53 protein-coding genes and 1 pseudogene (1 of these 54 only partly in view) are annotated in these 54,197 nt (G+C 72.6%); 19 read left to right on the forward strand and 35 right to left on the reverse strand.

The window, feature by feature from the left end; translation table 11 throughout:
• A protein-coding gene (gene gabT / locus LO762_RS04520) for a 4-aminobutyrate--2-oxoglutarate transaminase (protein ID WP_230612689.1) crosses the window boundary here: on the reverse strand, window positions 1–146 show its start. The gene continues 1,198 nt to the left of window position 1, outside the view; the window shows 146 of its 1,344 coding nt (coding positions 1–146); its start codon is at window positions 144–146; the stop codon falls past the left edge of the window.
• An 87-nt stretch (window positions 147–233) separates the two neighbouring features.
• On the opposite strand from gabT, the gene LO762_RS04525 reads away from it, so the two are divergent.
• Window positions 234–1,583 (forward strand): PucR family transcriptional regulator, encoded by a 1,350-nt coding sequence (locus tag LO762_RS04525; protein WP_230612691.1) that lies wholly within the window; start codon window positions 234–236, stop codon window positions 1,581–1,583.
• 168 nt (window positions 1,584–1,751) lie between these two features.
• Window positions 1,752–3,383: an alpha/beta hydrolase gene (locus tag LO762_RS04530; protein WP_230612693.1), complete on the forward strand. Its 1,632-nt coding sequence runs from the start codon at window positions 1,752–1,754 to the stop codon at window positions 3,381–3,383.
• Here the strand turns inward: LO762_RS04530 and LO762_RS04535 are convergent.
• The 3 genes from LO762_RS04535 to dxr form a co-directional block, all read right to left on the reverse strand.
• Window positions 3,329–4,171, reverse strand: coding sequence for a GNAT family N-acetyltransferase (locus LO762_RS04535; RefSeq protein ID WP_230612856.1), 843 nt, complete (start codon window positions 4,169–4,171; stop codon window positions 3,329–3,331). The two genes, LO762_RS04530 and LO762_RS04535, sit on opposite strands and share 55 nt — an antisense overlap.
• A 106-nt stretch (window positions 4,172–4,277) precedes the next feature.
• Window positions 4,278–5,450, reverse strand: a complete 1,173-nt coding sequence (gene ispG, locus LO762_RS04540) for a flavodoxin-dependent (E)-4-hydroxy-3-methylbut-2-enyl-diphosphate synthase (RefSeq protein ID WP_230612695.1) — start codon at window positions 5,448–5,450, stop codon at window positions 4,278–4,280.
• Window positions 5,451–5,454: 4 nt separating this feature from the next.
• Window positions 5,455–6,642 (reverse strand): 1-deoxy-D-xylulose-5-phosphate reductoisomerase, encoded by a 1,188-nt coding sequence (dxr, locus tag LO762_RS04545; RefSeq protein WP_230612697.1) that lies wholly within the window; start codon window positions 6,640–6,642, stop codon window positions 5,455–5,457.
• A 118-nt stretch (window positions 6,643–6,760) separates the two neighbouring features.
• Between dxr and LO762_RS04550 the strand changes: the two genes are divergently transcribed.
• A complete protein-coding gene (locus LO762_RS04550; RefSeq protein WP_230612699.1) occupies window positions 6,761–7,681 on the forward strand; it encodes a serine protease in 921 nt (306 codons plus the stop codon).
• A 4-nt stretch (window positions 7,682–7,685) separates the two neighbouring features.
• On the opposite strand, the gene LO762_RS04555 is transcribed toward LO762_RS04550, so the two are convergent.
• Window positions 7,686–9,107, reverse strand: coding sequence for an aldehyde dehydrogenase family protein (locus LO762_RS04555; RefSeq protein ID WP_230612701.1), 1,422 nt, complete (start codon window positions 9,105–9,107; stop codon window positions 7,686–7,688).
• A 281-nt stretch (window positions 9,108–9,388) separates the two neighbouring features.
• A pseudogene (locus LO762_RS33350) lies at window positions 9,389–9,871 on the reverse strand (histidine kinase dimerization/phosphoacceptor domain-containing protein); the annotation flags it as partial.
• 379 nt (window positions 9,872–10,250) lie between these two features.
• Between LO762_RS33350 and LO762_RS04565 the strand changes: the two are divergent.
• Entirely contained in the window at window positions 10,251–10,790 is a 540-nt protein-coding gene (locus LO762_RS04565; RefSeq protein ID WP_230612703.1) for a hypothetical protein, read from the forward strand.
• Window positions 10,791–10,844: 54 nt separating this feature from the next.
• Here LO762_RS04565 and LO762_RS04570 read toward each other — a convergent pair whose 3' ends face one another.
• The 4 genes from LO762_RS04570 to LO762_RS04585 form a co-directional block, all read right to left on the reverse strand.
• The gene (locus LO762_RS04570; protein WP_230612705.1) at window positions 10,845–11,222 is read right to left on the reverse strand and encodes a hypothetical protein; all 378 of its coding nucleotides are present in this window, start codon (window positions 11,220–11,222) and stop codon (window positions 10,845–10,847) included.
• A gap of 61 nt (window positions 11,223–11,283) precedes the next feature.
• On the reverse strand, window positions 11,284–12,333 hold the full coding sequence (locus tag LO762_RS04575; protein WP_230612707.1) for an iron chelate uptake ABC transporter family permease subunit: 1,050 nt from the start codon (window positions 12,331–12,333) through the stop codon (window positions 11,284–11,286).
• Window positions 12,330–13,367, reverse strand: a complete 1,038-nt coding sequence (locus LO762_RS04580) for an iron ABC transporter permease (RefSeq protein ID WP_230612709.1) — start codon at window positions 13,365–13,367, stop codon at window positions 12,330–12,332. The genes LO762_RS04575 and LO762_RS04580 overlap by 4 nt, the downstream gene beginning before the upstream one ends.
• A gap of 8 nt (window positions 13,368–13,375) precedes the next feature.
• Window positions 13,376–14,404: an iron-siderophore ABC transporter substrate-binding protein gene (locus LO762_RS04585; protein ID WP_230612711.1), complete on the reverse strand. Its 1,029-nt coding sequence runs from the start codon at window positions 14,402–14,404 to the stop codon at window positions 13,376–13,378.
• A gap of 201 nt (window positions 14,405–14,605) precedes the next feature.
• Here LO762_RS04585 and LO762_RS04590 point away from each other — a divergent pair, with 201 nt between their 5' ends.
• The gene (locus tag LO762_RS04590; protein WP_230612713.1) at window positions 14,606–15,196 is read left to right on the forward strand and encodes a hypothetical protein; all 591 of its coding nucleotides are present in this window, start codon (window positions 14,606–14,608) and stop codon (window positions 15,194–15,196) included.
• Between the two features lie 4 nt (window positions 15,197–15,200).
• Here the strand turns inward: LO762_RS04590 and LO762_RS04595 are convergent, their stop codons facing one another.
• The 7 genes from LO762_RS04595 to LO762_RS04625 all read right to left on the reverse strand — a co-directional run bounded on the left by LO762_RS04595 (window position 15,201) and on the right by LO762_RS04625 (window position 20,817).
• On the reverse strand, window positions 15,201–16,016 hold the full coding sequence (locus LO762_RS04595; RefSeq protein WP_230612714.1) for an SDR family oxidoreductase: 816 nt from the start codon (window positions 16,014–16,016) through the stop codon (window positions 15,201–15,203).
• The gene (locus LO762_RS04600) at window positions 16,013–16,381 is read right to left on the reverse strand and encodes a DUF3037 domain-containing protein (RefSeq protein WP_230612715.1); all 369 of its coding nucleotides are present in this window, start codon (window positions 16,379–16,381) and stop codon (window positions 16,013–16,015) included. The genes LO762_RS04595 and LO762_RS04600 overlap by 4 nt, the downstream gene beginning before the upstream one ends.
• On the reverse strand, window positions 16,378–17,124 hold the full coding sequence (locus tag LO762_RS04605; protein WP_230612717.1) for a HipA family kinase: 747 nt from the start codon (window positions 17,122–17,124) through the stop codon (window positions 16,378–16,380). The genes LO762_RS04600 and LO762_RS04605 overlap by 4 nt, the downstream gene beginning before the upstream one ends.
• A gap of 31 nt (window positions 17,125–17,155) precedes the next feature.
• A complete protein-coding gene (locus LO762_RS04610; RefSeq protein ID WP_230612718.1) occupies window positions 17,156–17,608 on the reverse strand; it encodes a hypothetical protein in 453 nt (150 codons plus the stop codon).
• A 67-nt stretch (window positions 17,609–17,675) separates the two neighbouring features.
• On the reverse strand, window positions 17,676–18,557 hold the full coding sequence (locus LO762_RS04615; protein ID WP_230612720.1) for a TIGR03619 family F420-dependent LLM class oxidoreductase: 882 nt from the start codon (window positions 18,555–18,557) through the stop codon (window positions 17,676–17,678).
• Window positions 18,558–18,567: 10 nt separating this feature from the next.
• Complete coding sequence (locus LO762_RS04620) at window positions 18,568–19,818, reverse strand: LLM class flavin-dependent oxidoreductase (RefSeq protein ID WP_230612722.1); 1,251 nt, start codon at window positions 19,816–19,818, stop codon at window positions 18,568–18,570.
• Between the two features lie 192 nt (window positions 19,819–20,010).
• Window positions 20,011–20,817, reverse strand: coding sequence for an alpha/beta fold hydrolase (locus LO762_RS04625; RefSeq protein ID WP_230612724.1), 807 nt, complete (start codon window positions 20,815–20,817; stop codon window positions 20,011–20,013).
• Between the two features lie 42 nt (window positions 20,818–20,859).
• Between LO762_RS04625 and LO762_RS04630 the strand changes: the two genes are divergently transcribed.
• Window positions 20,860–21,732, forward strand: a complete 873-nt coding sequence (locus LO762_RS04630) for a TIGR03619 family F420-dependent LLM class oxidoreductase (protein WP_230612726.1) — start codon at window positions 20,860–20,862, stop codon at window positions 21,730–21,732.
• A gap of 14 nt (window positions 21,733–21,746) precedes the next feature.
• Here the strand turns inward: LO762_RS04630 and LO762_RS04635 are convergent, their stop codons facing one another.
• The 4 genes from LO762_RS04635 to LO762_RS04650 are packed head-to-tail and all read right to left on the reverse strand — an operon-like array spanning window position 21,747 to window position 27,240.
• Window positions 21,747–22,406 carry a PaaI family thioesterase gene (locus LO762_RS04635; protein ID WP_230612728.1) on the reverse strand — a complete coding sequence of 220 codons (660 nt, stop codon included), beginning with the start codon at window positions 22,404–22,406 and terminating at the stop codon, window positions 21,747–21,749.
• A gap of 57 nt (window positions 22,407–22,463) precedes the next feature.
• A complete protein-coding gene (locus LO762_RS04640; protein WP_230612730.1) occupies window positions 22,464–23,207 on the reverse strand; it encodes an ABC transporter ATP-binding protein in 744 nt (247 codons plus the stop codon).
• Window positions 23,204–25,939, reverse strand: a complete 2,736-nt coding sequence (locus LO762_RS04645; protein WP_230612732.1) for an ATP-binding cassette domain-containing protein — start codon at window positions 25,937–25,939, stop codon at window positions 23,204–23,206. The genes LO762_RS04640 and LO762_RS04645 overlap by 4 nt, the downstream gene beginning before the upstream one ends.
• A 56-nt stretch (window positions 25,940–25,995) precedes the next feature.
• Window positions 25,996–27,240 carry an ABC transporter substrate-binding protein gene (locus tag LO762_RS04650; protein WP_230612734.1) on the reverse strand — a complete coding sequence of 415 codons (1,245 nt, stop codon included), beginning with the start codon at window positions 27,238–27,240 and terminating at the stop codon, window positions 25,996–25,998.
• 116 nt (window positions 27,241–27,356) lie between these two features.
• Between LO762_RS04650 and LO762_RS04655 the strand changes: the two genes are divergently transcribed.
• Window positions 27,357–28,460 carry an alcohol dehydrogenase catalytic domain-containing protein gene (locus tag LO762_RS04655; RefSeq protein WP_230612736.1) on the forward strand — a complete coding sequence of 368 codons (1,104 nt, stop codon included), beginning with the start codon at window positions 27,357–27,359 and terminating at the stop codon, window positions 28,458–28,460.
• 99 nt (window positions 28,461–28,559) lie between these two features.
• Here the strand turns inward: LO762_RS04655 and LO762_RS04660 are convergent, their stop codons facing one another.
• Together LO762_RS04660 and LO762_RS04665 are read right to left on the reverse strand one after the other, a co-directional pair.
• Window positions 28,560–28,802 (reverse strand): hypothetical protein, encoded by a 243-nt coding sequence (locus LO762_RS04660; protein WP_230612738.1) that lies wholly within the window; start codon window positions 28,800–28,802, stop codon window positions 28,560–28,562.
• 91 nt (window positions 28,803–28,893) lie between these two features.
• The gene (locus LO762_RS04665) at window positions 28,894–29,742 is read right to left on the reverse strand and encodes a hypothetical protein (protein ID WP_230612740.1); all 849 of its coding nucleotides are present in this window, start codon (window positions 29,740–29,742) and stop codon (window positions 28,894–28,896) included.
• Window positions 29,743–30,043: 301 nt separating this feature from the next.
• Between LO762_RS04665 and LO762_RS04670 the strand changes: the two genes are divergently transcribed.
• Window positions 30,044–30,472, forward strand: a complete 429-nt coding sequence (locus tag LO762_RS04670) for a CBS domain-containing protein (protein WP_230612743.1) — start codon at window positions 30,044–30,046, stop codon at window positions 30,470–30,472.
• Between the two features lie 84 nt (window positions 30,473–30,556).
• On the opposite strand, the gene LO762_RS04675 is transcribed toward LO762_RS04670, so the two are convergent.
• On the reverse strand, window positions 30,557–31,330 hold the full coding sequence (locus LO762_RS04675; RefSeq protein ID WP_230612746.1) for an SDR family oxidoreductase: 774 nt from the start codon (window positions 31,328–31,330) through the stop codon (window positions 30,557–30,559).
• Window positions 31,331–31,374: 44 nt separating this feature from the next.
• Between LO762_RS04675 and LO762_RS04680 the strand changes: the two genes are divergently transcribed.
• From LO762_RS04680 to LO762_RS04700, 5 genes are read left to right on the forward strand one after another with little or no spacing between them, the layout of a single operon-like run.
• Window positions 31,375–32,496, forward strand: coding sequence for an acyl-CoA dehydrogenase family protein (locus LO762_RS04680; protein ID WP_230612748.1), 1,122 nt, complete (start codon window positions 31,375–31,377; stop codon window positions 32,494–32,496).
• On the forward strand, window positions 32,493–33,437 hold the full coding sequence (locus LO762_RS04685; protein ID WP_230612750.1) for an acyl-CoA dehydrogenase family protein: 945 nt from the start codon (window positions 32,493–32,495) through the stop codon (window positions 33,435–33,437). The genes LO762_RS04680 and LO762_RS04685 overlap by 4 nt, the downstream gene beginning before the upstream one ends.
• Window positions 33,434–35,500: a hydantoinase/oxoprolinase family protein gene (locus LO762_RS04690; RefSeq protein ID WP_230612752.1), complete on the forward strand. Its 2,067-nt coding sequence runs from the start codon at window positions 33,434–33,436 to the stop codon at window positions 35,498–35,500. The genes LO762_RS04685 and LO762_RS04690 overlap by 4 nt, the downstream gene beginning before the upstream one ends.
• Window positions 35,497–37,152 (forward strand): hydantoinase B/oxoprolinase family protein, encoded by a 1,656-nt coding sequence (locus tag LO762_RS04695; protein ID WP_230612754.1) that lies wholly within the window; start codon window positions 35,497–35,499, stop codon window positions 37,150–37,152. The genes LO762_RS04690 and LO762_RS04695 overlap by 4 nt, the downstream gene beginning before the upstream one ends.
• Window positions 37,149–38,000: a TIGR03619 family F420-dependent LLM class oxidoreductase gene (locus tag LO762_RS04700; protein ID WP_230612756.1), complete on the forward strand. Its 852-nt coding sequence runs from the start codon at window positions 37,149–37,151 to the stop codon at window positions 37,998–38,000. The genes LO762_RS04695 and LO762_RS04700 overlap by 4 nt, the downstream gene beginning before the upstream one ends.
• Before the next feature lie 9 nt (window positions 38,001–38,009).
• Here LO762_RS04700 and LO762_RS04705 read toward each other — a convergent pair whose 3' ends face one another.
• On the reverse strand, window positions 38,010–38,459 hold the full coding sequence (locus LO762_RS04705; protein WP_230612758.1) for a hypothetical protein: 450 nt from the start codon (window positions 38,457–38,459) through the stop codon (window positions 38,010–38,012).
• Window positions 38,460–38,594: 135 nt separating this feature from the next.
• Window positions 38,595–39,164 carry a TetR/AcrR family transcriptional regulator gene (locus tag LO762_RS04710; protein ID WP_230612760.1) on the reverse strand — a complete coding sequence of 190 codons (570 nt, stop codon included), beginning with the start codon at window positions 39,162–39,164 and terminating at the stop codon, window positions 38,595–38,597.
• 92 nt (window positions 39,165–39,256) lie between these two features.
• On the opposite strand from LO762_RS04710, the gene LO762_RS04715 reads away from it, so the two are divergent.
• Window positions 39,257–40,660, forward strand: a complete 1,404-nt coding sequence (locus LO762_RS04715; RefSeq protein ID WP_230612762.1) for an amidase — start codon at window positions 39,257–39,259, stop codon at window positions 40,658–40,660.
• Between the two features lie 63 nt (window positions 40,661–40,723).
• On the opposite strand, the gene LO762_RS04720 is transcribed toward LO762_RS04715, so the two are convergent.
• From LO762_RS04720 to LO762_RS04745, 6 genes are all read right to left on the reverse strand, one after another.
• Window positions 40,724–41,401: an endonuclease V gene (locus LO762_RS04720; protein ID WP_230612763.1), complete on the reverse strand. Its 678-nt coding sequence runs from the start codon at window positions 41,399–41,401 to the stop codon at window positions 40,724–40,726.
• 119 nt (window positions 41,402–41,520) lie between these two features.
• The gene (locus LO762_RS04725) at window positions 41,521–42,279 is read right to left on the reverse strand and encodes a glucose 1-dehydrogenase (protein ID WP_230612764.1); all 759 of its coding nucleotides are present in this window, start codon (window positions 42,277–42,279) and stop codon (window positions 41,521–41,523) included.
• Window positions 42,279–44,423, reverse strand: coding sequence for an acetate--CoA ligase family protein (locus LO762_RS04730; protein ID WP_230612765.1), 2,145 nt, complete (start codon window positions 44,421–44,423; stop codon window positions 42,279–42,281). Before LO762_RS04730 ends, LO762_RS04725 begins: the two co-directional genes overlap by 1 nt.
• Window positions 44,424–45,989: a class I adenylate-forming enzyme family protein gene (locus tag LO762_RS04735; protein ID WP_230612766.1), complete on the reverse strand. Its 1,566-nt coding sequence runs from the start codon at window positions 45,987–45,989 to the stop codon at window positions 44,424–44,426. It lies immediately after the preceding gene.
• A 32-nt stretch (window positions 45,990–46,021) separates the two neighbouring features.
• Complete coding sequence (locus LO762_RS04740) at window positions 46,022–46,360, reverse strand: VOC family protein (RefSeq protein ID WP_230612767.1); 339 nt, start codon at window positions 46,358–46,360, stop codon at window positions 46,022–46,024.
• The gene (locus LO762_RS04745) at window positions 46,357–46,746 is read right to left on the reverse strand and encodes a Zn-ribbon domain-containing OB-fold protein (RefSeq protein WP_230612768.1); all 390 of its coding nucleotides are present in this window, start codon (window positions 46,744–46,746) and stop codon (window positions 46,357–46,359) included. Before LO762_RS04745 ends, LO762_RS04740 begins: the two co-directional genes overlap by 4 nt.
• Before the next feature lie 78 nt (window positions 46,747–46,824).
• Here LO762_RS04745 and LO762_RS04750 point away from each other — a divergent pair, with 78 nt between their 5' ends.
• Together LO762_RS04750 and LO762_RS04755 are read left to right on the forward strand one after the other, a co-directional pair.
• A complete protein-coding gene (locus LO762_RS04750) occupies window positions 46,825–47,445 on the forward strand; it encodes an isochorismatase family protein (RefSeq protein WP_230612769.1) in 621 nt (206 codons plus the stop codon).
• Window positions 47,446–47,472: 27 nt separating this feature from the next.
• Window positions 47,473–48,210 carry an SDR family NAD(P)-dependent oxidoreductase gene (locus tag LO762_RS04755; RefSeq protein WP_230612771.1) on the forward strand — a complete coding sequence of 246 codons (738 nt, stop codon included), beginning with the start codon at window positions 47,473–47,475 and terminating at the stop codon, window positions 48,208–48,210.
• Window positions 48,211–48,269: 59 nt separating this feature from the next.
• On the opposite strand, the gene LO762_RS04760 is transcribed toward LO762_RS04755, so the two are convergent.
• Window positions 48,270–49,418: a serine hydrolase domain-containing protein gene (locus LO762_RS04760; protein ID WP_230612773.1), complete on the reverse strand. Its 1,149-nt coding sequence runs from the start codon at window positions 49,416–49,418 to the stop codon at window positions 48,270–48,272.
• Window positions 49,419–49,445: 27 nt separating this feature from the next.
• Between LO762_RS04760 and LO762_RS04765 the strand changes: the two genes are divergently transcribed.
• On the forward strand, window positions 49,446–50,381 hold the full coding sequence (locus LO762_RS04765) for a cyclase family protein (RefSeq protein WP_230612775.1): 936 nt from the start codon (window positions 49,446–49,448) through the stop codon (window positions 50,379–50,381).
• A 53-nt stretch (window positions 50,382–50,434) separates the two neighbouring features.
• Here LO762_RS04765 and LO762_RS04770 read toward each other — a convergent pair whose 3' ends face one another.
• Window positions 50,435–51,943: an AMP-binding protein gene (locus tag LO762_RS04770; protein ID WP_230612779.1), complete on the reverse strand. Its 1,509-nt coding sequence runs from the start codon at window positions 51,941–51,943 to the stop codon at window positions 50,435–50,437.
• A gap of 30 nt (window positions 51,944–51,973) precedes the next feature.
• A complete protein-coding gene (locus LO762_RS04775; protein WP_230612780.1) occupies window positions 51,974–53,032 on the reverse strand; it encodes an LLM class flavin-dependent oxidoreductase in 1,059 nt (352 codons plus the stop codon).
• A 110-nt stretch (window positions 53,033–53,142) separates the two neighbouring features.
• On the opposite strand from LO762_RS04775, the gene LO762_RS04780 reads away from it, so the two are divergent.
• Window positions 53,143–53,433, forward strand: a complete 291-nt coding sequence (locus tag LO762_RS04780) for a Dabb family protein (RefSeq protein WP_230612781.1) — start codon at window positions 53,143–53,145, stop codon at window positions 53,431–53,433.
• Between the two features lie 102 nt (window positions 53,434–53,535).
• Window positions 53,536–54,197, forward strand: a 662-nt coding sequence (locus LO762_RS04785) for a TetR/AcrR family transcriptional regulator (protein WP_230612783.1), incomplete at its 3' end; no start/stop codon positions are given.

Raw genomic sequence — 54,197 nt, forward strand, 5'->3', positions numbered from 1 at the left:
GTGTAGACCGGCAGGACCGAGCCGACCCCGGGCGGCACCGCCTTCAGCCTCCGCTCCTGCAGGGCCCGTGACTTCGGCCCCGGGATCTCGGTGACGATCTTGCGCTGCTGCGGCAGGCCGGGCCCGCCCTTCGTCGGCTCACTCATGGCCTCGACGATAGGCGGCGCGGCCTAGGCTGGGGGTCGTCCACACCGGACAACACGACGCCTCGCAGATGGACACCCTGGAAGGCCATGGCACCGACCCTCGCCGCCGTCGCGGCACTGCCCGCGCTGCGGCTCGTCCCGCGCACCGGGGCCGCCCTCGACGTGCCCGTCCGGTGGGTCGCGGTCAGTGAACTCGCCGATCCGACGCCGTTCCTGGAGGGCGGTGAGCTGCTCCTCACCACGGGGATGCGCCTTGACGACCCGGAGGAGTACGTCGCCCGGCTCGTCGGGAGGAGTGTCGCGGGGTTGGGGTTCGGGGTGGGGCTCGGCCACGAGGCCGTGCCTTCCGGGCTTGTGGAGGCCGCGCAGAGGCACGGGCTTCCCTTGCTTGAGGTGCCACGGCCCACGCCGTTCGTCGCGATAGGCAAGGCCGTGTCCCGGATGCTGGCGGCCGAGCAGTACGAGGATGTCACGCGGGCGGCCACCGCCCAGCGGGAGCTGGCCAAGGCGGCGCTGCGCGGGCCGGAGGCGGTGCTCTCCGCGCTGGCCCGGACGCTGCGGGGGTGGGCGCTGCTGCTGGGGCCGTCGGGGGAGGTCAGGCACGCGGCGCCCGACGCGGCGCGGGCGCACGCCGCCCTCGTCGTGGCGGAGCTGCCCCGGCTGGCCAGCGCCGCGAGCCTCGCGCTGCCGGGGCCCGTCGTGGTGCACCCGGTGGGGCTCGGACGGCGGCCGCGCGCGTTCCTCGCGGTCGGGACGCCGGACCCGCTCCGGCCGGTCGCGCACACCGTCGTGGGGGCCGCCGTCTCGCTGCTCAGCCTGCGTTCGGAGTCGGGCGAGCCGCGCGCGCGGGCGGCGCTGGGGCGGCTGCTGCTCGGCGAGCCGCCCGGCTTCCCGGACGAGCCCGTGCGGGTCCTGGTGTGCGCGCCGGGCGCCGCCGAGGCGCTGGAGGCCGACGGCGCCGCCGACCGGTGCCTGGCCGTCCCGTACGGCGCCCTGGTGGCCGTGCTGGCACCTGAGGCCCTCACGGACCGGGTAGCGGCCCTCGTGGCCGTCTGCGGGCCCGTGGGGGTCGGCGACGCGGTGCCGCTGGCCGACGTGCCGCGCTCGCTCGCGCAGGCCGAGCGCGCCCGCCCGGCGTCCGGGGTGCGCCGCCACGCCGACCTGCCCTCCGGGCTCCTCGGCCTGCTCGACCCGGCCGCCCGCGAGGCCGCCGACGTCCTCCTCGCGCCCCTCGACGCGACGTTGCGGGCCTCGCTGCACGCCTACCTCGCCCACCACGGCCAAGGCGACCCGGCCGCCCGCGCGCTCGGCGTCCACCGGCACACCCTGCGCAACCGCATGCGCCGCACCGCCGAACTCCTCGGCCGCGACCTGGACGACCCCACGGTCCGCGCCGAACTCTGGCTCGCCCTCACCCTCGCCGCCACCCCGCCCTGACTCCGCACCGGCCTTACACGCGGCACGGTGATCCCGTAGGCGTGGGTGTCATGGGGTGGGAGATCGTCGGGGGGAGTGGGTTAAGGCGAGCCTGGGTGGGCGTCAGGGTTCGGAAAGGGCGGGGCGGTCCGGCGGACGGGCCGGTCGGGGGCGGGCCAAGATCGGGCCATGAGACGCGCCGCCGTACCCTCCGTCCTCGTCCTGCTGCTGGCCGGGGCCGCCGTGCCCGGCGGGGCGGCGCCAGCGCTCGCCGCCCCTGCGGTGCCGTGGAAGCCGTGCAAGGCGGCGCTGCCCGCGTTCGCCGCGCTCTTCGACACGCTCAAGGGCGTCGAGGTCCAGTGCGCCAAGATCGAGGTGCCGCTCGACCCCGCGAGGCCGATGGGGCGCAAGACCGAGATCGCGCTCTCCCGGATCCCGGCGACGTCGGCACGTCCGCGCGGCTTCCTCGTCGTCAACCCGGGCGGTCCGGGAGGCACCGGGACGGACTTCGCGGTGGCCGTCGCCGCCCGCGCGTCGGCAAGGGTGCGGGCCGCCTACGACATCGTGGGGTTCGACCCGCGCGGCACCGGAGGCAGCGGCGCGATGAGCTGCCTGCCCGGCCACTTCGACCCGGTGCGTCCCGACTACAACCCGCGCACCCCCGCCGACTTCGCCTACTGGCGCAAGAAGGCGCGCGACTACGCCCAGGCGTGCGACACCAGGTACGGCGACCTCCTGAACCACATGAAGACCACCGACGTGGTGGCCGACCTGGAGCAGATCCGCCGCAGGCTCGGCGAAGACAGGCTGCACTACTTCGGCGTCTCCTACGGGACGTACCTGGGCGCCGTCTACGCGACCCGCTATCCGCGCCGGGTAGGCCGGATGGTGCTGGACTCCAACGTCTCTCCCGAGGGCGTCTGGTACGAGGCCAACCTCCGGCAGAACCGCACGTTCGACCGGAACCTGAACCTCTTCTTCGCCTGGGTCGCCCGGCACCACGACGTCTTCCGGCTGGGCCGGACCCGCGCGCAGGTCCGCGCCTACTACCTGGCCACCCGCGCGAGCCTGGCCCGCAAGCCGATCTCGGCGAGCATCGGCCCCAAGCAGGCCGCCGCCGACGCCCCGGCCGGGCCGACCCGCGTCGGCCCCGACGAACTCGACGACACCTTCCTCGCCGCCGGATACAGGGCTGGCGACGGCGTCTGGGCGCTCCTGGCGCAGGCGCTCCAGGCCCGCAAGGAGGGCGACAACAGGGGCATCGCCGTCGCCTACCAGCATCTGGGCGCGCAGCGGGAGTCCGGCGGGTACGCGGTCTACACGGGCGTCCAGTGCACCGACGCGCCGTGGCCCGCCCGCTGGTCGCGCTGGAAGGCCGACCACACCGCGCTGGCCCGCCGCCACCCCTTCATGACGTGGAGCAACGCCTGGTACAACCTGCCGTGCCTGTACTGGAAGGCGCGTCCCGGCCGTCCGGTGGACATCCGCAGGCGGCCGGGCCTGCCGCGCGTCCTGCTGTTCCAGGCGACCCTGGACGCGGCGACCCCGTTCCCCGGCGGACGGCAGATGCGGCGCCGTCTCGGCGGCCACCTGGTGGTCGAGGAAGGCGGCCTGAACCACGGCATCGTGCAGCGCGGCAACGCGCCGGTCGATCGGATCTTCGAGCGCTACCTGCTCACCGGAAGGCTGCCCACGGGCCGCGAGACACGGGTGAAGTCGCTGCCGCCGCCCGCCGCACCGCTCACCCCGGTGGTGCGGATCGAGGGTCAGAACAGGACGCTCATGAACTGGTCGACCTCGACGAAGCCGACCCTGTGGTAGGCGGACCGCGCCCGGTGGTTGAAGTCGTTGACGTACAGGGTGACGATCGGAGCGATGTCCTGGAGGCAGGACGCGACGACGGCGGACATGCCGAACTCCGACAGGCCCTTGCCGCGTGACTCCGGATGCACCCAGACGCCCTGGATCTGGCACGCGTACGGCGTGATCGCGCCGACCTCGGCCTTGAAGACCACCCGGCCGCCCTCGATCCTGGCGAACGACCGGCCCGCCCGGATCAGCTCGGCGACCCGCGCCCGGTAGAGCATGCCGCCGTCGCCCTGGTCGGGGGAGACGCCGACTTCCTCGGTGAACATCGCCACGCACGCCGGATAGAGCGTGTCGAAATCGGCCATCGTGGCACGCCGGACATAGGGGTCGGCGGGGAAGTCGCTGGGCGCGGTGGTGGCCATGACCGGCTGGATCCCCCGGATGGCGCGCGGCGGCCCCCAGAACGGCTCCAGGAGGTCCCAGAGTTCGCGGACGGCGTCCACCGGGCCGACGATCGAGCTGCACCGGCGGCCCTGCGTGCGGGCCCGCTCGGCGAACGCCCGGACGGCGTCGGGCGCGGCGTTCACCGGGATGAGGTTGGCGCCCGCGTAGCACAGCGACTCCAGGCGCCCCTCGCGCCAGAATCCCCACATCTGGGCGCCCAGCCGGGCGGGGTCGAGCCCGGCCTGGTGGACCCGGGAGGCCACGAAGACGTTGCCGACCGGGTCGGCGTCGAGGATCGCCAAGACCTCAGCCCGGTGCCGGTCGTCCAGGACCCGCACCGGGAGGGAACCCAGCATCCGCATCGGCAGCCCACCTGACATCGTCGCTGACAGCTCGGCGCTTACATCCACCAGCCTAAGCCTCCGGCTCTGGCGGGGAAGCGCCGGGCGGTTCAGCCGACGATCAAGCGGTGACCACGGACACGCCGGGGCCCGCGTCGCCGTCGAGATCCACGTCGACGCCGAGCTCCTCGGCGATGCGCATGGCCTCCTCCACCAGGGTCTCCACGATCTGGTCCTCCGGCACGGTCTTGATGACCTCGCCCTTGACGAAGATCTGGCCCTTGCCGTTTCCGGACGCGACGCCGAGGTCGGCCTCGCGCGCCTCGCCGGGGCCGTTCACGACACAGCCCATGACCGCGACGCGCAGCGCCACCGGGAAGCCCTCAAGGGCGGCGGTCACCTGGTTGGCGAGCGTGTAGACGTCCACCTGGGCGCGGCCGCAGGACGGGCAGGAGATGATCTCCAGGCCGCGCTCGCGCAGGCCGAGGGATTCGAGGATCTGGTTGCCGACCTTGATCTCCTCGACCGGCGGGGCCGACAGGGAGACGCGGATGGTGTCGCCGATGCCCTGGGACAGCAGGGCGCCGAACGCGACGGCGGACTTGATCGTGCCCTGGAAGGCGGGACCGGCCTCGGTGACGCCGAGGTGGAGCGGGTAGTCGCACTTGGCGGCGAGCTGCCGGTACGCCTCGATCATGACGACCGGGTCGTTGTGCTTGACGGAGATCTTGATGTCGCGGAAGCCGTGCTCCTCGAACAGGGAGCACTCCCACAGCGCGGACTCGACCAGCGCCGCGGGGGTCGCCTTGCCGTACTTCTCCAGCAGCCGCTTGTCCAGCGATCCGGCGTTGACGCCGATGCGGATCGGGACGCCGGCGTCGGAGGCGGCGCGGGCGATCTCGCCCACCTTGTCGTCGAACTTCTTGATGTTGCCGGGGTTGACCCGCACCGCCGCGCAGCCGGCGTCGATGGCCGCGAAGACGTACTTGGGCTGGAAGTGGATGTCGGCGATGACCGGGATCGGCGACTTGCGGGCGATCTGCGGCAGCGCGTCGGCGTCGTCCTGGGACGGACACGCCACCCTGACGATCTGACACCCGGCCGTCGCGAGCTGCGCGATCTGCTGGAGCGTGGAGTTGACGTCCGAGGTGAGGGTCGTCGTCATCGACTGGACGGACACGGGGGCGTCGCCGCCCACCGGCACGCTCCCGACCATGATCTGACGCGACTTGCGGCGTGGGGAGACCTGAGGAGCCTGGGGGCGGATCTTCGGCAGACCGAGTTCGACGCTCATGTTCCTATTGTGTCAGTCGTTGCCGCGTGCTCTCGCGGGCCCACTGATCAGCCGTGAGCACGTCGTCGAGCGTGGGCGTCCGGATTGTCTGATGTGCCGAGACGATATCCGAGACGGTGTCCACTATGGAAGGAAATGAGATGTGGCCTTTGAGGAAAGCTTCAACGCACTCTTCGTTCGCAGCGTTATAGACAGCGGGTGAGGTTCCGCCCTCCTCGCCGACCTGGCGGGCGAGCTGGACCGCCGGGAACGCCTCGTCGTCCAGCGGGAACAGCTCCCACGTGTGCGCCTTGGTCCAGTCCACGCCGTAGTCGGGACGGTCGATGCGGTCCGGCCAGGTGAGGCCGAGCGCGATCGGCAGCCGCATGTCCGGCGGGCTCGCCTGGGCCAGCGTTGACCCGTCAACGAACTCCACCATGGAATGGATCACCGACTGCGGATGCACCATCACGGTGATGCGGTCGAAGGGGATGTCGAACAGCAGATGCGCCTCGATCACCTCAAGGCCCTTGTTCACCAGCGTCGCCGAATTCACCGTGATGACGGGGCCCATCGCCCACGTCGGGTGGTTGAGCGCGTCGGCGGGCGTCACCTTCTCCAGCTCCGCGCGGCTCCGGCCCCGGAACGGGCCGCCGGAGGCCGTCACGACGAGCCTGCGCACCTCCTCGGCGCGGCCGCCCACCAGGCACTGGGCCAGCGCGGAGTGCTCGGAGTCCACGGGCACGATCTGGCCCGGCCTGGCGCGCGCCTTCACCAGCGGGCCGCCGACGATGAGGGACTCCTTGTTGGCCAGGGCCAGGGTGCGCCCCGCGTCCAGGGCGGCGAGGGTCGAGGACAGGCCGAGCGCGCCCGTGACGCCGTTGAGGACGACGTCGCAGGGGTGCGCGGCGACCTCCGCGACCGCCTCGGGGCCCGCGAGGATCTTCGGGATGCGGTACTCGCCCCGGTTGTAGCCGCGCTTGGCGGCCTCCGCGTAGAACGCGAGCTGGAGGTCCTGCGCGGCGGTGGCGCGCGCGACGGCGACGACCTCGGGCTGGAACTCCAACGCCTGCGCGGCCAGCAGCTCCACCTGCCCGCCGCCCGCGGCCAGGCCGACGACCCGGAACCTGCCGGGCTCACGACGGGCGATGTCCAGGGCCTGCGTGCCGATCGAGCCCGTCGAGCCGAGCACGACGATGTCCTTCACCTGCATCTGGCGTCTCCGTCCGTCGCCGCTTGAGCCGCCTCATTGTGCAGGGCGCGGGTACCCGTCATGCAAGTTGACCAAAAGTAGCCACGCGATCACTCGTGGTGCTGCACACTGTCACGTCATGGGTAAGGAGGGCTGGATCGCGGCGGGCGCCGTCGCGCTGGTCGGTCTGTCGCCGATGGCGCCCGCAGGGGGGACCGCGATCCCGTCCTCCGAACCCGTCGTCTCGCACGTGCTCCCGTCCGGGAAGGCGCACCGGGACAAGGTGCTCCGCTACTGGACCGCCGACAGGATGACCGGCGCGGTCAGCCCCGTCGCGCCACGGCCCGGACCGCTCGGCAAGGCGGAGCCGCCGGGGCGCAGCAACGGCGCGGTGTGGCCCCTGGACGGCGGCGTCGTGCCGTCCGTCGGGAAGGTGTTCTTCACCCTCGACGGCCGCGACTACCTGTGCTCGGGGGCCGCGGTGCGCAGTGCCAGCCGTGACCTCGTTGTCACGGCCGGGCACTGCGCCCGCGGGGCTTCGGGCCGGTGGGCGGAGAACTGGATCTTCGTCCCCGGCTACCGGGAGGGCGGCGGCCCGCAGGGCGGGTTCCCCGCACGGCTCATGGCCGTGCCCGACCAGTGGGCCTCCAAAGCCGACGACGACTACGACGTCGCCATGGTGGCGTTGCACCAGCGGCGCGGAAAGCACGTCGCCGACCTCGTCGGGGCCAACACGATCGCGTTCGGCAGGCCACGGGGGCGTCCCGTGCACGCGTTCGGCTACCCGTCGCAGGGGCGGTACGACGGGGAACGGCTCGCCTACTGCGCGGGCACCCCCGAGCCCGACCCCCACCGGGCGACCGTCGCGCAGGGCCTGCACTGCGACCTCACCCAGGGCTCCAGCGGCGGGCCCTGGCTGATCGGCTTCGACCCGGCGACGGGCACCGGCACCGTCACGTCCGTCAGCAGCTTCAAGTACGCCGACGACAAGGTGACGATGTACGGGCCGTACTTCGGGCAGGCCATCCGCGAGCTGTACGCGCGCACCGAGCGCGTCTAGCCGCTTACAGCTGGAGCCCTGTGAGCACCATGACCTTCTCGTAGGTGTAGTCCGCCATCGTGCTCGCCACACCCTCGCGGCCCACGCCGGACTGCTTGACGCCGCCGTACGGCATCTGGTCGGCCCGATAGGACGGGACGTCGCCCACGATCACGCCGCCGACCTCAAGCTCGCGCTGCGCCTTGAACGCGACGTCCAGGCTGCGGGTGAACACGCCGGCCTGGAGGCCGAACTTGGAGTCGTTGACCCTGGCGAACGCCGCGTCCACGTCGGCGGCCTTCTCGACCAGGAGGACCGGCCCGAACACCTCCTCGCAGGACACCTCGGCCGTCTCCGGCACGTCCGTGAGGACCGTGGGGGCGTAGGACGCGCCGTCCCGCTTGCCGCCGGTGAGGACGGTGCCGCCCGAGCGGTTCACCCAGTCCTCGACGCGCTCGGCGGCGTCCTGGCCGATCAGCGGGCCGACCTGGGTCCTGTCGTCCCACGGGTCGCCGGTGACCAGGCCCTCGACGGCGGCGACGAGCTTCGGGACGAACTTCTCGTAAGCCTCGTCGCCCACCACGTAGACCCGCTGCACGGCGATGCAGGACTGGCCCGCCTGGTAGTTCGAGAACAGGGCGGTGCGCTGGGCCGCCCAGTCGAGGTCGGCGTCCGGGCAGACGACGGCGGCGGCGTTCCCGCCGAGTTCGAGGACGACGTGCTTGCCCGGCACCGAGTCCCGGATCGCGTACCCGACCGGCCCGGAGCCGGTGAAGGAGACGATCGGAAGGCGGGGGTCCTCGGTGAGGGCGGAGGCACGGTCGTTCGGGACGGGCAGTACCGAGAACATGCCTTCGGGCAGATCCGTCTCGGCGAGCAGCTCGCCCAGCAGCAGCGCCGACAGCGGCGTCTTGGGCGCGGGCTTCACCACGACCGGCGCGCCGACCGCGATCGCCGGGGCGACCTTGTGCGCTGTCAGGTTCAGCGGGAAGTTGAACGGGGTGATCGCCAGCACCGGGCCGTGCGGGGCCCGCGCCACATAGGCGAGGCGGCCCTCGGCGGCCGGGTCGGTGTCCAGCCGCAGCGCGCTGCCGCTCCAGCGGCGCGCCTCCTCGGCGGCGAACCGGAACACCGAGACCGCGCGGCCCACCTCGCCCCGCGCCCACAGCAGCGGCTTGCCGTTCTCGGCGGTGATCAGCCTCGCGATCTCCTCCTTGCGCTCCTCCAGGCGGCGGGCCACGTGGGCGAGGGCCTCGGCCCTGACGTGCAGGGGCAGCGCGGCGGCCTTCTTGCGGACGGCGTGCGCGGCCGCCACCGCCTCCTCGACCTGGGCCTCGGTCGGCACGGCGGCCCGGCCGACCTCGCGCCCGTCCCACGGGTGCGTCACGACGATCTCGTCATCACCGGTGGCGGCCCGCCCGGCCAGCCAGAAAGGAGTAGCGCTCATGCCTCCACGCTAACCCCGCGCCGGGCCCCCGTCCCACTGTCCACTATGGATTGTGCCCCCTCCACAATGTCCCCTGCCCTGACGCGTCCCGCGCCCTGCCCGCGCCGGGCTCGCCGGGGCGGACGAGGCCCTGCTCGTAGGCGAAGACGACGGCGGCGACGCGGTCGCGCAGGCCCGTCTTGGCCAGGACGCGCGAGAGGTGGGTCTTGACCGTCGCCTCCCTGCCGTGCGGTCCGCGCGACGGCGTCCATGTGGCCGCGCGCCCGCTCCGGATCGACCTTGCCGACCTCGCTCGCCGCCCCCGCGTTCACCGCGATCACCGAGAGGGCGTGCGCGACGACGTCGTGCAGCTCCCGCGCGATCCGCAGCCGTTCGGCCGCGACCGCCTCCCTGGCCCGTTCCCGCACCCGCTCCTCGGCGGCCCGCACGGCCGCGTCACGGCGCCGCAGCAGCAGCCCGGCACCCCACGCGCCGACGATGAAGAAGACCATCACCACCAGCGACGACACGTCCGTCTCGGGCCCGTAGAACCGCAGCCGCTCGGCGCCCAGCATGCCGCCGAGCGCGAGCGCGCACCCGGCCGCCGCGCCCGCCGCCGACCGCGTGTACAGCGCCGTCGCGAACACCGCGAGCAGGATCGTCGGGAACGGCGCGACGGTGGCGGGCGCCGCGCTCGCGGTCGCCGCGCGCAGCAGCAGCGCCGCCACCGCGACCCCGAGCACCCCGAGCGGCGCCCGCCTGAGCAGCGCGACGGGCAGCGTCATCACCAGCGCGAACGCGATCTCGCCCGCGAGGGGGTCGGGCCCGTCCGGCAGCACTTCGAGCACCGCCCACACCGCGAGCCCCACGGCCAGTACAAGATCTGCCCGCCCCGACCCCCACGGCAACCCCGCCGGACCCCCCTCGGGCCGCCTCGCGCCCGCCGCGCCCCGCTCCCGGTCGTCGGCGACGGCGTGCGGCTCGGTCGCCGACGGGGCGGTCTGCGGGCCGGTGGGGGGTCGGGTGGTGGTCACGGAGGTGACGGTACCCGGCGGGGGCGGGACCGCCGTCTGTCTCCGGGATGATGCGGTTCATCCCGTGGAGGTGTCCGTGGGGGCTCGCGGGCGGATGTGGGTGGGATGTCCTGGTTCTTAGCTTTGCGGCATGGAGACGAGATTCTTTGTTCGGCCGGTGGCGGTGAGCGGGTTGCTGGGCGGGCTCGCGTTGGCGGTTACGGGGCTGATGCAGGCGGTGCGGCCGCAGGACGCCGAACCGAAGGTGACCGGGGAAGAGCACGTGATCCTCGGGCTGTTCGCGGCGGCGCTGGTGCTGCTGGCGCCGCTCGTGTGGACGCTCGCCGGGCTGGGTGGCCGGGCCGCGCGGGCGGGCGCGGCGCTCGTCGTGGCGGGGCACGCGCTGCTCGCGTTCGGCGCGACCGCCTCGAACCTCAACGGCGAGGACTACGCGTGGTTCCCGGCCGTGGCCGTCCCGGCGAACCTCGCGGTGCTGGCGGGCTCGATCACCCTGGCCGTGGGACTCTGGCGCGTCCCGGGCCTGCGCCCCTACGCCGCCGCGCTCCCGCTCACCTGGCTCTGCACGATCCCCCTCTCCCAACTCGGCGGCCCCCTCCTCGCGGGCCTCTACTGGCTGCTCGCCCTACGCCTTCTCGCCCTACGCGCCCCCACGCCCGCCGCCACGCACTGACCCCGCGCCCTCCGGAGGCGCCGCACGCCGCTCTGACGCCCTGACCCACGGCCCTCAGGGGTCGGGCAGGTCGCGCCAGAGTTCGGCGGCCCGGGCGAGGAGGTGGCGGAGTTCGGGGCCGGGGAGGACGGCGGCGTCGGGGGCGCGGCCCACGTGGAACGTCCACAGGCCCCAGATCTCGGCGACGTCGGGATCGAAGAGGCCCGCCCACTCGGGTGGGACGTCTTCGGGGTCGGTGAGCCGGGTGGCGGCGAAGGTGTCGGGGACGGTGATGCCGGGGCCGTCGGGGGCGAACCACTCGGCCCACGCCTCCTCCCGGCGGCGTCCCCTGAGCCGGGCCCAGTCCCGCGCGAACTCCAGGAGGTCCCGGAGGACGTGCAGCGGGTCGTCCGCGACGACGGGCCTGCCGTTCTCCATCCGCAGTGTCCGCACGGCCACAAGTCTGCCCGCCCCCGATTCGCCCGGCCATGGCTTTCCGAGGGTGACGGGTGGGTCAGAGGGTGCCTCGGCGCCATTCGTGGACGAGGAGGTAGGCGAGGTAGGCGCCGCCCAGGGCCATCGTGTAGATGCCGACGGGGAGGTCGTCGAACAGGGGGAGCTGTTGGGCGGCGAGGTCGGCCAGGGGGAGGAGGACGGCGCCGGTGAGGGCGGACAGGGCCAGGTGGGGGCCGGAGGCGTTCGTCAGGCGGCGGGCTATCTGGGGGCCGCACAGGGCGAGGAAGGCGATGGGGCCCGCCGCCGCGACGGCCGCCCCGGACAAGCCGATCGACAGCAGCACGGCGAGCGTCTTGGTGCGCGCGGGGGCGGCGCCCAGGGCCTCGGCCGTCTCGTCGCCCATCTCCACGACGGCGAGGTCGCGGAAGAGGAACAGGCAGACGGGAAGGGCGACGAGCAGCGCTGTCGCGGCCGTCAGCGCGTCGTCCCAGGAGGAGGCGTTGAGGCTGCCGTTGACGTACGCCTTGAGCACGCTCGCCCTGTCGCGTTCGACGGCGTAGACGACGTACTCGATCAGCGCGTTGGCGATGGCGGCCACGCCGATGCCCGCGACGACGAGCCGTCCCGGGCTGCGGAAGCCCGCGCCCGTCGCCAGGTACACGACGGTCATCGCGAGCGCCGCGCCGAGCACCGCGCCCACCGGGACGGGCAGCACGCCGGGGAACAGCAGCGCCGTCATGGCGGCGCCCGCCCCCGCCCCGGCGCCGAGCCCGATGACGTCGGGCGAGCCGAGCGGGTTGCGGGTCACCGACTGGAACAGCGCGCCGGACAGCCCGAACGCCGCGCCCACGGCCATCGCGGTGACCAGCCGGGGCCCACGGAGCCTTTTGATGACGAACGCGTCCTTGCCTTGCGCGCCACCCGTGAGCGCGGAAGGCAGGTCGGCGAGGGCGACGCCGAGCCTCCCCAGCGTGAGCGTCGCGACCGAAGCCACCGCGAGCAGCACCAGCAGGAGCGCCCCGATAGAGAGGCTGCGCACGCGGACGGGGAAGGCGAGGCCCGGAGCGACTCGGACGAGGCGCTTCCCGGCGGGCGCGGCGGCGGTCACGCCGTCCTCTTCATCCTGCGCACGGCGACGAGCAGGGCGGGCGCGCCGACGAAGGCGGTGACGACCCCGACCATGAGCTCCTGCGGGCGCAGCACGAGCCGTCCGACGACGTCGGCGCACAGCAGCAGCGCCGGGCCGAGCAGCGCGGAGAAGACGAGCTGCCGCCGGAAGTCGGCGCCGACGAGCGCCCGCACCACGTGCGGCACCGCGAGCCCGACGAACGCGACGGGCCCGACGGCGGCGGTGGCGGCGGCGCCGAGCACGGTCGCGGCGAGCAGCCCGACGGCCTTGGTCCGCGCGGGCTTCGCGCCGAGCGCGGCGGCCGGGTCGTCGCCGAGGGCGACGGTGTTGAGGGCGCCGCCGAGCAGCAGCGCGACGGCGAGGGCGCCGCCCGCGAGTGGCAGCACCGCCCACAGCACGTCGAAGCCGCGTCCGCCGAGCGAGCCGACGACCCAGTACCGGTAGCCGTCGAACACCTGCGGCCTGCTCAGTGTGACGGCCTGGACGTAGGCCATGAGGATCGCGGAGAGCACCGCCCCGGCCAGCACGAGCCTGACCGTGCCGGAGCCGCCGCCGCGCGTCCCCACGGCGTACACGACGAGCCCGGCGAGCAGCGCGCCCGGCAGCGACCACCACAGCGTCGCCAGCTGCCCGGAGACGCCGAGGTAGGCGCTCGCGGTGACGATGCTCGCGGACGCGCCGGCGGTGACGCCGAGCAGGCCGGGTTCGGCGAGCGGGTTGCGGGTGACGCCCTGCATGAGGGTGCCCGCGACGGCGAGGCTCGCGCCCGCCACGAGGCCGAGGAGGGTCCGGGGGTACCTGCTCTCCACGACGGTGGTGATGTAGGGGTCGCCCTGCCCACGCAGCACGTCCCATACGGCTCGGAAGGACGTCGGGAGGCTGCCGTGCGTGACGCTCGCCAGAAGCGCCACGGCGAGCAGCGTGAGCGCGAGGAGAAGGGTGAACGCCGACCGCGCGGCGCCGGGGCCCTTGCGCCCGGTGCCGCGCGGCGGCGTCGTAGCCGATGCGGCCATGCGCGGGGTTACCTGACCTTGGCGACGGCCTCGTCGATGAGCGGCAGGAAGCGTTCGATCGCCCACGGCACGGTCAGCGGGTTGATCATCGAGGAGGCGGTGACGAACGGCTGCTCGGTCGGCGCGACGATCGCGCCGTTGGCGATGGCCGGGATCGCCTTGTACAGCGGCTGTGCCTCGATCTCCTTGCGGTTCTTCGCGTCGCTGTAGAACGTGAAGACGATGTCGGTGTCCTTGAGCTTGTCGGCGTTCTCCAGGCCGATGACAGCCGACTCGGTGCCTTCGACCTCCTCGAACGTCTCGACGACCGGGTCGGGCCGCAGGCCGAGCGCGGCGACCATCTCGGCGCGCTGCTCGGTCGGGAAGAAGACGCCGAGGGTGCCGGGGCCGGTGTTGTAGATGTAGGAGAAGGTGTACTTCGGGTAGTCCGGCCGGGTCGCGGCGGCGTCCGAGAGCCGCTTCTTGATGTCGCCGATGAGGTCCTCGCCCTCGTCGGCCTTGCCCAGCGCCCTGGACACGATCTTGATCTGGTCCTGCCACGGGGTGCTCCACGCGGCGCCCGGGTAGGCGACGACGGGGGCGACGTCGCTCAGCAGGTCGAACTGCTCCTGGGTGACGCCTGACCACGCGGCGAGGATGACGTCGGGGTCGAGTGCGACGATGGCCTCGATGTCGAGTTCCTCACCGCCGGTGAACTGCTCGGGCAGCTCGGCGCCCTTGGACCTGACCGCCTCGTAGATCCACGGCAGGTAGCCGGTGTCGTCGCTGCCCCATGTGTACTCCTCGATGCCCACCGGGATGGTGCCGAGCGCGATCGCGGTCTCGGTGGAGCCCTGGCCGAGCGTGACGACGCGCTGGGGCTCCTCGGTGATGACGGCCTCGCCGAGCGAGCTGGTGATGGTGACGGGGAACGCCGCGGCGGAGGGCCGCTCCGGGGCGACCTTGTCGTTCTCGCCGGATCCGCACGCGCCGAGCAGGAGCGTGAGGGACGCGGCGGCCGTCGCCACGAGGGCGGAGCGGCGCGGGAGGCTGAGCATGGAGGTCCTTGCGATTCGGGCATGCGAAAACCGGCTGGGGGGACAACCGGAAACGGTAAGTTAGGCGAGCCTAAGCTAACCGGACAGCTACGGCAACTCGCCCTTAGGGCACCCCAACGAACGATCCGGGACGGATGTGTCCCGGACGGCCGGGACCCGGGTCACTGTCCGGGGCACCCGCCGCGCGGATCTGATGGCGGCATGCGACGACTCCCGGCGGCGCTGACCGCCTGCCTCGCGGCCGTGACGGTCTCGGGGTGCTTCGTGTCCTACCCGGACGCCCCCGAGCCCAGGCGGCCCGCCTCCGCGCCGGGAAGCCGGACCCTGCGCCTGCCCGCCGAGGCGGGCGGCCTGACGAGGGTGCCCGAGCGGAAGCCACGGAAGATCGACTTCGGACCTCCCCGGTTCGTCGGGAAGACCGTCAGCGCCTACTACCACCGGCCCGGCATCGACCCCGGCGCCCACCCGGCGGACCTCACGTGGGTCGTCGCCGTGGAGACGGCGCCGGCCGCGTCCGACGACCTCAGGAAGCGGCTGCTGCGCCAGGTGCTCGGCCGCGAGAACGACGACGCCGCCCTCCACGCCGAGACCGGCAGGGACGCCCCCGGCCCGCTCGGCGGCGTCTCCTACTGCGGCTTCGACGGCGTGCCTGAGGACGGCGCCGTGGTGTGCGCGTGGTCCGACCGGGCCAGCGCGGGCGTCGCCACCTTCCCGAGCGCGGCCAACAACGAGCCGGGACTCGCCGAGGCCGTCCGGCTGTTCGTCGCGTTCAGGCACGACATCGAGGGGTGAGTGCTCAGGCGGGCCGGGAGAGCAGCTCTTCGAGGCTCTTCGCGTGGTGCCCGGTGGCACGCTCGACGGTGTGGCTGACGGCAGACAGCTCACCCGTCCCGATGGCCTGGTAGGACGTCACCCAGCCCTCCACCTCCCAGGCGGGGGCGCCGTAGATGTCGCGGGTGCCGTAGGCGTCCTGGACCGTCTGGTCCACGTAGTCGACGCCGAGGAGGCGGGCGACGGTGGCCAGGGACAGCGCCTCGGGACCCGTCACGTCGTAGCGGCGGCCCCGGTGCAGCTCGGCGCGCGGCAGGATCGCGGCGGCGACCGCGGCCACGTCGTCCCGCGCGACGAACGAGCAGCGGCCCTGCCCCGCCGGGCCCTTGATGACGCCGTCCTGCACCAGGTGCGGGACGAGGTCCAGGTAGAGGTTCTGGCGCAGGAACGTGAAGTCCAGGCCGGAGGCGCGCAGATACACCTCGGTCGCCCAGTGGTCGCGCGCGAACGTGAACGTGGCGTCCTCGGCTGCTGACAGGAACGACAGGTAGACGACCCGGCTGACGCCCGCCGCGCGTGCCGCGTCTATCGCCGTCTTGTGCCGGGCGACCCTGTCGGGCGCCTCCTTGGCCGAGACGAGGAACAGCGTGTCCACCCCGGTGAGCGCCGCCGTCATCGTGTCGAGGTCGTCGTAGTCGCCGCCCAGGACGGGCTCCGCGCCGGGCAGCTCCGGCAGCCGTGACGGATCCCGCGCGACGAGCCGCTGCTGGTGCCCGGCCTTGGCGAGCAGCCGCGCGACGCGCCCCCCGACGTTGCCCGTCGCCCCCGTCACCCCGATCATGCGCGGACCAGCCTTTCGAAGAGATGGTCGAGTGTGCCGTCCGGATCGCCCGTCATGCCCGGATGGACCGGGCCGGGCTGGACGATGGTGCTGCGGGGGGCGGTGAGCCAGCGGAAGCGGCGGCCCAGGGACTCGGCGGCGGCGTGGTCGTCGCCCGCGCAGTGCGCGGCGATGCCCGCCAGCGCGCGGCGCACCTCGGTGAGCGCGGCGGCAGGGGCGAACGCCCGCATCCGCGCCTCGTCGTCGGTGAACCTGACCCCGAGGTAGTCATGCTTCTGACAGTAGACGACGACCCCGACATTCAGGCATTCGCCCCGTTCGAGGTCGGGGATGAACCGCAGGACGGCGTACTCGTAGGGGGTCACGGCAGCCACGCCCTCGGGTCGGCGGCGCGGGCCAGCAGCTGGGCCACGTAGGCGTCGCGGACGGCCCCGGCGTCGGCGAAGCCCGGCTCGCCGTCCAGCCACCGGTCCGGCACCAGCGCGACGACCTCGCGCAGCAGCTCCTCGGTGATGCGAGGCAGCAGTTGGGCTTCGGCGCCCTTGAGGTCCTTCGCCCACGGCTTGAACACGTGGTCGTCCACGTCGTAGGGCCTGCCGACGAGCTTGGCCGCCGACTTCCACGCGTGGTGGAAGTACAGGCTGGCGCCGTGGTCGATGAGCCAGACGTCGCCGTGCCACACCAGCATGTTCGGGTTGCGCCAACTGCGGTCGACGTTGCCGATGAAGGCGTCGAACCACAGGACCCGGCTGGCGAAGCCCGCCTCGGGCGTCCAGGCGAGCGGGTCGTAGCCGAGCGAGCCGGGCAGGAAGTCCACCCCGAGGTTCCAGCCCGGGGAGGCGTCCAGGAGGTCCTGGACCTCCTCGTCGGGCTCGTGCCTGGCCATCACCGGGTCGAACTCCAGGACGACCAGCTCGGGCACGGCGAAGCCGAGCCGGCGGGCCAGCTCGCCCGCGATGATCTCGGCGTTCAGGGCCTTGCGGCCCTGCCCGGCTCCGGTGAACTTGGCCACGTACGTGCCCAGGTCGGCGGCTTCGACGAGGCCGGGCAGCGACCCGCCTTCGCGGAGCGGCAGCACGTACCTGGTGGCTTGGACGATCGGCAACACCCGCCCAGGCTAGTACGGCCGTCGAGGGGTTTTACGGCGCGTAGATCTGGTAGGCGAGCGTGATGCGGCCCTTGGTGTTCCACTGGAGTCCCCACTGGGGGTTCATCACGGGGCGGTCCACCGCCTTGCGCAGCGACTTCAGGCCGACCTTGCGCATGGCGAGCCCGCTGTCGGTCGGGACGATGAGGCAGATGACCGCCTTCTTGGCGAACCCGCGGGTCTTCTTCTTGCCGACCGGCTTGTAGTAGCCGTCGCCGAACTCGCCCTTGGTGAGCTTGGTGTACCTGCCGGTGAGCGAGCCGTACGGGTGCTTCTTGCGGGCCTTGCCCACGCCGCCCGGCTTCACGTCGATGATCTTCTGGAACTTGGGCTGCTTGGCCAGGGAGCATGCGGGCTTGCGCTCGGGAGTGGCGGAGGCGGCCGTCGCGGGGACGACCGCCAGCGGCACGGTGAGCGCGACGACCGCGGCCAGGATTGTTCGCATCTGAACCCCATCGTGAAGATTGTCTGGGGTGTTTGATGCGGGCGGGTGCCGTGTGGTTCCGGCGGGTTCAGATCCGGTGGATGACCTCGTCGGCGAACCGCTCCATCGTGGCGATCTTCAGCTCGACGCCGGTGCCGTACTTCTCCTTCTCCCGCGGCGTCGCCGTCCACCAGGGCGCGGCCAGCGTCGAGGAGACGCCCCGGTCGCGCCACTTGCGGTACAGCTCCGCGGACGGCATCGCCGCGATGGGGGCGACGACGTCGAAGCCGTCAAGGGAGCGGCCGTGCGCGGCCAGGAGGCCCTCCAGCTTCACCAGGAGGGCCTCCAGGGCCTCCTCGGAGTAGACCCGGTTGCCGATCCAGCCGTCGCCGATCCGGGCCGCGCGGCGCAACGCGTGGTCGCTGTCGCCGCCGATGTAGACCGGCACCGGCGCGGCCGGGGCCGGCGCGATCCGCAGCGGGCCGAAGTCGAAGAACTCGCCGTGGTGCTCGACGTCCTCCCCGCGCCACACCTCGCGCAGCGCGGGGATCATCTCGTCCAGGCGGCGGCCCCGGGTGTGGAAGTCCTGGCCGGTCTGGAGGAACTCGTCCTTGCACCAGCCGACCCCCGCGCCCAGGGTGACCCGCCCGCCCGACAGGACCGAAGCCGTCGAGACGGCCTTGGCGACGGTGAAGAAGTCGCGGGCCACCGGGATGTAGACGTTCGGGGCGAACCTGACCCGTTCCGTCACCGCGGCCATGGCGCCGATCGTCACCCAGACGTCCGGCCAGTGCGTCTCGGCCCTGTAGGGCGGCTTCCCCGTCTTGGAGTAGGGGTAGGCCGCCTCGTACTCGGCGTAGAAGACGTGGTCGGAGACGGTGACGGTGTCGTAGCCCAGCCGGTCGGCCGCGCGGGCCAGCGGAAGGTACTCGGCCGTGTCGGCGAAGGAGGAGCCGAGCCAGAAGCGCATCTGCCGGGCCTCAGTCGGAGAACTCGGGGATGACGTGCTCGGCGAACAGCTCAAGGTTCCGCTTCACCGTGTCCAGCGGAAGCACGCCCTGCTGGCCCTGCATGAACAGGCCGAACCACTCCAGGTCGGGCATCCGGTCGAGCATGCGCTGGATGCCGCGCTTGACGTCGTCGGGTGTGCCGAGCAGCGCCATCTCGACCTCGTTCATGCGCTTGAAGTCGCCCTTCTCCGCGCTGATCGGCTTGAACTTGTCGTCCTCCTTCTTGCGGAGGACCTCCAGGTAGCCGAACGGGCCGAAGAACGAGGCGAAGTCCTTCTGCATGCCCTTGCCGTAGGTGTTGATGGCCTCCTCGCGGGTCTCGGCCATCCCGACGATCTTGAGAATGCCGGTGTGCTCGCCCAGCTTGTAGATCTTGCCGAGCTTGGCGCACTCGTCCTGGTACAGCTTGGCCTTCTTGGCGTGCTCGTCCGGGTTCGGGGTGAACATCCAGGGGAGGATGCCCTCCTGCGCGGCGCGGATGACCGAGCGGTCCGACACGGTGAACGGCTGCCACAGCTCCGGATGCGGGTACTGGTACGGCTTCGGGCACACCGAGATGCCCTGGATGACGCCGTCGTCGTCGATCTCGCCGGGGGTGCCGAACTTCTTGGTCCAGTCCTGGGCGGGCCAGCCCTCGATGCCGGAGAACGGCCTCGGCACCTCGTAGTCCAGGACGTCGCTCTTGTAGCGGAGGAGGTCCTCCGACCACGCGAGCTTCATGATCTTCAGCACCTCGCCGAAGACGTCGAAGTTGCGGTTGTCGGTGGCCGAGCCGTCCGAGCGGGCCGCGACCGCGTCCCAGCGTTGGCCGAGCACCTGCATCCAGCGGTTCTGGTAGCCGCGCGCGACGCCCAGGCGTAGGCGGCCCTTGGAGAAGTGGTCGAGCAGGGCGACGTCCTCGGCCGCGCGGATCGGATCCCAGGCGGGGAGCACGATGCCGAGCGGGGCGAGCAGGATGCGTTCGGTGCGGGCGGCGAGGTCGGTGAGGAACATCAGCGGGTTGACCGAGAACTCGAAGCCTTCCGAGTGGAAGTGGTGCTCGGTCATCATCAGCGCGTGGAACCCGACCTGGTCGGCGAGAACGGCGATCTCGCGGACCTCGTCCAGCAGGTTCTGGTAGGACTCCACGTCCCGGCCGATCGGGCGCTTGGCCACCGCGTTCTCCTCAGCGGCCCAGCCCGAGCCCGGGATCTGCGGGTTGAGGAAGATCGAGAACTTCACGGCGCATGCTCCTCGCGGTCGTCGGCGTCCGAGTGGGATTCGGCTCTCGCAAGTCTGGCAAAGCCCGGTCGAACAAGCAAGCGCTTGGGCGATTACTTCCGGATGTGACGCCAGGCACACGCCCCTCCGGACGACGACACCCCTGCCCGGAGCGTGCCTTCGGGGCGTCGCTGTCAATCCGCCCGAAAAGGGTCAGGTGGTGTGGCGTTCGCGGCGGGCCAGGCGGGTCAGCCAGGCGCGGAGGATGTGGAGGAACTCGGCGGGGCGTTCCTCGTGCAGGCGGTGGCCGTTGCCGGGGAAGACGTGCGTCTCGGCGCCCAGGGCCGTGTGCTCCCAGGCCGCGCGTTCGGCGTCGGCCCACAGGGACAGGACGGGCTGGGTCCTGCGCTTCAGGTACGCCTCCGACTGCGGGCGGACGCCGATCTGGCCCTCCGCTACGAACAGCGCGGCGAACACCTCGGAGAGGACGTGCGCGGGGGTGCCGAGAAGCTTGCGTTCGTGCCAGGCGCGGATCACGGGCGGCGTCGCGGACGTGTAGAGCGTGGCGTCCATGGCGAGGGCCGTCTCGTGGGGGTTCGCGCGCAGGCTCTCGGCGTACTGCGGCATGAAGGAGGCGACGTCCTCGCGCAGCCCGTAGCCGGGGTCCACGGTGACGACGGCCCGCACCAGCTCCGGATGCTCGACCGCGAGGATGCTGGCCACCTGCCCGCCCAACGAGTGCCCCACGACGACGGCCTTGGGGACGTCCAGGCGGACGAGGAGGGAAGCGAGATCCTCGGCCATCTCGGTAGGCACGTTGCCCGTCTCGGGGGCCGAAGAGTAGCCGTGCCCGCGCAGGTCGGGGGCGATGACACGGAAGTCCCGCGTCAGGTCGGGGAGGTGCCACACCCAGTCGTGCGAGTCGGCGCCCATACCGTGCACGAGGACGAGCGCGTCGGCGTCGCGCGGCCCGTCGTCGGTGTGGAAGAGGCGGACGTCGCGGAGGTCGGCGAACGGCATGGCAACTCCTTGAGCAAGCAATTGCTTGGTACAGTACCGGACATGCGCCTCGGCATCACCATGTTCGCGACCGATCACACCATGCCGCCCCACGAGCTGGCCATCGCGGCCGAGGAACGCGGCTTCGCCTCCCTGTACCTGCCCGAGCACACCCACATCCCGACCTCACGGCTCACCCCCGCCGCCGCCACACCGGAGACGACCGGCGCGGGCGAGGCGCGGTTCCTGCGCGGCACGTCCGGGGACGAGACGCTGCACGAGTCGTACGCGCGCAGCCTCGACCCGTTCGTCGCGCTGGCGGGCGCCGCCGCCGTCACGGCCACGCTGACGCTCGGTACAGGGGTCGCGCTGATGGCGCAGCGGGAGCCCATCGTCACGGCCAAGGCAGCCGCGACCCTGCACCACCTGTCGGGCGGGCGTTTTGTTCTGGGTGTCGGCTACGGCTGGAACCGGGAGGAGGCGGCGGGGCACGGCGTCGTCTGGCAGGAGAGGCGGGCGCTCGTGCGGGAGCGCGTCCTCACGATGCGCTCGCTGTGGCGGGACGAGGTCGCCTCCTTCGAGGGCGAGCACGTGCGGCTCGCGCCGAGCTGGGCGTGGCCGAAGGGCGACATCCCGGTTCTGTTCGGCGGAGGCGCGGGCCCCAGGCTGTTCGCCGCGATCGCCGACCACGGCGACGGCTGGATGCCGATCGGCGGCGCCGGGCTCACCGAGGCGCTCCCCAGGCTGGCCGCCGCCTACGAGACGGCCGGACGCGACCCGTCCACCGCCGTCGTCATCCCCTTCGGCACCCTCCCCACCCCCGGCAAACTCGACCACTTCGCCTCACTCGGCATCCGGGAGACCGTCCTGCGCGTCACCGCCGCCGACCGCGACACCGTCCTCCGCGAACTCGACGCCCACACCCGCTACCTCTGATCGTCGTAGCGGGGTCAGCGGGAGGCGGGGTCCTGGGCCAGGCCGGAGGTGATGAAGTGGCGGGGGGTGATGAACATGGCGGTGGACTCGACGGTGGTCCTGCCGTCGGGGGTGGTGATGGTGCCTTCGACCCAGGTCTTGCGGCCCTCGCGGCGGGCGACGCGTGCCTCCAGGCGCAGGGGGGTGTTGAGCGGGGTGGGGCGGCGGTAGCGGAGATCGAGCGTGGCGGTCATGCCGGGGGTGCCCGAGGAGGCGGCCACCATGCCGAGGAGCTGGTCGAAGACGGCGGCGCTGATACCGCCGTGGACGTAGCCGGGCGGGCCCTCGTAGACGTCGCCCAGGGTGAAGTCGGCGGTGACGGAGCCGTCCTCCTGGACCTCGAACGGGATGGGCGGCGCGACCGGGTTCACGACGCCCGTCACCGGGTTGCCGAGCTGGCCGAGCATGCCGTGGTCGGCGCTCATCGGCGGGGCGGGCAGCCGTGCCGCGTTGAGCCGCTCGGTGAGCGCCCGCAGCGCGGCGGCGGCCTCTTCCAGGTCGGCGTCCGGCGCGTCGGTGAACACGACGGCGTCGATCAGGGCGCGGACCTCGTCGGCGAGGCCGCCGACGGTCTTGACGCGTGCCTCACCGAGGAACGGGCGCTCCGGGGTCGGGACGGCCGGGGACTGGGTCATGGGCGACTCTCCTGCACCTGGAATCATTCTAGAATCGAATTCTAGACCGGCGTCCCCTCAGCCCAGGTAGGCGGCCCGCACCGAAGGGTCGTCCCGCACGTCGGCGGGGGTGCCCTCGGCGATGACCCGGCCCAGGTCCAGGACCACGATCCGGGCGCACGTGTCCATGACAAAACCGACATCGTGCTCCACGAGCAGCACCGTCGCGTCCACCCCCGCGAGCACCTCGGCGAAGACGGCCGCCTGCGCCGGATCCAGACCGGACGTCGGCTCGTCCAGAAGCAGCAGCTTCGGGGCGTCCACCAGGGCCCGCGCCAGCTCGACCAGGCGGCGCCCGCCGATGGGCAGCTCGGCCGCGTACATCGCGCGCAGGTCGGCGATGCCGCAGCGCTCCAGGGCCGCCTCCGCGCGCTCCCTGCGGGCCCGCTCGCGGGCGCCGCGGCCCGGCAGCGCCAGGAGGTCGGCCGCGAGGCCGCCGCCCCCTCCGCGCCACTCCAGGGCCGTCAGGACGTTCTCCAGCACGGTCAGCCGCCCGAAGACCTGCGGGCGCTGGAACGTCCGCGCCATGCCGGAGCGGGCCCGGCGGACGGCGCCGTGCCCCGTCACGTCCGCGCCGTCCACGAGGACCCGGCCCGCGTCCGGGCGGCGCAGGCCCGTCACCACGTCGAAGAGCGTGGTCTTGCCCGCGCCGTTCGGGCCGATGACCCCGCAGACGCCGCCCTTCTCGACGGTGAAGGAGACCTCGCCGAGCGCGCGCACGCCGCCGAACGCGACGCTGATCCCGTCAAGTGCAAGGCTCATGCCCGTCCCTCCTCGACCGGCCGTCCCGTGGGGCGGATGCCCAGATAGGCGGCGGTCAGCTCGTCGGCGTCCACCTCGGCGCGCGGGCCCGACCAGGTGATCCGGCCCTGCCCCAGGTAAGCGACGCGGTCGGCCAACTCCAGCGCCTCGTGCGCCTTCTCCTCGACGACGAGGAGCGCCACACCGCGCTCACGCAGCTCCCCGAACAGCGCGAACACCTGCCGGACGACGAGCGGCGCGAGGCCCAGCGACGGTTCGTCGGCGATCAGCACGTCGGGCGGGCGGATCAACGCGGGCGCAAGCGCGAGGATCTGCTGTTCCCCGCCGGAAAGGGATCCGGCCGGAAGGTCACGGCGTTCGGCCAGCCTCGGGAACCGCTCGTAGGCGCGCGCCCTGTCGACCGTCGAAGGCAGCCAGAGGGTGAGGTTCTCCTCCACGGTCAGCCCGGGGAAGATCCCCCTGCCCTCGGGGGCGAGGTACAGCCCTCGACGCGCCCGCTTGACCGCGCCCGTCGTGGTGATGTCGTCGCCGCCCAGCAGCACCCGCCCGGACGTGGGGGAGACCTCGCCCACGGCGACCGCGCAGGCCGTCGACTTGCCTGCGCCGTTCGCGCCGAGCAGCGCCAGCACCTCGCCCGAGCGGACCTCCAGGTCCACCCCGCGCAGCACCGTCGTGTCCCCGTAGCCCGCCACGACCCCTTCGAGCCGCAGCGCGGGTTCTTCTGACGGCCTCGTGCCGGGCCGCTCCACGGGGCTGTCCTCCACCTCGGTGTCCCCATGGCTGGAATCCAAGGGGCCTGCCGACCCGGTTCCACCACCCTCCGTGGAAGCCGCCTTCTTCCGTCTCCTTCGATACCGCTGCTCCGCGAACTGGGCGAGCACACCGTCCGGGTGCCTGGCCAGGATCATCCCGCCCAGCCCGAAGAGGATCGCCTCCACATGCGTCGAATCGGTGACGTAAGACAGGACCTCGTGGGCGACCCCCACGATGAGCCCGCCGACAACGGCCCCGCCTATCCGCCGCACCCCCTGGAGCACCACCACGGCGAGCCACACGAACCCGAGGTTCACCCGCAGGTCGGTCGCGTAGATCTGGCCCGCGAACGTCGCGAACAGCACGCCGCCGAGCCCGCAGACGGCCGAGGCGACCGCGAACAGGGTGAGCTTGGTCCGCACCGCCGACACCCCGGCCGTCCGCGCCGCGGTGGGCGCCGAGCGGACGGCGAGGATCGCCCGGCCCGAGGGGGAGCGTTCCAGGTTGCGGACGAGCAGCGCGACCACGCCGATCACCGCGAGCAGGAGCACGATCCGCGTCCTCGGGTCGCTCGTGTCGGTCGGGCCGAGCACGATAGCCGGGAACTTCCAGCCGAGGGTGCCGTTGCTGAACGCGTCGATCTGGAAGAGGACCTGGTCGGCGAGCAGGCCCAGCGCGAGCGTCGCGAGGGCCAGCACCTTGCCGCCGAGCCGCAGCGCGGGCAGCGCCACCACCAGCCCCGCCGCGACGGCCGCCGCCACGCCGAGCACGACCGCGAGCCCGAACGGCAGCCCGTGCCCGACGACGAGCCCCGCCGTCAGCGCCGCCAACGCCGCGAAGGACGCCTGCGCGAGGTTGACCATGCCGCCGATGCCCGTCACCACAACGAACGAGCAGAAGATCAGGGAGAACACCAGGCCCGTCGCGACGAGCCCCGCCCAGTAGTCGCCCGCGAAGAACAGCACCCACACCAGCCCGACGACCGTGCCCACGATCCACGGTAGGACGCGTCTCCAGGGCGGCAGATCCGCGAGGTAGTCCGGAGGCGGCGTGTCCTGCGCGACCGTACCGGCGACCCGCGTGCGCGCGCGGTTGAGCACAACCAGGCCGACCAATAGGAGGATCGCGGGTACGCCCGTCGCAAGGCCCGTCACCTGCTCGGTGAGGGAGCCTCCGTAGCCCGCCACGAGGTTCTGCACGACGCCCAGGGCGAGGCCCGCCGCGAACGTCCAGGGGATCGAACGCAGGCGGCCGAACACCGACGCCGTCGCGGCGGTGAACATCAGGACGGTGAAGGCGCTCTGGTCCAGGCCGAGCGCGGGCACCGCGAGGATCCCGGCGAGCGCGGCCAGCGCCGACGACAGCATCCACGCCTGCGCGGACGCCGCGTCGGCGTCCACACCCCGCCAGGTCGCCAGGGCGCGCTGGTCCACGGTCGCGCGCATGCGCAGGCCGAGCGGCGTGTGCCGCATGACGAGCCACAGGCCGAGCGCTGAGGCCGCCGCGAGCGCGAAGACAGCCAACTGGTCGGAGTCGAGACGCACGCCGTCCAGCGGCTCGTAGGAGGTCGGCGGCTGCGGGCCGAGACCGCGCGCCGACGCGCCCTCGGTGACCGAAGGCAGCCCCAGCACCTCCACCAGCCACAGGCCGAGCGCGGGCAACGCGATGAGAAGGCCGATCGTCGCGACGATCTGCTGGGTCTCCCCGGCCGTCGCCAGGCCGCGGAACATCAGCCGGTGCAGCACGTAGCCGAGCAGCGGCGCGAACACCGCGACGGTGAGCGCCGCGGCGGGCCAGGCGGGCCAGCCCCCGCCCGACGTCAGCTCGAAGTACAGCAGCGCGGCGACGAACCCGACGGCGCCGTGCGCGAAGTTGAACACGCCGGTGGCGGCGTGCGAGAGGGTCAGGCCGGAACCGAGCAGGGCGAAGATCGCGCCGGTCACGAGCCCGCTGAGGACGAGTCCGAGGAATTCGGTCAAGACGGCTCCCGGGGGGTCGGCGCCGCCCGGCCGCGCGGCCGGACGGCGCCCGAGGGCTACTTCAGCGGGGTGTTCGGGGTGCACCTGAGGTGCTGGGCCACCTCGAAGGCGGCACCCTTCAGCTGGACGAGAGCGCCGCAGCCATTGGGCTCCTTCTTGTCCTTCGGGTACTCGATACGGCCGAACCCGGGGTTCTCGTAGGTGAAGGACTCCGCGGCCTTCAGGAACGACTCGCGGGTGAGGTCCTTGCCCGCCTTCTCGGCTATCGCGAGGAACACGTCGGCCGCCCAGTAACCCACGGCCATGTGCTGGGTGAACTCGACAGCGCCGCCGCCGGACGCCTTGACGATGTCGTCGCGCATCTGCCTGGCCTGCGGGAGGTCGGACTCGAACGGCTCGAACTGCGGGGACGCCAGGACGCCGTCCAGGCCCGCCTTCAGCGCCGGGTCCTTCAGCACGATCGGGTCGTAGCTCGTCGCGTCGCTGATCGCGCCCTGGTACCCGGCCTTCTTCAGCGCGCCGAACAGCCCGGCGTTGAGCTTGGCCCCGGCCATGATGGACACGACGACGTCCGGCGGGCCGCCCTCCGCCTTCATGATCTTGTTGACGTACGGCAGCCAGTCCTGGGGAGGCGCGGTCGCCGGGATCGCCGCCGACGTGCCCGCGATCTTGAACCCGGCGGCGGTGAACGACTGGCTGATCGTGCTGACGCCCGTCTTGGAGGCCGTGGAGTCGGTGCCCTGGATCCACGCGCGCTTGCCCTCGGCCCCGCCGAGCTGCGCCGCGACCTGGCTGCCCCACCACGTCTGGGTGCCCGCGCCCGGCTCGGGGGCGAGGCAGCCGTTGTAGCCGAACGCCGTCCTGAGGCCGCACCACTGCGGGCCCGTCGCCCAACCGAACCACGGGACGCCCTGCTGCTCCAGGAAGCTGCCTCCGCCGAACGAGGGTGAGTTGACGGGGACGACGGCGAACACGCCGTCCTTCTGGACGAGCTTCTGCGCGGCGGTGGCGCCCTTGGCGGGGTCCATGCCGTCGTCCTCGGCGCCGGTGAACTCGATCCTGCGGCCGTGCACGCCGCCGTCGGCGTTGGCGCGGTCGAACCTGGCCTTGGCGCCGATCTCGGCGGCGCCGGTGGAGTAGCCGGTGGCGCTGGTCTTGGCCAGGATGCCGGCGATCTTGACGCTGGTGTCGGTGACTCCGGCGGCCCCGTCGCCCGAGCCGGTGTTCTCCGTGGTGGTACAGGCGGACAGGAGGGCCGTCGCGAGGAGGACGGCGGCCGCCGTGCGGGTGTGTCTGGGCATAGGGGGTGGACTCCCAAGCGGAACGCGGACCGGGCTAGTTGACCTAGCGCTCGTTTGATCCGGAGGGTACGCGCGGGTCTCGTACCAAGCAAGTGCTTGGTGTTACGGTGCTCGGTATGACGACGACAATGCGCGCCGCCGTGCTCCGCGAGTTCGGCGCCCCCCTGGAGATCGTGACGGTGGACGTGCAGGAGCCGCGCGCCGGCGAGGTGCTGGTGCGCGTCGCCGCGTCCGGCATCTGCGGCTCCGACCTGAAGACGCTCGACGGCAGGAGCCCCGTCGTCCGGCGGCTGCCCGTCATCCCCGGCCACGAGAGCGCCGGCGTGGTGGCCGCCGTCGGGCCCGGCGTGACGGGCGTGAAGGAAGGCGACCACGTCGTCGTCGCGATGAACGGGCCGTGCGGGCGCTGTCGCAACTGCACGCGGGGACGGGTGCACCTGTGCTCAGGCAAGTCCCGGATGGCCGCGATCATGGGGATGATGGCGGACGGCTCGACACGGCTTTCACTCGACGGCGAGCCGGTGACCCCCTACATCGGGATCGGGTCGTTCGCCGAGTACGCCGTCGTGTCCGAGGCGATGTGCGTCCGGGTGGCCGCCGACGTGCCGCTGGACCTGCTCTCGTTGACGGCCTGCGGCGTCGTCACGGGCGTGGGGGCCGTGTTCAACACGGCACGGGTGGAGCCGGGCTCGTCCGTCCTTGTGGTCGGCGCCGGCGGGGTGGGGTTGAACGTCATCCAGGGCGCCGTCCTCGCGGGCGCCACGACGATCATCGCCGCCGACGTGAACCCGGCCAAGTTGGACCTGGCGAAGGAGTTCGGCGCGACCCACACCTTGCTGTCCGAGGACCTCCCGAAGCAGGTCGGCGAGATCGTGCGCGGCGGCACCGACTACGCCTTCGACGTCACCGGCAACCCGGCCGTCCTCGTCTCCGCCTTCACCGCGACCCAACCAGGCGGCACCACCGTCATGGTCGGCAGCCCCTCCGCCCCCACCCTCGACATCCCCACCTCCGCCCTCTTCTCCTCCCGCCGCCTCATGGGCACCCAGGGCGGCGACGCCAACCCCGCCCGAGACCTCCCCCTCCTCGTCGACCTCTACCGCCAAAACCGCCTCAACCTGACCTCCCTGGCCACCGAACGCGTCCCCCTGGACTCCGTCAACGAAGCCATCACCAGAGTCCGCACCGGCCAGGTAGCCCGCTCCCTCCTCACCTTCTAACCCCCACGGGTGACGCGCCCGCCTGGCGCGTCACCCGCACGCGGGTTCCAAGCCCCGGGTAACGCGCCTGGTTGGCGCGTCACCCGCACGGCTCCGGGGTCAGTCGTCGAAGAGCTGGTCGGCGCTGGTGACGGTGGCGGCGCGTTCGATCCAGCGGTCGAGCTGGTCGAGGTCGGCGCAGGCCGTGATGCGGTCACGGACGGTGTGCGGCACCAGGACGCCCCGTGCCTTGAGGAAGGCCACGATCGCTTCCGCCTTGTACTTGGCTGCTCCGCGGGCTTCGCCTTCGGCGCGGAGGGAGTCGGTCCAGGGGCTGGAGTAGGAGAAGGGGACTCGTTCCATGCGCTGTTTTACGCTGCTTTCGACAGTGGACTTGGACGAGGCGGGCGTGGGTGACGCGCCTGGTTGGCGCGTCACCCGCGCGGGTCCGGGGTCAGTCGTCGAAGAGCTGGTCGGCGCTGGTGACGGTCACGGCGCGTTCGGCCCAGCGGTCGAGCTGGTCGAGGTCGGCGCACCCGGTGATGCGCTCCCGCATCGGGTTGGTCACGAGGACGCGGCGGGCACGGAGAACGGTGAGGATCACCTCGGCCTTGCCTTCGGCGCGGAGGGAGTCGGTCCAGGGGCTGGAGTAGGAGAAGTTCTCGCGCTGCATCAGGGTCTCCACGTAGGTGCGGGAGCGGGAGTTGAGGGTGCCGAGTATGAGGTTATGGTAACGGACGGCTTCGTCGGGGTCGGGAAGGGAATCTAGGGCGGTACAGACGGTTTTGAGGAGATTGCGGTTTTTGTTGCCGTGGGTCATGGCGGAGAGGGCGGCCAGGGGGAGGTTCTTTTGGGCGGTCTCCAGGGTGAGGGTTGTTGGGATGTTGGCGGGGCCGATGGTGAGGGGGCGGAAGATGAGGTCGGGGTGGCCGAGGTCGAAGCCTTCGGCGCACCAGTGGACGACGTTGGGGTCGGGGGTGAGGACGAGGAAGGCGACGGGGCAGCGGAGGTCGTGGCGGAGGCGGGCCTGGTAGAGGGGCCAGGCCCACTCGCGGGAGGGGTCCTTGCGGAGTTGGACCTCGAAGCAGACGGCGAACTCGACGGTGCCGGTGTGGTTGGTGAAGGTGATGGTGCGGTCGCGGGTGAGCTCGAACGGCTTGAAGTCGTTGGCGTCCTCCGGCCCCAGGGCGAGCGTGCAGTTGTGGGGCGTCTTGAGGCCCAGGGCGGTGCAGAAGTGGGACACGAGGTCAGGGTGCTCCCTGATGAGGATGGTGCGTGCCTCGTGGGCTGCGGAAACTGGCATGGCCGGGACAGTAGTGACACCTGGGGGAATTCGCCCGGCAAATCAAGCAATTCGGAATTGATTTGTCCGGGTTTGTCATTAAGGTGGTTTATGTCCCGGCGGGGCGGGTCGGGAAAAGTCATTCCTTGAGTGGATCGGGCAGGGCTGGGAGAGGTCCGCAGGGGATTGTCAGTGATTCCTTAATGGCGCGGTGAAGATTGGCTCTTGTCCCGGTTCGGTGTGGTTCGTCGGGGGTAGTTCCTGCCGGACAGGGGTAGTCCGACAGTGAACGGAGACTTCTGTCGGCCCTCGGGGGGAAGCCATGGCCGAGAAGAACCGCGCGCGGGATCTTATGCATCCCGGGGCGCGCACGCTGGAAGCGCACGAGACCCTGGACCGGGCGGCGCAGCTCATGCGCGAGGAGGGCGTCGGCGCGCTGCCCGTCGTCGGGCCCGACGGCAGGTGCACAGGAATCATCACCGACCGCGACATCGTGCTCAAATGCGTCGCTGAGGGGTACGACCCGGCGAAGGTGACGGCGTCCGACGTGGTGGGCGGGCTGTACTTCTGCCCGCCGGACGCGACCGTCTCCCAGGCGCTGGAGATCATGGAGAAGCACCGGATCCGGCGGCTCCCGGTGATCGAGAACGACGCGATCATCGGCATGATCAGCGAGGCCGACCTGGCCCGCCATCTGCCGGACACGCAGCTCACCGAGTTCGTGCACCGGATCTACACCGGCACCGCCTGACCGCGTTCTGTCCCGCCGGGCCTGGGGCCGGGCGTCTTGCGAGCCCGACTTCGTCGGGAGCGCCCGCCCCGGGCGGTCGGTGGTTCAGGTGAACCGCTGGCCGCCGTTGACGTCGAGGACCGCCCCGGTCGTCGCGGCCGACAGGTCGCTCGCGAAGTGCAGGACGGCGCGGGCGACGTCCTCCTCGGTCGCGATCCGCCGCAGCGCCATCGCGGCGGTGTCGCGCGCTCGGATCTCCTCGTAGGTGACGCCCTCGGCTTCGGCCCGCGTGCGCATCCAGTCGTCCAGGACGGTGCTGGCGATCCACCCGGGCGCGACGCAGTTGACCCGCACCCCGTGGGGCCCGAGCTCGTCCGCAAGGCAGTGCGACAGTAGGTGGACGGCGGCCTTGCCCGCCGCGTAGTCGCTGCGCCCCGCATATCCGGTCCGGCTGGACATCGACGTCAGGTTGACGATCGAGCCGGACCCCTGCGCGACCATGTAAGGCGCGACGTGGCGGCAGGAAAGCAGCGTCCCGTAAGCGGCGATGTCCACCACGGCCCGCCACTGCCGGAGATAGGCGTCGTCCATGTCGAGCACGTTCTTGCGGTGCGTTCCGGGAAAGGCCGCGTTCACCAGGACGTCGATCCGCCCGTATGTCTTGTGGACGCGTTCCGCGAGCGCCCGTACCTGCGTGGGCTCCGTGACGTCCGTAGGGACGGGCAGCGCACCGCATTCGGAGGAGATCTCCTCAAGGGTGGCGGTCGTACGCGCGGCGACAGCGACGTTCGCGCCTTCGGCGGTCATGAGCCGGGCGAGGGTGCGGCCGAGCCCGGGACCGGCTCCGGTGATGATCGCGGTCTTCCCGTCGAGCAGCATGCGCGCACTGTACCAAGCGATTGCTTGTTTGGTACCGTGCGGGCGTGGATCTCACCTTCACTCCGGCACAGGAGGCGCTGCGCGCCGAGGTCCGGGAGTGGCTGGCGGCCAACGCGCCCGCCGCGCCGCTCCCGTCGATGGACACCGCAGAGGGGTTCGCCCGGCACCGGGCGTGGGAGCGCAGGCTGGCCGAGGCCCGGCTCAGCGTGCTCTCCTGGCCCGCCGAGTACGGCGGCCGCGCGGCGGGGCTCGTCGAGTGGCTCATCTTCGAGGAGGAGTACTGGGCGGCGGGCGCGCCGGGGCGGGTGAGCCAGAACGGGATCTTCCTCCTCGCGCCCACCCTGCTGCACTACGGCACGCCCGAGCAGAAGGCCCGGTTCCTCCCGAAGATGGCGACGGCCGAGGAGGTGTGGGCGCAGGCGTGGTCGGAGCCCGAGGCGGGCAGCGACCTCGCGTCCCTGCGCGCCACCGCCACCCCCGACGGCGACGGCTGGCGCCTCAACGGCCAGAAGACATGGAGCTCCCGCGCGGTGTTCGCGGACTGGGGCTTCGGCCTTTTCCGCTCCGACCCTGAATCGCAGCGCCACCACGGCCTCACCTACTACCTGTTCCCCTTGGACGCGCCCGGCCTGACCGTAAGGCCGATCGCGCAACTCGACGGGGAGACGGGCTTCGCGGAGATCTTCTTCGACGACGTGTACGTGCCCGCCGCACAGGTGCTCGGCGGCGTCGGCGAGGGCTGGAACGTGGCGATGGCCACCACCTCGTCCGAACGCGGCCTCACCCTGCGCAGCCCCGGACGGTTCATGGCGGTCGCCGACAGGCTGCTCGCCCTGGCGCGCGCCTCGGATGACCAGACCCTCCAGGACGCCGCCATCAGGGCCTGGCTTGACGCCGACGCCTACCGCCTGCACACCTGGGCCGCCGTGGCGCGCCTGGAGGAGGGCGTGGAGCTGGGGCCCGCCTCGTCACTGATGAAGGTGTTCTGGTCGGAGCTGGACCTGCGCCTGCACGAGCTGGCTCTCGCCCTTCGTGGCCCGGACGCCGCCCTCGCCGACCGCTGGATGGACGGCTTCCTGTTCGCGCTGGCGGGCCCGATCTACGCCGGGACGAACGAGATCCAGCGGAACATCATCGCCGAACGAGTGCTGGGGCTGCCCCGATGAGATTCGCGTTCACCCGGGACCAGCGGATGCTGGCCCAGACCGTCGCCGAGACCCTCGCCAAGGCGTGCCCGCCCGCGCTGGTGCGGGCCGCCCGCACCGACCCGTCCGTGCGCCGTGGCGACGCCTGGACGGCGCTGGCGGACCTCGGCCTGCTCGGCGCGGCCGTCCCGGAGCACAGGGGCGGGCTCGGCCTCACCCCGCTCGACACGGTGCTCGCCTGGGTGGAGATCGGCCGCGCGTGCGTACCGGGACCCCTGGTCGAGACGGCTGTCGCCGCGCCCCTGCTGCTCCCCGAGGGTTCGCCGTGGCTGGAGCGGATAGCGGTAGGTGAGGCGGCGGCGTCCGTGCGGTGCGCGGAGAACCCCTACCTGCTGGACGCCGATATCGCCGATGTCCTTCTCCTCCCGGAGGAGGCCACGGCTTCGCCCGTCGAGGCGCCTTCGTCCGACGGCACCCGAAGGCTGTTCACGGTGGCGGGCGAGACGGCTCCGGGCGGGGCCGCCGCCGACCACGCCGCCGTCGCCGTCGCCGCCCAGCTGCTCGGCCTGGGCGAGCACCTGCTGGAGTCGGCCGTCGCCTACGCGGGGCAGCGCAGGCAGTTCGGCAAGGCGATCGGGTCGTTCCAGGCGATCAAGCACCTCCTCGCCGACACCGCCGTCAAGCTGACGTTCGCGACACCCGTCGTACACCGCGCCGCGTACTCGCTGACGTACCCCGGGGGTCATACCGCGCGCGACGTCTCGGCCGCCAAGGTCGCGGCCGCCGAGGCGGCCCACCACGCGGCGCGCACCGCCCTGCAGGTGCACGGGGCGATCGGCTACACCGACGAACTCGACCTGCACCTGTGGCTCAGCCGGGTGTTCGCGCTCGTGCCCGCGTGGGGCGATCCCGGCCTGCACCGGGCGCGGCTGCGCGCGGTCCTGCTGGACGCGCCCCGGTGAGCGGGGTCAGCGTCGCCACCGACGTCGGCGGCACGTTCACCGACGTGGTCCTCGCGGCCGCCGACGGTACCGTCCACGTGGTCAAGACGCTGACGACGCCGCAGGATCCCGCTGAGGGCCTCCTGCGGGGCGTCCGGGAGGCGCTGGACCTCGCCGGGGTCGCGCCCGGCGCGGTCACCCGTTTTGTGCACGCGACGACGCTCGCCACGAACGTGATCCTGGAGCGGCGCGGCGTGCCCGTCGCGTTCGTCACCACCGAGGGGTTCCGGGCGATGCTGGCGCTCGGCCGCCAGGCGCGGGTCGAGGAGGAGCGCTTCGACCTGGGGTTCGTCCAGCCGGAGCCGCCCGTCCCGCTGACGCACACGTTCTCCGTCGCGGGCCGGATCGACGCGTCGGGCGCGGAGGTGCTCCCGCTGGACGAGGAGGGCGCCGCCGACGTCGCGGAGCGGATCGCCGCCCTGGGCGTCGCCGCTGTCGCGGTGTGCCTCCTGCACTCCTACGCGCGACCCGACCACGAGCGGCGTCTGGGGGAGATCCTCCGCGCCCGCCTGGGCGGCGTACCGGTTGTGCTGTCCTGCGACGTCTGGCCGGAGATGGGCGAGTACGAGCGGGCGACCACCACGCTGATGTCGGCTTACGTCGGCCCGGTGATGGACTCCTACCTGCGCCGTCTGACGGGCCTCCTGCGCGACGTCGGGGTGACCGCGCCCGTCCAGGTCATGGAGTCGGCGGGCGGGGTGCTGCCCGCGGAGCTGGCCGCGGCCCGCGCCGTCCACACGATCGAGTCGGGGCCCGCGGCGGGCGTCATCGCCGCCGCCGACGCGGGCGCCGCGCGCGGCCTCGCCGACCTCATCTCCTTCGACATGGGCGGCACCACCGCCAAGGCGGGCCTGGTGCGGGGCGGTAGGCCGGGCATCACCCACGAGTTCCAGGTGGGCGGCAAGGGCAGCTTCGGCGGGCGCAGGCCGGGCACCGGCGTGCCCATCAAGATCCCGGCGATCGACCTGGCCGAGGTCGGCTCCGGTGGCGGCTCCATCGCCGCGGTGTCCGGCGGGACGCTCACCGTGGGGCCCCGCTCGGCGGGCGCCGACCCCGGCCCTGCCTGCTACGGGCGCGGCGGCACGGAGCCGACGGTCACCGACGCCAACCTCGTGCTCGGCTACCTCGACCCTGAGGAGTTCGCCTTCCCGCTGTCCAGGGAGCGCGCGGAAGCGGCGCTGCGCAAGGTGGCCGATCCGCTCGGCGTCGACGTGGCGACGGCGGCCGCCGCCGTCCACAACATCGCCAACGCCCAGATGGGCGCCGCCGTGCACGTGGTCACGGTACGGCGCGGCATCGACCCGCGCGGGTACACCCTTGTCGCGCTCGGCGGCGCGGCCCCCACGCACGCCGCGCGCCTCGCCGAGCGGTTCGGGATCACCCGCGTGCTGGTGCCGCCGAACTCCGGTGTCGGCTCGGCCGCCGGACTCCTGCGCGCCGACCTCTCCGTCGAACGCGCGCGGACGTACCTGCGCGGCACCTCCACGATGACGGAAGCCGATCTCGCCGCTCTCGACGCGCTGTTCACCGAGCTGGAGGAGGCCGCCAGGACGGACCTGTCGGCACCCGTAGGCGGCGAGGCAGTCCGCTCGGTCGGCGTGCGGTTCGTAGGGCAGGCACACGCCTTCACCGTGGACCTCCCGTCCGGCCCCCTCACCCCGGCCGCCATCGGGCAGGTGACCGAGGACTTCTACAAGCGGTACGAGGAGTCCTACGGCATCCCGCTGCGCGACCCGGCCGAACTCACCACGGCGCGCGTCCGGGTGACCCTGCCCGCACCGCGCCCCCCTACGGCCGCAGTGAGGACGGTCGAGGCGGAGGAACGAGAGCGGACCGTCCACCTTGACGGGACTGCCCTTTCCGTCCCCGTCCGGCCGCGCGCCTCCTGCCCGCTCGGCGTGCCGCTGGCCGGGCCGCGCATCCTCACCGACCCCGAGTGCTCGGTCCTCGTGCCGCCGGGCTGGCGCGCCACCGCGACCCCCGAGGGCTCGACCCTCCTGGAACACCGCAGCGAGGACGCGTGAGCGACGACCTGACAGCCGAGATCCTCAGGAACGCCCTGTGCACCGCTGCCGAGGAGGCGAGCATCGTGGTGGTGCGCTCGGCCTACTCGACCTTCATCGTGGAGGGCGCGGACGCGGCGGCCGCCGTCCTGGACGCGCGCGGAAGGCTGGTCGCGCACTCCACGTCCACCGCGATCATCCAGTGCGCGTCGCTGCGCAGCGCCCTGCCCTATCTGCTGCGCCGCTTCCCGGCCGCCACGATGGCGCCCGGTGACGTGTTCCTCATGAACGACGTCTACCAGGGCGGCATCCACGCCAACGACCTCCTGGTGTTCCGGCCGGTGTTCAGCGGCGGCGAGGCGGCGTACTTCACCGGGACGCTCATCCACGTCGCGGACCTGTCGGGCCTGTCAGCCGGGGGCATGGCCTCCGACGCCACCGACGTGTTCCTGGAGGGCGTGCAGCTGCCTCCGGTGCGGATCGCCACCCGCGACGGGCTCGTGGACGACGTGGTGGCGATCCTGGCCGCCAACTCGCGCACCCCCGACAAGCTCGTCGGCGACCTGCGCGCGCTCATCGCGGGCGCCAACGTCGCGGCGCGCCGGATCGAGGAACTGATAGACGAGCGGTTCGCACACGGCGTCGAGGAGTACCTCGCCGACACCGAGCGCCGGATGCGCGACTCCTTGCGCGAGATCCCTGACGGCTCCTACACCGGCGCGTACACGCTGGACGACGGCCTCACGGTCCGCGTCACGGTGACGCTGGCGGACGGGGCCGCCACGATCGACTTCACCGGCACGGACGCGCAGGTGCCGCTCCCGGTGAACTCCGGCTTCTCCCAGACGCTCGGCGGCGTCATGTACGCGATCCGCTGCTACGTGGACCCCTCGCTGCCGCTGAACGAGGGCTGCTTCGCCGCGCTCGACGTCGTCCTGCCCGAGGGCAGCCTCGTGCACTGCACGCGGCCGTTCCCGGGCGGCGGCCGGTTCGGCACCGTCGCCGCGGCCGAGGAGGCGGTCTTCGCGGCCCTCACGCGGGCGCTGCCGGGCCGCGGCGTCGCCGCCTCGGGAATCCTCCAGGGGTTCAGCCTGAGCGGCGTGGCGCGGCCCTGGCTGCACATGGCGTTCGACCTGGGCGGGATGGGCGCCGGCGCGCACCGCGACGGCCCCGACGCGACGGGCGCGCTGTTCGGCGGCGGCCGCAACATCATCCCGCAGGCAGAGCCGGTCGAGGCGCGGCTGCCGGTGCGGATCGAGGCGGTCGAGCTCATCCCCGACTCCGGCGGCGCCGGCACCCGGCGCGGCGGCCTCGGCACCCGCACGGTGATCCGCCTTCTGGAGGACGCCCGTGTGGACACCCGAGGCGACCGCCTGCACCGGCCGCCTCCGGGCGCGGAAGGCGGCCTGCCCGGACGCGCCGGAGGCTACTTCCGCGAGGGCCCTGACGGCACCCGCACCCCGCTCGACACCAAGGCGACCCGCCAGCCTCTGACGGCAGGTGACGCGTTCGTCCTGGAGACGTCGGGCGGCGGCGGGTACGGGCCGCCTCCGGGCCGGGCGGAGGCCGACCGCGCGCGGGACCTCGCGGACGGGCGCGTGACGCACTCCCCGGATGACACGGACGACCCGGACGACCCGGACGACCCGGATGACACGGAAGGCGGCGTATGAAGTACGGCATCCCCCTCGGCCTCGTCCATCCGGCCCTGTGGCACGACCTCGCGGTGGAGGCGGACCGGCTCGGCTTCGAGTCCGTGTGGATACCCGAACACCTCGTGTTCACCACCGATCTGTCCACCGCCAACTATCCGGGCACCTCCGATCCCGGTATCAACCCGCGCACCCCTCTGTTCGACGCCCTCGCCTACCTGTCCCATCTGGCCGCGGTGACGCGTCACGTGCGGCTCGGCACGGCCGTCTACCTGTACGGGCTCAGGCATCCGCTCATCAGCGCGCGCGCTTTCGCGACGCTGGACCAGCTCTCGGACGGCAGGGCGATAGCGGGTGTCGGGAGCGGCTGGTACCGGGGCGAGTGGGACGCGGCGGGCGTGGACTTCCGCACCCGGGGCGCGCGCCTGGACGAGGCCCTTGAGGTGTCCCGCCGCCTGTGGACGGAGCCTGTCGTCGCGCATGAGGGCCGTCACTTCACGATCCCCGAGGTGGCGTTCGAGCCCAAGCCCGTCCAGGCGTCGATCCCGGTGCTCGTCGGCGGCGAGTCCGACGCCGCGTTGCGCCGGGCCGCCCGTAACGACGGCTGGATCAGCATGCCGCAGACGCCGGAGGCCATCGCGCCCAGGCTCGACCTCCTGCACGCGCTGCGCGCCAAGGAGGCACAAGCCGACCGGCCCTTCGACGTGACCGTGCACGCCTACTCTTTGCGCGGCCCGGAGGAGATCCCCCTGTGGGAGTCATTGGGCGCGACCCGGCTTATCGTCCGGCCCTGGAGCCGCTCGCGTGAGGCCGTCTCGTCCCTGGCCGCTTTCGCCGCCGCTTACGGCGTCACCCCTCCGGCGTCCTGAGGCCGCCGGCTAGTCCTCCAGCCAGTTCACCGACCGCCAGGCGCTGGTGAGGCCGCGACCCGTCCACGGCCTGAGCCGCTCCTCGACGGCGCCCTTCGGCGTCCAGGGCGCGTGCCAGACGGCGCGCAGGCCGCCGAAGTCGCGCGCCGCGACCACCGCCCGGCTGCTCGGGCAGACGGGCTGCTCCACCCGGTCCAGGCACAGTTCGACGTCCGGCGGCCCGCCCGGCCTGCGGTCCGCCGAGAAGATCAGCGTGGTGCTCAGCGAGCCGTTGACCGAATAGGCGACGAGGAACCTATCCGCGGGCAGTTCGACCGGCACGAGCAGCGGGAAGGACGTGCGCGCCTGGGCCGCCTCAAGGGTGTCGGCGGCCCTCGGCGCCTCCTCCGCGAGCCCGATCCGGTCCAGGGCCATCCACCCGACCGGTACGAGTGCCGCCGCCGCGGTGAACAGCGCCACTGAGGGCGCCGCGGGCCTCCGACGCGACCTGAGTACTCCCAAGGCCCGCCCCTCCCGCGATCAGCCCAAACGCCCGCATCGTAGGACACCACAGGCCGTCCGGGCAAAGTGCGGCGCGGGTCGGGTGCGGCCGGGTCAGGCGCGGGTGGTGGCGAGGATGCCGGTGAGGAGGGTGGTGAGGGCCTCGGTGGTGCCGGTGGCGGCGCTGTCGCCGGTGGACAGGCGGCGGATGGCCAGGCCGTAGAGGAGGTTGACGATGACAGGGGCGTGGGTGGAGGGGTCGGGGACGCCGAGGGCTTCGAGGATGGCGGTGGCGAGGGCGTCGTAGGCGGCGACGGACCGGGTGGCCACGTCCTGGAGCGCCGGGTCGCGCGCGGCCTGGAGGTGGAGTTCGAGGGTGGCGACCTGCTCACGCGTCCCGGCGAGGGCGACGATCGCGGGCTGCACCTCGGCGGCGGCCTGGTGCGGGGTGAGCCTGGCGTCGGCGAAGGTGAGGGCGAGCGCGGCGATGCGGTCGATCTCGGTGTCGACGAACCGGGTCAGCGCGTCGCGCAGCAGCTCGGTCTGCGACGGGAAGTGGTAGGTGAGGGTGCCGAGCGAGACGCCCGCCTCGGTCGCGACCCTGCGGTTGGTGACGGCGGCGACGCCCTGGTCGGCCACCAGTCGCAGCGTCGCGGCGAGGATTCTTTCGCGCGCGTCGTTCATGGCGGCCCATCCTCTCAGAGTGCGCGTTGGGCCTTCCGGTGAAGCCCGCCCCCAGTCTATCGTTCGTTCGAACGAACGATGAGGAGGAGAATATGGGGAGCACCGGACTCGCGTACGGGGGCCTCGCCGCGCAGGCGGAACTCGTGGCGGCGGGGGAGGTCAGCGCCAAGGAACTCGTCGAGGAGTCCCTGAGGCGCGTGGCGGAGCTCGACGGGCGCGTCGGGGCGTTCCGGGTCGTGCGCGCCGAACGGGCCCGCGAGGAGGCCGCTGAGGCCGACCGGCGGCGTGCCGCGGGCGAGCGGCTGCCGCTGCTCGGCGTGCCCGTCGCCATCAAGGACGACACCGACATCGAGGGCGAGACCACCCCGTTCGCCATCAGAGCCGACCACCGGCCCGCCACCCGCGACGCCGAGCAGGTGCGCAGGCTGCGCGCGGCGGGCGCGGTCATCATCGGCAAGACCCGCACGTGCGAGGTCGGCCTGTGGCCGTTCAGCGAGTCGCCCGGCTACGGCGCGGCCCGCAACCCGTGGAAGCTCGGGTACACGCCGGGCGGCTCGTCCGGCGGCTCGTCGGCGGCCGTCGCGGCGGGCATGGTCGCGGCGGCGGTCGGCTCGGACGGCGCGGGCTCGATCCGCATCCCGGCCGCCTGGACGAACCTCGTCGGCATCAAGCCGCAGCGCGGCAGGGTGTCGGGCTTCCCGCACACCGACCCGTTCTACGGCCTCACCGTCTGGGGCCCGCTCGCCCGCACCGTCGAGGACGCGGCGCTGCTGCTGGACGTGCTCACCGGCAGCCACCCGAACGACGCCTACCAGCTCGACCCGCCGCGCACGCCCTTCGCCGACGCCGCGCGCCGCGCGCCCGAGAGGCTGCGCATCGCCGTCTCCTTCAAGACGGCCTGGGGCGTGCCCGGAGGGATCGACCCTGAGATCCGCGCCTCCATCGAGCGGCTCGCGCGGGTGCTGACCGATCTCGGCCACAAGGTGTTCCCCTACGACCCGGACTACGGGCCCGTCGCGCTCGGCCTCGTGCCGCGCGGCACCGCCGGCGCCGCCGACTGGCTCGACTCGATGACGGACCCGAAGCCCGAGGCCCGTACCGAGACCGAGGCACGGATCGGCCGCCTCGTCGGGCGCAGGCTGCTGCCGCTGGCCCGCCGCCTCGACCCGTACCTCCGGCACCGCGTAGGCCGCATCTTCGCTGCCGCCGACCTGGTGCTCACCCCCACGACGGCCCAGCTTCCGTCACGCGTCGGCGCGTTCGACGGCGCCGGCTACCAGCGCACCCAGTCGGGCGTCGCGGCCCTGTGCCCCCTGGCCTGGCCCTGGAACGTGCTGGGCTGGCCCGCCATCAGCGTCCCGGCGGGCTTCTCCTCCGCCGGCCTGCCCATCGGCGCCCAGTTCCTCGCCCACGACAGCGACGAACGCACCCTCATCACGCTCGCCGCCCAACTCCAGGCCGCCGAGAACTGGCACCACCACACCCCCGCCCTCTAGCCGCCTCCCGCTCCCCGGCCCCACTGCGCCGGGGAGCGCCCCATCTTCGGTGGACGTAAGCGGTCAGGCGGTTCTCAGGGTGGTGCGGGAGAGGCGGTCGGCTTGGCGGGTGGTCTCGGGGAGGCGGTGGGCGCGGGTGAGGGCGAGCGTGAGGCGGACGGCGGTGTCGAGGTCCACGAGGTGGCCGGGGGAGACGTGGACGGGGCGGACCGCGCGTTGGGTGCGGAGGGCGCGGCCCACCTCCTCGCCGTCCAGGCGGAGCGGTGTGGACGAGCCGCGGGGTTCGGCCGGGGGAGCGGAGGGCAGGAGCGGGGTCTTGGCGACGCCGAAGGACGGCAGGCCGGTGAGCAGCCCCAGGTGGCAGGCCAGGCCGAAGCGCCGTGGGTGGGCCAAACCGTGGCCGTCGCAGACGAGGACGTCCGGGGTCGTCTCCAGCGCGCGCAGGGCGGACAGCAGAGCGGGGGCCTCCCGGAAGGCGAAGAGGCCGGGCACGTAGGGGAACGACGGCCGCTCCACCGCCACCGCCTCGTCCACGACCTCCAGACCCGGGAACGTCAGGACGACGACGGCAGCCGCCACAAGGCCGTCCGTCCCATCGTCCGCGTAAGCGACGTCGAGCCCAGCGACCGTCCGGGGCTCGGCCTCCAGGGGCACCAGCCGCAGCAGGGGTCGCAGCCGCTCCTGGAGCGCCTCGGCCTCCTCGGGCGTGTCGGGCCACGGATGCGTCTCGGCGATCTCCATGCGCCGACCCTAATGACCCCCGTGACGACCGCAGTAGCCCGCGCACGTGCCTGCGGGCCCCTTCCATACGACGGCCCGCGCGGTGGCCGACGCCGCGCGGGCCGAAGACAGGGGGACGGCTAGTAGCCCGCGCCGGTGATCATGCCGCCGTCCACGACGATCTCCGCGCCCGTCACGTACGAGGCGTCGTCCGAGACGAGATAGGCGATGAGTCCGGAGACCTCGCGGGTCTTGCCGAGGCGGCCGAGCGGAAGGTTGGCCATGAAGGTGTCGGCCTTGGGGGCTGCCTGCGCGACGACGTCGGGGTCGAGCGACATCGCGGTGAAGATCCCACCGGGATGCACCGAGTTGACCCGGATGCCGTACTTGCCCAGTTCGCGCGCCGCCGTCTTGGTGAGCCCACGCACGCCGAACTTGGACGCGCTGTAAGCCGAGTACCCGGCTGCCGACACGAACCCCTCGGTCGAGCTGATGTTGACGATCGCCCCGCCCGCCTCGCGCATCGCGGGGATGACCGCCTTGATGCCGAGCCACTGCCCGACGAGGTTGATCTCCAGCACCCGCTGGAACTCGGCGAGCTCCATGTCCTCGATGGCCTTGACCTTGATGACGCCCGCGTTGTTCACCAGCGCGTGCAGCCCCCCGAAGGTCTTCACGGCGAGCGAGACGGCCGCGTCCCAGTCCTCGGGCCTGGTGACGTCCATCCGGGTGAAGACGGCGTGCTCGCCCACCTCGTCGGCGAGCGCGGCGCCCTCCTCCTCCAGCACGTCGCCGAAGACGATCTTCGCGCCCTCGGTGGCGAGCCGCCGGACATGGGACTTGCCCATGCCGCGCGCTCCGCCCGTGATCAGGACGACCTTCCCGTCGAGCTGGCCCATCAGCGGTCTCCGTTCGTTCGCGTGGTGGCGGACGGCGCGAGTGCCGTCCTGGCGGCGGCGATGGCGGCGGCTGCGGCCTCCATGCTCCGGTAGAGGGGGACGCCGCCTACGCGCGCGGCGGCCCGCACGGCGTCCTCGACCCCCGCGGGCGCGCACTCGCCGTTGCGCAGCACCAGCGTGATCCTGGTGTGCGGGAGGGAGCCCTGGAGCTCCGCGACGGCGCGGGTGTAGGCGAGCAGGGGTTCGGCGCTGTCGCCGAAGGTGAAGAAGCTCTGCGCGTTGACGTGGGTGAGCACGTCCGGGTACGACGCGTGCGCGAGGATCGTGGTGACGGCGCGTGCCACGAGGGACGGGTCGGCGCGCGGCCCTACGGGGATCTCCAGCGGGTTGGCGAGCGACGTGCCCGCGCCGAGCCCGAGCGCCCGTAGGTCGTCGCGTGCCTCTCCGGGGAACCCGCCGAGCCGCACGCCGGCGGTGTCGAAGGTGTCGGCGGCGAGCACGCTGGCGCCGCCGGACGGCCCGATGACGAGCAGCCGGTCGCCCTCCCCGACCCGGCGGTGGCCGTGCTGGTCGAAGAAGTCGAGGACGCCGACGAGGTCGTCCTGGCCGCTGACGAGGGCGAGTCCGGTCTGGCGGGCGAGCGCGTGCCACACCCTGCCGTCGCCGATCATGCCGCCGGTGTGCGAGGCGGCGGCGGTGCGTCCCTGCGCGCTGCGTCCTCCGACGAGCGCCACGACGGGTTTGGGGCAGGCCGTGAGCGCGTCGCGTAGGGCGGTGCCGTCGCGGGGGTCCTCAAGGTAGAGGCCGATGGCGGATGTCTCCGGGTCGGTTCCCAGGTAGGCGAGGAGGTCGGCGGGCGTGACGTCGAGGCTGTTGCCGACGGTCGCGACCTTCGCGTAGGCGAGCCCGCGCCTCTCGCCGACCTTGACGACCTCCCCCGCGAGCCCGCCGGACTGCGAGACGACCGAGACGCGTCCGGGCGGCCCCTGCGCGCCGCCCAGGAACGTCTGGCCGCCCGCCGGGGAGTACACGCCCATGCAGTTGGGCCCGAGGAGCCGGGTGCCGGGAGGGAGCGCGGCCAGCAGCGCCGCTTCGGCGGCGGTGTCGCCGGTCTCGCCGAACCCTCCGCTCATCACCTGGACGAACGGGATACCGGCCGCCTGGGCGAGGACGTCAGGGCACTGCGCGGCGGGCACCGCCACGAGCGCGTAGTCCACGTCGGCTTCCGCGAGCGATCTCACACACGGGACGCCGTCGATAGCGGAGGCCGTCGGGTGCACCGCGTAGACGGGCCCGGAGAAAGCCTTCCGGTAGAAGCCGAGGAACATGTTCCCGAAGTTCGGCTTCCGGGTGGAGGCGCCGACCACCGCGACGGCACGCGGCGCGAAGAGTGCGTTGAATGTCACCTTTTGGTGAGGGTCCAAAGCGAGAGTCTCGCGCGTCCCTCTCTCCGAGGGGACGGCCGCGGCGCGGTGGCTCGTCCCCTCTTCGTCTTCCCGGCGTCCGGGCACGAGCCGGGCGTCCACCGCGACGGCCCCCGAGGGCGAGCAGATCACCGGGTTCAGCTCGAACTCCGCGAACCCGGCGAACGCGGGCGAGGCGAGCGCGTCGGCGACGGCGAGCACCGTCTTGACCAGCGCGTCCACGTCGACGCCCGGACGGCCCCGGTATCCGGTGAGCAGCGCCTTGCCGCGCAGCTCGTCCAGCATGTCCCTGACGTCCCGCTCGGTGACGGGCAACAGCCGCAGCGCCGCGTCGTCCATCACCTCGGTGAGCACCCCGCCGAGCCCGACGAGCAGCACCGGGCCGAAAGCGGGGTCGCGCACCGCCCCGATGATGACTTCGACGCCCGCCTCCGCCTGCTCCTCGATGAGGAACCCTTCGGCGGGCACCCCGCGCTCCAGCATCACGGCCACGGCCTCCGCCGCCGCGACGGCGTCCGCGTGCCCGAGCGACACGGCGCCCGCGTCGCTCTTGTGCAGCAGCGCCGCCCCGTACGCCTTGACGACGAGCGGCCCGGCCAGCTCCGCGCCCCGCACCGCCGCGGCGGCGTCGCCGCGCACGGGCACGGTGACGCCGCGCGGCACGCGCACGCCGAAGCCGGAGACGAGCGCCTTGACCTCGTGTTCGGGAAGGTGCGCCATCTAGCCGAGCACCTCGGCGTGGGCGTCGCGGATGCCCCGGCGCAGCAGCTTGCCGGGCCCGCCCGACCCGTCGGTCGTGTGCGGCAGCTCGGCGGCGACGACGACCGCGTCCGGCACCTGGTGCGCGGGCAGCGTCCCGGCGAGCTCAGCGAGCACCTGGGGGCCGTCCAGGGCGACTCCGGCGCGCGGCACGACGGCCAGGAGGATCCGCTGCTCGACCGCCTCGTTCTCGGGGTGCGCGGGCACGCCGACGGCCCCGGCCTCGGCGACGCCGGGCACCTCGACCGCCTTCTCCTCGATCTGCGCGGGCTGCGACCACTGGCCGCCCTTGAGGATCGCGTCGTCGCGCCGTCCGAGCACCGAGAGGGTGCCGTCGGGGGTGATGATCCCGAGGTCGCCGCCGATGAACCAGCCGTCCTTGAGCGACTCGGCGGTCTTCTCAGGCAGGCCGTCGTAGCCCGCCATGACGTTCGGGCCGGTCAGGTTGATCTCGCCCACCTCGTCGGTGAGACGTTCGCCGTCCGGGCCGGTCACCTTGACGGCGCAGCCCTTGCGGGCGCGTCCGGAGGCGGTGATGGGCTGCGAGCCGTCGTCCTGCCTGCCGAAGACGGTGTAGGGCGCTTCGGTCTGGCCGTAGTAGGAGTAGATGGCGGCGTCGGGGAAGCGCGCCTTGATGCGGTCGCGCAGGGCGGGCAGCAGAGGCTCCCCGCCCAGGATGATGGCCCGCAGTGACGACAGGTCGGCGCTCTCGTGGTCGTCGGACGAAAGCAGGGCGGAGAAGAACGACGGGATGAGTGACACGTGCGTGACGCGTTCCCGTGGCACGACCTTCGTGAACGTCGCAGGGCTCCAGTCCTGTTCGAGGACGAGTTTCTGGCCCGCGTAGAAGGCGGGCCCGACGAGGGCGGGGAAGCCGATGCCCCAGATGATGGCGCCGGTGCCCGTCACGGAGTCCTCGGCCGTCGCGACGTCGGTCCAGATCTGCGCGATGGACAGCGCGGAGAAGTGGGTGTGCACGACGGGCTTGGGCAGGCCCGTGGTCCCGCTCGTGTAGAAGAGCGCGAGGGGGTCCGACCCGTGGCCGCCGTAGGGCGGTTCGGCTTCGGAGGCGTCGGAGGCGAGCGCGTCCAGGTCCACGGCGTCCTCGCCCGCGCCGCCCACCTTGATCCACAGCTTGACGTGCGGGAGGTCGGCGCGCGCCTGCGCGACGAGCCCTTCGACCGTCGCGTCGTAGACGAAGGCCGTCGCCTGTGACGCCTCGACGACCTTGCGCAGCGTCTCCACGGGCCAGTAGGGGTTCAGCGCGGAGACGACCGACCCGATCTTCATCTGGGCGAGGTACACCTCGGCGACGTGGAGTGTCTCGTTCATGAGCGACGCCACCCGCGTCCCGGGGGCGACGCCCGCGGCGAGCAGCGCGTGCGCGACCCGGTTGACGTTGCGGTTCAGCTCCTCGTAGGTGAAGGAGCGTGTGCCGCAGTAGGTGAGCGCGACCTTGTCGGGGGTGCGCAGGGCGTTCGCCGTGAGGATCGCGTAGGCGTAGTTGGAGAACGGGGAGTGCGTCACAGCGGTCTCCTTTCCGGGGCTCGGGTGGGGGGTCAGAGGGCGGCGTAGACGACGAACGGGTTCCCGGCCGGGTCGCGCAGCAGCGCGCGCACCTCGTGCGGCCCCTGCTCGGGCCCGCGCAGCACCACCGCCCCGGCGGCGCTGAGCCGCGCCACGGCGGCCGGAACGTCCTCGACCTTGAAGGAGGCCGCGACGGCGCCCGCGAGGTCCTCCTCGGCGCCCACGAGCGCCAGCGTGGTGCCGCCGCCGTCGAGCGCGGCGAACCTGTCGCCGTCGGCGAACCTCACCGCGAGGCCGAGCGCGTCGCGGTAGAAGGCGACGGCCTCCGCCAGGTCCTTGGCGGGGTACATGACGTTGCCGATGCGGGTCACGCGGGTCTCCAGGAGGGAAGGGGGCCGAAGCCCGGCAGGTCGTCGAAGCGGACCCGGACGCGCATCCCGATCGCCGGGTCGGGCGCGTGCAGGGTGCCGAAGGCGCGGGCGCCCTCGTCGAGGTCGATCCACGCGACGGTGTAGGGCGGGGTGAAGCCCGGCAGGAAGGTCCGGTGCACGGTGGTGTGGGTGTGCACGCGCCCGAGTCCGGAGACGGTCTGGTAGGCCAGGTTGGTCCCGCCACAGAAAGGGCACGAAGCCTCTGGGAAGTGGACGAACCGGGCGCAGGGGCCGCAGTGCTGCAACGCGAGTTCGCCCCGCCTGCAGGCCGCCCAGTAGGGCTCTGTCAGCGGGCTCGGCGCGGGGGCGGGGCGTGCGGGGTCCATCGCGGCCCAACCTAGCGCACGCTTGGTAGTCGGACAAGGGGCTACCCAAGCAAGCGCTAGGGCGCGTACATTGCCCCCATGCCCCTGGAACTCGCGGCGCTCGCCGCGCCCGGCCACACCGCGGTCCTGGTCATGGAGATGCAGCGCGGCGTGGTCGGCGACCTCGCCCGCTTCCCCGACCTGCGCGCCATCTGCGCCGACCGAGGCGTGGTGCCCGCCGCCGCGCGGGTGCTCGCCGCCGCGCGCGCCGCGGGCGTCCCCGTCGTCCAGTGCACCGCCGCCTTCCGCGCCGACCGCGCGGGCAGCCACACCGGGAACACGCCCTTCCTGCGCGGCCTCCTGCGCGATCCGGGACACATGCTGGAGGGCACGCCCGTCACCGAGGTGCTTCCGGAGCTGCGCTCACCCGACGACCTGGAGAACCGCCGCTTCCACGGCTTCACCCCGTTCACCGGGACGACCCTGGACCAGGTGCTCCGCTCGCTCGGCGTCACGACCGTCGTAGGGCTCGGCGTCTCCCTGAACCTCGCGATCCCCGGCCTGTGCTCGGAGGCCGTCGCCCTCGGCTACCGCGTGGTGGTCCCGACCGACGCCGTGGCGGGCATCCCCGCCGAGTACGGCGACGCCGTCCTGGCCCACTCCGTCGCGCTGCTCGCGACCCGCACGACCGCCGACGACCTCGTCAAAGCCTGGGCCTGACCGCCCACGACCCCCCGGAGCGCTCCGATGCAAGGACTCGACCTGAGCGGCAGGACGGCGCTGGTGACCGGCGGCGCGGGCGGCATCGGCCGCGCGATCTGCGCCGACCTGGCCGCGCTGGGCGCCCGCGTCCTCGTCGCCGACCTGGACGAGAAGGCGGCCGCCGAGTTCGCCACCGAACTGCCCGACGCGGCGGCCCTGGGCGTCGACCTGGCCGACCCCGCCTCGATCGACGCGCTCGCCGCCGCCTCCGGCGACGTGGACGTGCTCGTCCACAACGCGGGTGTCTCGATCGTCGAACCGTTCACCGAGAGCGACCCCGCCCACTGGGACCTCATGTGGAAGGTCAACCTGCGCGCCCCGATGCAGCTCACCCAGGCGCTCCTGCCCGGCATGGTGGCGCGCGGATGGGGCCGTCTTGTGTTCGTCTCCAGTGACGGGGCACGCGCGGGCTCGGGAGGCGAGGGCGCGTACGCGGCGACGAAAGCGGGTCTGTTCGGGCTGGCCAAGACGCTCGCCAGGGAGGCGGCCCGTGGCCAGGTGACGAGCAACGTCGTCTGCCCTGGCCCGACGGACACGCCGATGGTCCGCCAGGTCGCCCAGGCCCATCCGGGGCTGCTCGACAAGCTCGCCAAGGGCATCCCGCTGCGCCGTATCGGTAGGCCGGAGGACGTAGCGGGCCTTATCGCCTACCTCTGCACCGACCGGGCCGGATATATCACCGGCCAGACCCTGTCCGTCAGCGGCGGCATCACCATGCAGTGAACGGCACGACGACGCCCCGTAAGGCGACGCCCTCCGGAGCGGCCCGGAGGGCGCCGCGTTCAGGCGAGGGCGGCGTAGGCGGCCTTGACGAGGTCGAAGGAACGCAGGTCGCCCCCCAGGCCGTCGCCCATGAGGTTCGGGATGAAGGCGACCGACAGCTTCGCCTCCGGGTCGCCGAGGCCGATGGATCCGCCCGCGCCGGAGTGGCCGAACGCGCTTCCACGGCCCGCCTTCGGGACGCGGAAGTTGACCGACGGGCGCATGTAGCCGAGGCCGAAGGCGGTGTCCACCAGGAGCACCCTGTCCGGCCCGGCCACGCGGACGCGGAGCGCGTCGGCGAGCGTGTCGGGCCGCAGGATCTCCCCACGCACCAGCCTGTCGTAGAAGGCCGCGAGGTCCCGCGCGGTCGCGACCATGCCCGCGCCCGGCCAGCCGCCCGCGAGCACGACGGGCTTGTTGTAGGACGTCAGCGGGTTGTTCAGCGCCCGGTTGAGCAGCGATTTCGGGTCGGTGTAGGCGGTGGCGAGCCGGTGCAGCAGGTCGCCCGCGCCGCCGGGGTCGGCGCCGCCCGCCGGTACCGGCCGGGCGCCGAGCCGCGCCGCCCTGGCGATGACCTCGGGCGGCGAGCCGATCCACAGATCGGGCGCGAACTCGCTGCGCACGAACTCCCCGACGGTCGTCCCTGCGTGCCGTCGGACGATCTCGCCCACGAGCCAGCCGTAGGTGAGCGCGTGGTAGCCGTGGCCGTCTCCGGGCGTCCATTCGGGCGTCTGGGAGGCCAGGAGGGCGGCCATCGCAGCGGGGTCGGCGGCCTCCTCGGCGGTGACGGTGCGGGCGAAGGCGGGCAGGCCGCTCTGATGGCTGAGCAGGTGCTCGCCTATGACGCCCTCCTTGCCCTGCCCGCCGAACTCCGGCCACCAGTCCGCGACGGGCGCGGTGAGGTCCACGAGGCCGCGTTCGGCCAGCAGCAGGGCGGCCGTCGCGGTGACGGCCTTGGTGCAGGAGAACGCCACGCACGGGGTGTCCTCCTCCCAGGGGCGCCCTGCTCGCGCGTCGGCGAGCCCGCCCCACAGGTCGACGACCTGCCTTCCGTCCACCCGGACGGCGACCGCCGCACCCACCTGCTTACCCGCCGCGAACTGGGCCTCGAAGACCTCACGCACGCCCCGGAAGGCCGGGTCGCAGTGCCCCTGGACGACGACGCTCATCTCTCCTCCTCGAAAGGTCGACACATCATGACACCGGCGCAACCCCCACAGTCCCCCCAGGGAGCCCATAACTGGGGACGCTGGGGCGAAGGGGATGAAAAGGGCGCGCTCAACCTGCTGACCCCCGAGGCGGTACTGGCCGCCGTGGGCGCCGTCACCGAAGGCAGGGTGCTGCCCCTCGCCCTCCCGATCAAGGGCTCCACCTCCGGCCCCGCGCCCACGACCGTCCCGCACCTGCGCGGCCGCCCCCTGCCGCAGCACTTCATGTCGGTGGACGGCGCCGACTACGCGGCGGGCACCCGCCCGGTCGGCGCGGGCCTGCGGATGGCCGACGACGCCCTCATCGTCACCCCGCACGGCACCACCACCCACATGGACGCCCTGTGCCACATGTGGGCGGGCGACAGCCTCTACAACGGCCATCCGGCCGATCGGGTGCGCTCGTACGGCGCGACCCGCTGCGGCATCGACAAGGCCGGGCCCGTGGTGGCGCGGGCGTCCTTCTTCGACGTCCCGGCGGTGCGGGGCGTGCGCCGTCTGGACGCCGCGGACCGCGTCTCCGTCGCCGACCTCGAGGCGTGCGGCGCGGACGTGCGGCCCGGCGACGTCGCGGTGGTCCGGACCGGATGGCCGCTGGCATGGGCGGACTCGCCCGAGGAGTACTGGTCCGGGCAGCCCGGACTGTCGGCCGAGGCGGGCCGCTGGCTCGCCGAACGGGACGTCTGCCTCGTCGCCTCCGACAACTCGGCTATCAGCGGACTGAACGCCCGCCAAGGCGCGGACGAGTCTCTGGATGACGATCTGCACCTGCTGTTCCTGTGGAGGCACGGCATCCACCTCGCCGAGATGCTCTGGCTCGAGGAGCTGTCGGCCGCCGGACGGGTCCACTTCCTGTTCGTGGCGGCGCCCCTGAACGTCCAGGGAGGCACGGCCAGCCCGATCACCCCGGTGGCCGTCCTGTGAGAGCACCCGCCCGCCCCCGCGCGGAGGGGGCGGGCGGGACACCTGCGCGCGGGTCACCCGCCCGGGTAGCCGCCGCCCCCGTACGTCGCGTCCAGCGCGTCGTAGTCCGGCGTGTACCCCTTCTTGGGGATCTCGGCGGCGAAGACGACGTGCTTGGGCTTCTTGTAGGAGGCGATCTCCCCGCGCACGTGCGCCACGACCTCCTCCTCGCCCACGGAAGAGTCCGGCTTCAGGACGACGACGGCCTTCACCGCCTGGCCGAAGTCCGGGTCCGGCACGCCGATGACCGCCGCGTCCGCGATCGAAGGGTGCGTCTTCAGGGCCCGCTCGACCTCGGCCGGGTAGATGTTCTCGTTCGCGGACTTGACCATCCGCAGCTTCGGCCCGATGAACGTCAGTGTGCCGTCCGGCTCACGGCGGCCCAGGTCGCCGGTGTGGTGCCAGCCGCCGCGGAACTTCGCCGCGTTCAGCTCGGGCCGGTTGTGGTAGCCGCTGAACACCGTCCAGCCGCGCGCGCAGATCTCGCCGACCTCACCGGGCGGCACCTCGGCTCCGGCGGCGTCCAGGAGCCGTACGGCGGCCAGCGTGCCGGTGCGCCCGGCCGGGCCCGCCCCGCCGGGCGCCAGGCCGAGGAAGGTGAGCATGCCGCCGACCTCGGTCTGCCCGTAACCGCCCATCTTCGACGCGCACCAGGGCGAGTCGTCCACGGTGATCATGGCGTCCCACGCGGGGGAGTGTGCGACGAACCGGAGCGACGACAGGTTGTACTCGCCCTCCGCGTTCGCCGCGACAAGGCCGTCGATCATGGGCCCGAACAGGAACGCCTGCGTGCAGGACTCGGCCTCGATGAGGCGGCACACTTCGTGCGGCTCGTAGGCGGGCGTGAAGACGTTCTTGCCGCCGAGCAGGAACGTCGCGAGGACGAACATCGTGGTGCCGACGTGGAACAGCGGCCCGCAGGCGAGGAACGTGAACCCGTCGCGCATCTCCCGGACGTGCAGGAGGGTCTGCGCGTGCGCGATGAGGGCGCGGTGCGAGAGCAGGGCGGCATGAGGACGTCCGTCGAAGGCTGCCGTGTACAGGGCGAGGACGGGTGACTCCGCGTCCACGACGACAGAGGGCTCGACATCCGGATGGGCCGCGAGGAACTCCTCGTACTCGACGCCGGAGCGCACCCACGCGGCCTTCACCGAGGACGCCTCACACGCCTCCGCGACGGCGTCGGACTCCTCCCAGACCACGACCTTCGGCTCCAGGTCGGCGAGGACGAAGCCCAGCTCGTCGGCGCTCTGCCGCCAGTTCGCCGGGCACAGCACCGCGCCGAGCCGGCCGCACGCGAGCAGCAGTTCGAGGACGCGGAACGAGTTCTGGCCGAGCCACAGCACCCGCTCGCCGCACGCCACGCCGGAGGCGGCCAGCGCGCCCGCGAGCCGGTTCACCCGGGCGTCCAGGTCGGGGTAGCCGAGCCTGACGGCGCCGTCCACGGCGGCGTCCTGGCGCGGCCTGCCGCGCCGGTGCTCGCCCAGGACGTCACCGAGGGTCGGCGTGGGGATCAGGGACATGGGGCGCCTCCTCGCGCGCTGGGGGACGGGCTAGCGGAACGCGGGCATGACCTCGGCGGCGAAGAACCTCAGGGTCTTGCGCATGTCCTCGATCGGGACCTGGCGGGTCGAGCCGAAGTCGCACATGAGGTTGCTGTAGCCCATCTCCTGGACCATCTGGATCTGCGAGATCACCCTTTCGGGGTCTCCGATGACCTCCAGTTGCTCCCACCTGAAGTCGTTGCCTACGTTGCCGCCCTTCAAGTACTTGTCCTGCCAGTACTCGAAGCCCTTGGCGACCTCACCCGTCTTGGAGTCGATGGGCGCGCTCTGCTGGTTGAAGATCCGGCTGCGGTCGAAGGACGCCTCGAACCTCGCCTGGTCGGCGCGTGCCTGCTCGATCGTCGGCGCGACGTACACCGCGCGGGACGCGACGAGCTCGACGCCCGAGGTATCGACGTGGTGCGCGGCAGCCGTCGTGTGCCACGTCTCGGCGGCCTTGGCGATCTTCCGGAAGGGCGCCGCCGGGTCGGCGAGGATCGGCAGCCCACGGGCCGCGTAGATCTCGACGGTGTCGGGGCTGACCGCGGCGACATGGATAGGCGGGTGCGGGGCCTGGATCGGCTTCGGCTGGAGCGTGACGGGGTTGCCGGAGCCGTAGTACTTGCCCTGGAAGTGCACGTCCTCGCCCGTCCACAGCTCGACGATCATGGACAGCGCCTCGTCGAACCGGTCGCGGGCCTCGCTGAGCGACAGGCCGAACGACTCGAACTCGACGCTCTGGTAGCCGCGTCCTACGCCGAGCTCCAGTCGTCCATTGGAGAGCAGGTCGACCATCGCGGCCTCCTCGGCCACGTGGATGGGGTTGTGCAGCGGCAACACGACGATGCCGGTGCCCAGGCGCAGCTTCTCGGTGCGCGCCGCGAGGTGGGCGAGCAGCGTGAAGATGTTGTTGACCTGGCCGTAGTCACGGAAGTGGTGCTCGGCGACCCAGACGCCGTCGAAGCCCAGCTCCTCCAGTAGTTCGACCACCTCGATCTGGTAGTCGTACACCTCCTTCGCGCTCTGCCCGGGGAAGCGGTGGAAGAGGTGGAAGGTCGAGAACTTCATGGGCCGTGACGCTCCTTACCGTGGCCGGCACGCCGAATATCAAACCAAGCGCTCGCTTGGTAGCGTAGCAGCCGGACGCGCTCCCGGCGAGGTGCCTTAGGCTTGGCCGCATGATCAGGCACGTCGTCATGTTCACCTGGAAGCCCGAGACGACCGAGGCCCAGCGCGCCGCCGTCCCGGCCGGGCTCGCCGCGCTCCCCGGACAGATCCCGCAGATCCGGCGGTACGAGTACGGACCAGGACGCAACCCCGGCAACAAGGACTTTGTGCTCGTCGCGGACTTCGACGACGATGAGAGCTTCGTCACCTACCGCGACCACCCCGCCCACCAGGCGTTCGTCGCCGAGTACATCGCGCCGATCGCGGCGGACCTGGCCAGGGTGCAGTACGAGGTCGGCTGAAACCGCCCCGCGCGCCTCCTTAACAAGCGCTTGCTCTGGATTTAACATGATGACCATACGTGTTCCCGAACAAGCACTTGGCCAGGACGGCATAATGAAGGGGTGACTACCACGACGAGCAGCGGACACGCCAAGGGCGCCGCCAAGCCCGCCGAGGCGCAGGGCGGCCGCCGTCGCGCCCGGGGCGGCCAGGCGCTGGCCTCCGAGCGCCGTGAGCACCTGGTGCGCCTGGCGGGCGAGCTGTTCGCCAAGAAGGGCTTCCAGGCCACCACGGTCCGGGACATCGCCAAGGAGGCCGGCATCCTGTCCGGCAGCCTCTACCACCACTTCGACTCCAAGGAGTCGATCGTCGACGAGGTGCTGTCCTCCTTCTTCGACGAGCTGATGGCCGCGAACCGTGCCGTCGTCGAGCGTGGCGGTCCGCCGCGCGAGACGATCGCCGAGCTGGTCCGCATCGCGTTCGGCACCCTGGAGCCGCACCGCGCCGCCATCACGGTGATGCAGAACGACTGGAACTACCTCAAGGGCCAGGAGCGCTTCGCCTACCTCACCAAGGCCGAGGACGAGGTCGAGAAGATGTGGGTCACCGCGATCCGCGAAGGCCAGGAGACCGGCCTCTTCCGCGACGACATCGACCCCAAGCTCACCTACCGCATGATCCGCGACACCATCTGGGTCGCCATCCGCTGGTTCCAGCCCGGCGGCCGCCTCAACGCCAAGGGCCTCGCCGAGCACTACCTGAAGGTCCTCTTCGACGGCATAGT

Origin of the sequence: Actinocorallia sp. API 0066 (assembly GCF_020991275.1) — a bacterium.
Lineage (GTDB): Bacteria > Actinomycetota > Actinomycetes > Streptosporangiales > Streptosporangiaceae > Actinocorallia.

Excerpts from the sequence above, each read along its gene's own strand:
- LO762_RS04775 (WP_230612780.1), bottom strand. The coding sequence starts at position 53,032 with ATGAAGTTCTCGACCTTCCACCTCTTCCACCGCTTCCCCGGGCAGAGC.
- LO762_RS04670 (WP_230612743.1), top strand. The coding sequence starts at position 30,044 with ATGGCCGAGAAGAACCGCGCGCGGGATCTTATGCATCCCGGGGCGCGC.
- LO762_RS04760 (WP_230612773.1), bottom strand. The coding sequence starts at position 49,418 with ATGAGCGTCGTCGTCCAGGGGCACTGCGACCCGGCCTTCCGGGGCGTG.
- LO762_RS04745 (WP_230612768.1), bottom strand. The coding sequence starts at position 46,746 with ATGGACCCCGCACGCCCCGCCCCCGCGCCGAGCCCGCTGACAGAGCCC.
- LO762_RS04565 (WP_230612703.1), top strand. The coding sequence starts at position 10,251 with ATGGAGACGAGATTCTTTGTTCGGCCGGTGGCGGTGAGCGGGTTGCTG.
- LO762_RS04685 (WP_230612750.1), top strand. The coding sequence starts at position 32,493 with ATGAGATTCGCGTTCACCCGGGACCAGCGGATGCTGGCCCAGACCGTC.
- LO762_RS04755 (WP_230612771.1), top strand. The coding sequence starts at position 47,473 with ATGCAAGGACTCGACCTGAGCGGCAGGACGGCGCTGGTGACCGGCGGC.
- LO762_RS04710 (WP_230612760.1), bottom strand. The coding sequence starts at position 39,164 with ATGAACGACGCGCGCGAAAGAATCCTCGCCGCGACGCTGCGACTGGTG.
- dxr (WP_230612697.1), bottom strand. The coding sequence starts at position 6,642 with ATGCAGGTGAAGGACATCGTCGTGCTCGGCTCGACGGGCTCGATCGGC.
- LO762_RS04595 (WP_230612714.1), bottom strand. The coding sequence starts at position 16,016 with ATGATCGGGGTGACGGGGGCGACGGGCAACGTCGGGGGGCGCGTCGCG.
- LO762_RS04580 (WP_230612709.1), bottom strand. The coding sequence starts at position 13,367 with ATGGCCGCATCGGCTACGACGCCGCCGCGCGGCACCGGGCGCAAGGGC.
- LO762_RS04715 (WP_230612762.1), top strand. The coding sequence starts at position 39,257 with ATGGGGAGCACCGGACTCGCGTACGGGGGCCTCGCCGCGCAGGCGGAA.
- ispG (WP_230612695.1), bottom strand. The coding sequence starts at position 5,450 with ATGAGCGTCGAACTCGGTCTGCCGAAGATCCGCCCCCAGGCTCCTCAG.
- LO762_RS04615 (WP_230612720.1), bottom strand. The coding sequence starts at position 18,557 with ATGCGCTTCTGGCTCGGCTCCTCCTTCGCCGACACGGCCGAGTACCTT.
- LO762_RS04780 (WP_230612781.1), top strand. The coding sequence starts at position 53,143 with ATGATCAGGCACGTCGTCATGTTCACCTGGAAGCCCGAGACGACCGAG.
- LO762_RS04630 (WP_230612726.1), top strand. The coding sequence starts at position 20,860 with ATGCGCCTCGGCATCACCATGTTCGCGACCGATCACACCATGCCGCCC.
- LO762_RS04665 (WP_230612740.1), bottom strand. The coding sequence starts at position 29,742 with ATGCCAGTTTCCGCAGCCCACGAGGCACGCACCATCCTCATCAGGGAG.
- LO762_RS04700 (WP_230612756.1), top strand. The coding sequence starts at position 37,149 with ATGAAGTACGGCATCCCCCTCGGCCTCGTCCATCCGGCCCTGTGGCAC.
- LO762_RS04590 (WP_230612713.1), top strand. The coding sequence starts at position 14,606 with ATGCGACGACTCCCGGCGGCGCTGACCGCCTGCCTCGCGGCCGTGACG.
- LO762_RS04530 (WP_230612693.1), top strand. The coding sequence starts at position 1,752 with ATGAGACGCGCCGCCGTACCCTCCGTCCTCGTCCTGCTGCTGGCCGGG.
- LO762_RS04640 (WP_230612730.1), bottom strand. The coding sequence starts at position 23,207 with ATGAGCCTTGCACTTGACGGGATCAGCGTCGCGTTCGGCGGCGTGCGC.
- LO762_RS04535 (WP_230612856.1), bottom strand. The coding sequence starts at position 4,171 with ATGCTGGGTTCCCTCCCGGTGCGGGTCCTGGACGACCGGCACCGGGCT.
- LO762_RS04555 (WP_230612701.1), bottom strand. The coding sequence starts at position 9,107 with ATGAGCGCTACTCCTTTCTGGCTGGCCGGGCGGGCCGCCACCGGTGAT.
- LO762_RS04550 (WP_230612699.1), top strand. The coding sequence starts at position 6,761 with ATGGGTAAGGAGGGCTGGATCGCGGCGGGCGCCGTCGCGCTGGTCGGT.
- LO762_RS04635 (WP_230612728.1), bottom strand. The coding sequence starts at position 22,406 with ATGACCCAGTCCCCGGCCGTCCCGACCCCGGAGCGCCCGTTCCTCGGT.
- LO762_RS04650 (WP_230612734.1), bottom strand. The coding sequence starts at position 27,240 with ATGCCCAGACACACCCGCACGGCGGCCGCCGTCCTCCTCGCGACGGCC.
- LO762_RS04675 (WP_230612746.1), bottom strand. The coding sequence starts at position 31,330 with ATGCTGCTCGACGGGAAGACCGCGATCATCACCGGAGCCGGTCCCGGG.
- LO762_RS04770 (WP_230612779.1), bottom strand. The coding sequence starts at position 51,943 with ATGTCCCTGATCCCCACGCCGACCCTCGGTGACGTCCTGGGCGAGCAC.
- LO762_RS04585 (WP_230612711.1), bottom strand. The coding sequence starts at position 14,404 with ATGCTCAGCCTCCCGCGCCGCTCCGCCCTCGTGGCGACGGCCGCCGCG.
- LO762_RS04765 (WP_230612775.1), top strand. The coding sequence starts at position 49,446 with ATGACACCGGCGCAACCCCCACAGTCCCCCCAGGGAGCCCATAACTGG.
- LO762_RS04655 (WP_230612736.1), top strand. The coding sequence starts at position 27,357 with ATGACGACGACAATGCGCGCCGCCGTGCTCCGCGAGTTCGGCGCCCCC.
- LO762_RS04525 (WP_230612691.1), top strand. The coding sequence starts at position 234 with ATGGCACCGACCCTCGCCGCCGTCGCGGCACTGCCCGCGCTGCGGCTC.
- LO762_RS04730 (WP_230612765.1), bottom strand. The coding sequence starts at position 44,423 with ATGGCGCACCTTCCCGAACACGAGGTCAAGGCGCTCGTCTCCGGCTTC.
- LO762_RS04625 (WP_230612724.1), bottom strand. The coding sequence starts at position 20,817 with ATGCCGTTCGCCGACCTCCGCGACGTCCGCCTCTTCCACACCGACGAC.
- LO762_RS04720 (WP_230612763.1), bottom strand. The coding sequence starts at position 41,401 with ATGGAGATCGCCGAGACGCATCCGTGGCCCGACACGCCCGAGGAGGCC.
- LO762_RS04660 (WP_230612738.1), bottom strand. The coding sequence starts at position 28,802 with ATGGAACGAGTCCCCTTCTCCTACTCCAGCCCCTGGACCGACTCCCTC.
- LO762_RS04750 (WP_230612769.1), top strand. The coding sequence starts at position 46,825 with ATGCCCCTGGAACTCGCGGCGCTCGCCGCGCCCGGCCACACCGCGGTC.
- LO762_RS04725 (WP_230612764.1), bottom strand. The coding sequence starts at position 42,279 with ATGGGCCAGCTCGACGGGAAGGTCGTCCTGATCACGGGCGGAGCGCGC.
- LO762_RS04610 (WP_230612718.1), bottom strand. The coding sequence starts at position 17,608 with ATGCGAACAATCCTGGCCGCGGTCGTCGCGCTCACCGTGCCGCTGGCG.